Source organism: Streptococcus dentasini, from assembly GCF_053206945.1.
On record NZ_JBRUHS010000001.1, the window covers coordinates 57,672 to 114,627 of the forward strand.

59 protein-coding genes, 1 tRNA gene and 4 pseudogenes (2 of these 64 only partly in view) are annotated in these 56,956 nt (G+C 42.5%); 54 read left to right on the top strand and 10 right to left on the bottom strand.

Features of this window, described 5'->3' with window-relative positions; genetic code table 11:
• A protein-coding gene (locus ACVR1G_RS00260) for a GHKL domain-containing protein (RefSeq protein ID WP_447451226.1) crosses the window boundary here: on the top strand, nt 1–472 show its 3' portion. Its footprint begins 863 nt before the window's first position; only the last 472 of its 1,335 coding nucleotides appear in the window; its start codon lies beyond the left edge, outside the window; the stop codon is at nt 470–472.
• A 34-nt stretch (nt 473–506) separates the two neighbouring features.
• Here the strand turns inward: ACVR1G_RS00260 and ACVR1G_RS00265 are convergent, their stop codons facing one another.
• Nucleotides 507–1,154: a Pr6Pr family membrane protein gene (locus tag ACVR1G_RS00265; protein WP_447451227.1), complete on the bottom strand. Its 648-nt coding sequence runs from the start codon at nt 1,152–1,154 to the stop codon at nt 507–509.
• Nucleotides 1,155–1,293: 139 nt separating this feature from the next.
• Here ACVR1G_RS00265 and ACVR1G_RS00270 point away from each other — a divergent pair, with 139 nt between their 5' ends.
• From ACVR1G_RS00270 to ACVR1G_RS00330, 13 genes and pseudogenes are all read left to right on the top strand, one after another.
• A complete protein-coding gene (locus tag ACVR1G_RS00270; RefSeq protein ID WP_447451228.1) occupies nt 1,294–2,442 on the top strand; it encodes an Mbeg1-like protein in 1,149 nt (382 codons plus the stop codon).
• 228 nt (nt 2,443–2,670) lie between these two features.
• Nucleotides 2,671–3,804 (top strand): LPXTG cell wall anchor domain-containing protein, encoded by a 1,134-nt coding sequence (locus ACVR1G_RS00275; protein WP_447451229.1) that lies wholly within the window; start codon nt 2,671–2,673, stop codon nt 3,802–3,804.
• A 300-nt stretch (nt 3,805–4,104) separates the two neighbouring features.
• Entirely contained in the window at nt 4,105–4,491 is a 387-nt protein-coding gene (gene nmlR, locus ACVR1G_RS00280) for a stress response transcriptional regulator NmlR (RefSeq protein WP_447451230.1), read from the top strand.
• A 168-nt stretch (nt 4,492–4,659) separates the two neighbouring features.
• Nucleotides 4,660–4,815: pseudogene (locus ACVR1G_RS00285) on the top strand (group II intron reverse transcriptase/maturase); the annotation flags it as partial.
• A 237-nt stretch (nt 4,816–5,052) separates the two neighbouring features.
• Nucleotides 5,053–5,125, top strand: a tRNA-Thr gene (locus tag ACVR1G_RS00290).
• 593 nt (nt 5,126–5,718) lie between these two features.
• On the top strand, nt 5,719–6,114 hold the full coding sequence (locus tag ACVR1G_RS00295) for a hypothetical protein (protein ID WP_447451231.1): 396 nt from the start codon (nt 5,719–5,721) through the stop codon (nt 6,112–6,114).
• Nucleotides 6,115–6,188: 74 nt separating this feature from the next.
• Complete coding sequence (locus ACVR1G_RS00300) at nt 6,189–6,482, top strand: hypothetical protein (RefSeq protein ID WP_447451232.1); 294 nt, start codon at nt 6,189–6,191, stop codon at nt 6,480–6,482.
• Between the two features lie 476 nt (nt 6,483–6,958).
• Nucleotides 6,959–7,117 carry a hypothetical protein gene (locus tag ACVR1G_RS00305; RefSeq protein ID WP_447451233.1) on the top strand — a complete coding sequence of 53 codons (159 nt, stop codon included), beginning with the start codon at nt 6,959–6,961 and terminating at the stop codon, nt 7,115–7,117.
• Between the two features lie 313 nt (nt 7,118–7,430).
• A complete protein-coding gene (locus ACVR1G_RS00310; protein ID WP_447451234.1) occupies nt 7,431–7,892 on the top strand; it encodes a hypothetical protein in 462 nt (153 codons plus the stop codon).
• 719 nt (nt 7,893–8,611) lie between these two features.
• Complete coding sequence (locus tag ACVR1G_RS00315) at nt 8,612–8,968, top strand: hypothetical protein (protein ID WP_447451235.1); 357 nt, start codon at nt 8,612–8,614, stop codon at nt 8,966–8,968.
• Between the two features lie 488 nt (nt 8,969–9,456).
• Nucleotides 9,457–10,056: a histidine phosphatase family protein gene (locus ACVR1G_RS00320; RefSeq protein WP_447451236.1), complete on the top strand. Its 600-nt coding sequence runs from the start codon at nt 9,457–9,459 to the stop codon at nt 10,054–10,056.
• Nucleotides 10,053–10,658: a histidine phosphatase family protein gene (locus tag ACVR1G_RS00325; protein ID WP_447451237.1), complete on the top strand. Its 606-nt coding sequence runs from the start codon at nt 10,053–10,055 to the stop codon at nt 10,656–10,658. Before ACVR1G_RS00320 ends, ACVR1G_RS00325 begins: the two co-directional genes overlap by 4 nt.
• 801 nt (nt 10,659–11,459) lie before the next feature.
• A complete protein-coding gene (locus tag ACVR1G_RS00330; protein ID WP_447451238.1) occupies nt 11,460–12,074 on the top strand; it encodes a histidine phosphatase family protein in 615 nt (204 codons plus the stop codon).
• A gap of 185 nt (nt 12,075–12,259) precedes the next feature.
• Here the strand turns inward: ACVR1G_RS00330 and ACVR1G_RS00335 are convergent.
• The 3 genes and pseudogenes from ACVR1G_RS00335 to msrB all read right to left on the bottom strand — a co-directional run.
• Nucleotides 12,260–12,370, bottom strand: a pseudogene (locus tag ACVR1G_RS00335) (IS30 family transposase); the annotation flags it as partial.
• Nucleotides 12,371–12,549: 179 nt separating this feature from the next.
• Nucleotides 12,550–13,041: pseudogene (msrA, locus tag ACVR1G_RS00340) on the bottom strand (peptide-methionine (S)-S-oxide reductase MsrA); the annotation flags it as partial.
• Between the two features lie 48 nt (nt 13,042–13,089).
• Entirely contained in the window at nt 13,090–13,527 is a 438-nt protein-coding gene (gene msrB / locus ACVR1G_RS00345; RefSeq protein WP_447451239.1) for a peptide-methionine (R)-S-oxide reductase MsrB, read from the bottom strand.
• 149 nt (nt 13,528–13,676) lie between these two features.
• On the opposite strand from msrB, the gene ACVR1G_RS00350 reads away from it, so the two are divergent.
• The 13 genes from ACVR1G_RS00350 to ACVR1G_RS00410 all read left to right on the top strand — a co-directional run bounded on the left by ACVR1G_RS00350 (nt 13,677) and on the right by ACVR1G_RS00410 (nt 22,054).
• Nucleotides 13,677–14,117, top strand: coding sequence for a MarR family winged helix-turn-helix transcriptional regulator (locus ACVR1G_RS00350; RefSeq protein ID WP_447451240.1), 441 nt, complete (start codon nt 13,677–13,679; stop codon nt 14,115–14,117).
• Between the two features lie 302 nt (nt 14,118–14,419).
• Entirely contained in the window at nt 14,420–14,884 is a 465-nt protein-coding gene (locus tag ACVR1G_RS00355; RefSeq protein ID WP_447451447.1) for a flavodoxin, read from the top strand.
• A 17-nt stretch (nt 14,885–14,901) separates the two neighbouring features.
• Nucleotides 14,902–15,699 carry an aldo/keto reductase gene (locus ACVR1G_RS00360; RefSeq protein ID WP_447451241.1) on the top strand — a complete coding sequence of 266 codons (798 nt, stop codon included), beginning with the start codon at nt 14,902–14,904 and terminating at the stop codon, nt 15,697–15,699.
• A gap of 14 nt (nt 15,700–15,713) precedes the next feature.
• Nucleotides 15,714–16,337, top strand: a complete 624-nt coding sequence (locus ACVR1G_RS00365; RefSeq protein ID WP_447451242.1) for an SDR family oxidoreductase — start codon at nt 15,714–15,716, stop codon at nt 16,335–16,337.
• Nucleotides 16,338–16,713: 376 nt separating this feature from the next.
• Nucleotides 16,714–17,664: an aldo/keto reductase gene (locus ACVR1G_RS00370; protein ID WP_447451243.1), complete on the top strand. Its 951-nt coding sequence runs from the start codon at nt 16,714–16,716 to the stop codon at nt 17,662–17,664.
• A gap of 10 nt (nt 17,665–17,674) precedes the next feature.
• Entirely contained in the window at nt 17,675–17,965 is a 291-nt protein-coding gene (locus tag ACVR1G_RS00375) for a YciI family protein (protein ID WP_447451244.1), read from the top strand.
• Nucleotide 17,966: 1 nt separating this feature from the next.
• Nucleotides 17,967–18,485, top strand: coding sequence for an NAD(P)H-dependent oxidoreductase (locus ACVR1G_RS00380; RefSeq protein ID WP_447451245.1), 519 nt, complete (start codon nt 17,967–17,969; stop codon nt 18,483–18,485).
• Between the two features lie 72 nt (nt 18,486–18,557).
• On the top strand, nt 18,558–19,016 hold the full coding sequence (locus tag ACVR1G_RS00385) for a MerR family transcriptional regulator (protein WP_447451246.1): 459 nt from the start codon (nt 18,558–18,560) through the stop codon (nt 19,014–19,016).
• Nucleotides 19,000–19,920: an amidohydrolase family protein gene (locus tag ACVR1G_RS00390; protein ID WP_447451247.1), complete on the top strand. Its 921-nt coding sequence runs from the start codon at nt 19,000–19,002 to the stop codon at nt 19,918–19,920. The genes ACVR1G_RS00385 and ACVR1G_RS00390 overlap by 17 nt, the downstream gene beginning before the upstream one ends.
• 1 nt (nt 19,921) lies before the next feature.
• Nucleotides 19,922–20,554 (top strand): putative quinol monooxygenase, encoded by a 633-nt coding sequence (locus ACVR1G_RS00395; protein WP_447451248.1) that lies wholly within the window; start codon nt 19,922–19,924, stop codon nt 20,552–20,554.
• Nucleotides 20,555–20,706: 152 nt separating this feature from the next.
• The gene (locus ACVR1G_RS00400) at nt 20,707–21,126 is read left to right on the top strand and encodes a cupin domain-containing protein (protein WP_447451249.1); all 420 of its coding nucleotides are present in this window, start codon (nt 20,707–20,709) and stop codon (nt 21,124–21,126) included.
• Between the two features lies 1 nt (nt 21,127).
• Nucleotides 21,128–21,451 (top strand): carboxymuconolactone decarboxylase family protein, encoded by a 324-nt coding sequence (locus tag ACVR1G_RS00405; protein WP_447451250.1) that lies wholly within the window; start codon nt 21,128–21,130, stop codon nt 21,449–21,451.
• A gap of 114 nt (nt 21,452–21,565) precedes the next feature.
• The gene (locus ACVR1G_RS00410; protein WP_447451251.1) at nt 21,566–22,054 is read left to right on the top strand and encodes a GNAT family N-acetyltransferase; all 489 of its coding nucleotides are present in this window, start codon (nt 21,566–21,568) and stop codon (nt 22,052–22,054) included.
• A gap of 89 nt (nt 22,055–22,143) precedes the next feature.
• Here ACVR1G_RS00410 and ACVR1G_RS00415 read toward each other — a convergent pair whose 3' ends face one another.
• The 4 genes from ACVR1G_RS00415 to ACVR1G_RS00430 form a co-directional block, all read right to left on the bottom strand.
• The gene (locus ACVR1G_RS00415; protein WP_447451252.1) at nt 22,144–22,257 is read right to left on the bottom strand and encodes a hypothetical protein; all 114 of its coding nucleotides are present in this window, start codon (nt 22,255–22,257) and stop codon (nt 22,144–22,146) included.
• A 61-nt stretch (nt 22,258–22,318) separates the two neighbouring features.
• Entirely contained in the window at nt 22,319–23,029 is a 711-nt protein-coding gene (locus ACVR1G_RS00420) for an ABC transporter permease (protein WP_447451253.1), read from the bottom strand.
• Complete coding sequence (locus tag ACVR1G_RS00425; protein WP_447451254.1) at nt 23,022–23,735, bottom strand: ABC transporter ATP-binding protein; 714 nt, start codon at nt 23,733–23,735, stop codon at nt 23,022–23,024. The genes ACVR1G_RS00420 and ACVR1G_RS00425 overlap by 8 nt, the downstream gene beginning before the upstream one ends.
• Before the next feature lie 54 nt (nt 23,736–23,789).
• Nucleotides 23,790–24,338, bottom strand: a complete 549-nt coding sequence (locus ACVR1G_RS00430; RefSeq protein WP_447451255.1) for a PadR family transcriptional regulator — start codon at nt 24,336–24,338, stop codon at nt 23,790–23,792.
• Between the two features lie 365 nt (nt 24,339–24,703).
• On the opposite strand from ACVR1G_RS00430, the gene ACVR1G_RS00435 reads away from it, so the two are divergent.
• On the top strand, nt 24,704–25,315 hold the full coding sequence (locus ACVR1G_RS00435) for a DUF1349 domain-containing protein (RefSeq protein WP_447451256.1): 612 nt from the start codon (nt 24,704–24,706) through the stop codon (nt 25,313–25,315).
• Nucleotides 25,316–25,683: 368 nt separating this feature from the next.
• Nucleotides 25,684–26,667, top strand: coding sequence for a GMP reductase (gene guaC / locus ACVR1G_RS00440; RefSeq protein WP_447451257.1), 984 nt, complete (start codon nt 25,684–25,686; stop codon nt 26,665–26,667).
• Nucleotides 26,668–26,721: 54 nt separating this feature from the next.
• On the opposite strand, the gene ACVR1G_RS00445 is transcribed toward guaC, so the two are convergent.
• A complete protein-coding gene (locus ACVR1G_RS00445) occupies nt 26,722–27,591 on the bottom strand; it encodes a LysR family transcriptional regulator (protein ID WP_447451258.1) in 870 nt (289 codons plus the stop codon).
• A gap of 148 nt (nt 27,592–27,739) precedes the next feature.
• On the opposite strand from ACVR1G_RS00445, the gene ACVR1G_RS00450 reads away from it, so the two are divergent.
• From ACVR1G_RS00450 to ACVR1G_RS00495, 10 genes are all read left to right on the top strand, one after another.
• Complete coding sequence (locus ACVR1G_RS00450; protein WP_447451259.1) at nt 27,740–28,714, top strand: alpha/beta hydrolase; 975 nt, start codon at nt 27,740–27,742, stop codon at nt 28,712–28,714.
• Nucleotides 28,711–29,214, top strand: a complete 504-nt coding sequence (locus ACVR1G_RS00455) for a cyclophilin-like fold protein (protein WP_447451260.1) — start codon at nt 28,711–28,713, stop codon at nt 29,212–29,214. Before ACVR1G_RS00450 ends, ACVR1G_RS00455 begins: the two co-directional genes overlap by 4 nt.
• A gap of 478 nt (nt 29,215–29,692) precedes the next feature.
• On the top strand, nt 29,693–30,145 hold the full coding sequence (locus tag ACVR1G_RS00460; RefSeq protein WP_447451261.1) for a MarR family winged helix-turn-helix transcriptional regulator: 453 nt from the start codon (nt 29,693–29,695) through the stop codon (nt 30,143–30,145).
• Between the two features lie 10 nt (nt 30,146–30,155).
• Nucleotides 30,156–31,142, top strand: a complete 987-nt coding sequence (locus ACVR1G_RS00465) for an alcohol dehydrogenase catalytic domain-containing protein (RefSeq protein WP_447451262.1) — start codon at nt 30,156–30,158, stop codon at nt 31,140–31,142.
• Complete coding sequence (locus ACVR1G_RS00470; protein WP_447451263.1) at nt 31,120–32,457, top strand: replication-associated recombination protein A; 1,338 nt, start codon at nt 31,120–31,122, stop codon at nt 32,455–32,457. The genes ACVR1G_RS00465 and ACVR1G_RS00470 overlap by 23 nt, the downstream gene beginning before the upstream one ends.
• A gap of 972 nt (nt 32,458–33,429) precedes the next feature.
• Nucleotides 33,430–34,122 carry a GNAT family N-acetyltransferase gene (locus tag ACVR1G_RS00475; RefSeq protein ID WP_447451264.1) on the top strand — a complete coding sequence of 231 codons (693 nt, stop codon included), beginning with the start codon at nt 33,430–33,432 and terminating at the stop codon, nt 34,120–34,122.
• A 410-nt stretch (nt 34,123–34,532) separates the two neighbouring features.
• Nucleotides 34,533–34,961, top strand: coding sequence for an Rrf2 family transcriptional regulator (locus ACVR1G_RS00480; protein WP_447451265.1), 429 nt, complete (start codon nt 34,533–34,535; stop codon nt 34,959–34,961).
• 125 nt (nt 34,962–35,086) lie between these two features.
• Complete coding sequence (locus ACVR1G_RS00485; protein WP_447451266.1) at nt 35,087–36,091, top strand: NADP-dependent oxidoreductase; 1,005 nt, start codon at nt 35,087–35,089, stop codon at nt 36,089–36,091.
• Nucleotides 36,092–36,096: 5 nt separating this feature from the next.
• The gene (locus tag ACVR1G_RS00490; RefSeq protein ID WP_447451267.1) at nt 36,097–36,936 is read left to right on the top strand and encodes an alpha/beta fold hydrolase; all 840 of its coding nucleotides are present in this window, start codon (nt 36,097–36,099) and stop codon (nt 36,934–36,936) included.
• Between the two features lie 193 nt (nt 36,937–37,129).
• Entirely contained in the window at nt 37,130–37,618 is a 489-nt protein-coding gene (locus ACVR1G_RS00495; RefSeq protein WP_447451268.1) for a QueT transporter family protein, read from the top strand.
• 187 nt (nt 37,619–37,805) lie between these two features.
• Here ACVR1G_RS00495 and ACVR1G_RS00500 read toward each other — a convergent pair whose 3' ends face one another.
• On the bottom strand, nt 37,806–38,360 hold the full coding sequence (locus ACVR1G_RS00500) for a TetR/AcrR family transcriptional regulator (RefSeq protein ID WP_447451269.1): 555 nt from the start codon (nt 38,358–38,360) through the stop codon (nt 37,806–37,808).
• Nucleotides 38,361–38,720: 360 nt separating this feature from the next.
• On the opposite strand from ACVR1G_RS00500, the gene ACVR1G_RS00505 reads away from it, so the two are divergent.
• The 15 genes and pseudogenes from ACVR1G_RS00505 to ACVR1G_RS00575 form a co-directional block, all read left to right on the top strand.
• Complete coding sequence (locus ACVR1G_RS00505; protein WP_447451270.1) at nt 38,721–40,049, top strand: NtaA/DmoA family FMN-dependent monooxygenase; 1,329 nt, start codon at nt 38,721–38,723, stop codon at nt 40,047–40,049.
• Nucleotides 40,050–40,166: 117 nt separating this feature from the next.
• Nucleotides 40,167–41,147 carry an NAD(P)H-dependent flavin oxidoreductase gene (locus ACVR1G_RS00510; protein WP_447451271.1) on the top strand — a complete coding sequence of 327 codons (981 nt, stop codon included), beginning with the start codon at nt 40,167–40,169 and terminating at the stop codon, nt 41,145–41,147.
• Between the two features lie 170 nt (nt 41,148–41,317).
• A complete protein-coding gene (locus ACVR1G_RS00515; protein WP_447451272.1) occupies nt 41,318–42,142 on the top strand; it encodes a glycosyltransferase family 8 protein in 825 nt (274 codons plus the stop codon).
• Nucleotides 42,143–42,364: 222 nt separating this feature from the next.
• Nucleotides 42,365–43,051, top strand: coding sequence for a pyrimidine 5'-nucleotidase PynA (pynA, locus tag ACVR1G_RS00520; protein WP_447451273.1), 687 nt, complete (start codon nt 42,365–42,367; stop codon nt 43,049–43,051).
• Nucleotides 43,052–43,535: 484 nt separating this feature from the next.
• Nucleotides 43,536–44,053, top strand: a pseudogene (locus tag ACVR1G_RS00525) (TMEM175 family protein).
• Between the two features lie 69 nt (nt 44,054–44,122).
• Nucleotides 44,123–45,253, top strand: coding sequence for a low temperature requirement protein A (locus ACVR1G_RS00530; protein ID WP_447451274.1), 1,131 nt, complete (start codon nt 44,123–44,125; stop codon nt 45,251–45,253).
• Between the two features lie 391 nt (nt 45,254–45,644).
• Complete coding sequence (locus ACVR1G_RS00535; RefSeq protein WP_447451448.1) at nt 45,645–47,084, top strand: 6-phospho-beta-glucosidase; 1,440 nt, start codon at nt 45,645–45,647, stop codon at nt 47,082–47,084.
• Between the two features lie 1,038 nt (nt 47,085–48,122).
• Nucleotides 48,123–48,497, top strand: coding sequence for a DUF1149 family protein (locus ACVR1G_RS00540; RefSeq protein WP_447451275.1), 375 nt, complete (start codon nt 48,123–48,125; stop codon nt 48,495–48,497).
• Between the two features lies 1 nt (nt 48,498).
• Nucleotides 48,499–49,350, top strand: coding sequence for a DegV family protein (locus tag ACVR1G_RS00545; RefSeq protein ID WP_447451276.1), 852 nt, complete (start codon nt 48,499–48,501; stop codon nt 49,348–49,350).
• An 85-nt stretch (nt 49,351–49,435) separates the two neighbouring features.
• Nucleotides 49,436–50,203 (top strand): 4-hydroxy-tetrahydrodipicolinate reductase, encoded by a 768-nt coding sequence (gene dapB / locus ACVR1G_RS00550; protein ID WP_447451277.1) that lies wholly within the window; start codon nt 49,436–49,438, stop codon nt 50,201–50,203.
• The gene (locus ACVR1G_RS00555; RefSeq protein ID WP_447451278.1) at nt 50,200–51,402 is read left to right on the top strand and encodes a CCA tRNA nucleotidyltransferase; all 1,203 of its coding nucleotides are present in this window, start codon (nt 50,200–50,202) and stop codon (nt 51,400–51,402) included. The genes dapB and ACVR1G_RS00555 overlap by 4 nt, the downstream gene beginning before the upstream one ends.
• Before the next feature lie 115 nt (nt 51,403–51,517).
• The gene (locus tag ACVR1G_RS00560) at nt 51,518–53,386 is read left to right on the top strand and encodes an ABC-F family ATP-binding cassette domain-containing protein (RefSeq protein WP_447451279.1); all 1,869 of its coding nucleotides are present in this window, start codon (nt 51,518–51,520) and stop codon (nt 53,384–53,386) included.
• Nucleotides 53,383–53,868, top strand: coding sequence for a GNAT family N-acetyltransferase (locus ACVR1G_RS00565; protein ID WP_447451280.1), 486 nt, complete (start codon nt 53,383–53,385; stop codon nt 53,866–53,868). The genes ACVR1G_RS00560 and ACVR1G_RS00565 overlap by 4 nt, the downstream gene beginning before the upstream one ends.
• Nucleotides 53,869–53,974: 106 nt before the next feature.
• Entirely contained in the window at nt 53,975–55,714 is a 1,740-nt protein-coding gene (locus ACVR1G_RS00570; protein WP_447451281.1) for an ABC transporter ATP-binding protein, read from the top strand.
• Between the two features lie 9 nt (nt 55,715–55,723).
• Nucleotides 55,724–56,956: the 5' portion of an ABC transporter ATP-binding protein gene (locus ACVR1G_RS00575; protein WP_447451282.1), read on the top strand. Its footprint extends 513 nt past the window's final position; 1,233 of the gene's 1,746 nt are visible here — the first part of the coding sequence; it begins with the start codon at nt 55,724–55,726; its stop codon lies off the right edge, out of view.

Here is a 56,956-nt window from a genome sequence, read left to right on the forward strand (position 1 = left end):
AAAGGTCGATGTTGGTAAATTAGCTTCTATTCATATTTCTCCTATTAAAAGTATGCTATCGTCTAAAATGATTTTAGCACAAGAGGCTGGCTTGGATGTTACTATTGAAGCACCTGATGAGATTGAGACGATCCCAATGAAAGTCATTGACTTAGTAACTATTATTGGAATTTTATGCGATAATGCCATTGAAGCCGCTCAAGAGTCGACCGATAAAACCTTAAGCATCGCTTATTTCAAAGTGGACAACCAGCAGTTTTTTGTTGTAGAAAATGCGACTAAGGAGGAACAGGTACCAATCAGCCATATTTTTGATAATGGCTATTCTTCTAAAGGTCCTGATCGTGGTATTGGATTGGCTAATGTCGAACGTATTATTTCTGAGTACGAAAACGTCAGTCTCGCCACCATGTCTAATGACTATCTTTTTCGCCAGACCTTATCAATGAACGACCGGCGGCACTCGCTGTGAATTAAGCCATAAGTAAAGCTCCCTGAGGTTTTTCTCAAGGAGCTTTTGCAGTTACTGAATTTTGCTTAAAACCAACAAAATGCTTAAGAGCAAAAAGCAAGTAGCCGATAAGGATATAGAATAAGGAAATGCTGATAATATAAGCCGCAACGGTCATCCATCCATACTGATAAACATCCAAAAAGAAGTAAGGAAATGGGCTGCTGCTTGCCCCTGGAATGGACCACTTAATGAGGAAACCATTGGCGAGAGCCCATAGGCAATAGGTAAGGGGAAGTATTGTCCATAACAAAGGGTCATAGCGGCGATAACTTCCTCGGCGATCAAAGACAATTGTGTCGAGGATCATACCCAGTGGAGCGATATAGTGAACTAAAAAGTTGCGAATATTCCAGAAATCATCAGCATTAGTTTTAGGAGCTAATAAAAAATGGTAGACCAGAAATGTTAGCGTAATTGCTAAAGTCACGCCCCCTTTGAGCCGAAGAAGCTTACGATTATCGTTGAGGCTGCCATATTTATACTCATAGTAGATAGAGTAGAAAAAGCAGGTGAAAACCAGAATATTGGACAGGACAGTGTAATAAAGCAACATTCCTGCGCCATCTTTAGCAATCTGCAAACTAACACCAATGAGTCCGCAGAAACCCAAAAAGCTACGATAGATCTGTGTAACAGACAATAGTCAACTCTCCCATTAATTTAATCAGCTACTATCCTATCATAAAAGGTTGATTTTGAGTAGGACTTTATCCTTTATTTTAAGCCCTTGAATATAATTGTGCTATACTGAACTTATCATAATTCGAGAGGATGATTGTGTGCCAACGCTCTTAGACTATATAAATAACAATGCTCAGACTAGTTTTGCTAGCTTACCCCTTAACGGTCTAGATTTAGCCTTAATGAATGAATTAGGCTACCTTCCTCTGGGAGAGGGGCAAGCACAAGCTGCTTCAATTGCTTTGCAGGATTTACAAGAGAAATTTGCTAGTGACTCTGTCGCCTACTCTTTTATTGTTAATAAGCAGAGAGTCGCTATTTTTCAAGCGATGTCAAAAGCGCCCCGCTTCAAGGATCTACAGCTCTCCCATTATGTTAATAGTGTTGATGCAGAATATGAAAAACAATTTGCAGCCATGGTCATGGAGCTTCCCCATATCTCTCACTGCCAAGTTGTCTTTCGGGGTACCGATGAAACTTTGATTGGTTGGAAAGAAGACTTTAAAATGACTTATATGAGTGAGATACCAGCACAGAGACAGGCTGCTCTCTATCTGCGTCATATCTTATTAGATGGGTCAGGTCCTGTTATTTTGACTGGGCACTCCAAAGGAGGGAACTTGGCTCTTTATGCAGCTGCTCATCTACCTGCTGCTTTACAAGCCCGTATCAAGCAAATTTTTATTTTCGATGCGCCAGGGCTGCATGAACATGTGCTAAAGAGTGCAGGTTATCAGGCCATTCGTCATAAGATTTGTTCTATCAGACCTAAAGACTCTATCGTCGGTAGTATGCTGAATAATGATATCACTAGTACCTTTGTTGACAGTAAGGCAATTGGAGTTTTTCAGCATAATACTACGACCTGGGAAATAGATGGTCACCTTTGGAAAATAGCAGATGGGCAGACGGCTCTGAGTCAAGCTTTGGAGTTAACTTTTCGTAAATGGACACAGGAGCTACCCAACCAAGAACTGAAAATCTTTTTTGATACAATTTTTGACCTATTTATGGAAAATGATCTTGCTACTCTTGATGATTTGAAAGCTGATGTTCTGAAAAGTACCAGCTTATTTACATCTGCCTTGTCACAATTACCGGTAGAAAAGCGTCAAATTTTGACTAAATCTACTATAAGCCTCTTGGAACTTTTTATGAAATCTCGTGTCAGCCAGTTAAGGTTACCTAAGATTAAACTCCTATTGGATCCTTTGAAAACTTTTTTGGAGGATGATGTTGGTGATTGATACTATAGTTGTATAGTTTTATTAAAAATATTTCTAAAATATTACATTTTTATTGATTTTGTAATATTTTTGTGATAAAATGACAGTGGAAAATGGAAGTGAACAAAAATCTCATAGGGTATAGCTACTCCGGAGCATAACCTACTTTAAAATTCGAGTGCTGGTCAGGATTCTGTTTTCTAAGTAGATTTTTAACATCCCATATCTTAATAAAAGGAGATCATTATCATGAAAGTGAAGAAAATTATTTACGGCTCATTAGCTGTTTTAGCTCTGTTTTCAGCAGGCTATACTAGCTATGCTACTTGGTCCGGCTCTCCTGTATATGCAGAAGAAGCACAGAGCCAAAATCCCAACATTCAATCTTTCCCATCTGGTTTAGTGGGAACATGGCAAAATCAGATGACGGATGCCAATGGGCAGACCTTGACCACAACCATTACTGTTAATGAAGATGGTAGCTTTACTACGGATTTTGTATCTGCTGATGGTCAAAAAACCACCAAGAGCGGTAATATTAACAATGTTGAACAAAATGGTGTCGCAAGCTATAAATTTATTGACGGCAGCAATACGATGTATTTCGGTTTCAATGATAGTGATTATGCAGGTGTGTCTGATCAATCTACTGTTGGTTTTGTCTTGGAAAGTGGGGTTCTTTATCCTCAAATTTGGCAATCTGGAAACGAAACAGCACTCAGTTATGACCGCCCTTTTAGTAAAGTAAACGCCAAGCAAAATCAAGGCAAAGAAGCTGAAGAAGAAATGGCGTTTCCATCTGAACTGGTTGGTACATGGTCCGGTACTTATCAGGGAGACACAACTTTTACGATGACTACTGAGATTACTAAGGATGGCCATGTCACTAAGACTAAGGAATATGCTGATGGTACGGTGGATAAAACAGAGTTCACTATCAATAAAGTGAAAAAGGTTGGTGACGGGTTATATGTGCTCGTGGATGCAACTGGTTACTTCTCTGAAATTTCTGATTTATCAAGCCTAGGGGGCAAGGTGGAAACTGGTTTCCTTCTCAAAGATGGCGTCTTCCAACCTGCTTTCTGGCGCGTTCCAAGTGAAAATACTGGCATTGACTACAGCAGCCCTACTTTAGGCGGTCAATATACCAAGGTAGATGCTAATAAAAAGCAGAATAATTCTTCGTCGACCTCTTCAAATTCTAGCAGCTCTTCCACAGCCACTCAGTCTCAAACGTCTGCTGCTACTGATAAGAAGGAAGATAAGCAAGATAAGAAAAACGGCAATTTGCCATCAACAGGTGAAGCCGTATCGATTTTAGGAATCCTAGGAGTGGCTCTTCTGGCTTTAGCAGGCTACTTGATGCTTAAAAAGAAAAAATAATTGTTCTTAACATAAACAGCTGAAGTGCGCATCAATTAATGGCACCTTGGCTGTTTTTCTTTTAAAAATTTATTCTCAAAGAAAATCAAATCAGACTGAGCGAAGAGCTAGAACGGCCGACATAAGAATGAGATTCTCTGAATCGGGCAAGGAGAAGCAGTGGATGAAAAGAGTGAATAATAAATGAATTGACTTGGAGTTAACTCTAAGGTTTATAATGTGAGAGAGAGTTTTAGCTACAGATAAGCTCTTTTCAGGGACTATGGATCTTCAATTTTAAGATATGACTAGGAGTGAGATATGAATATCAAAAAAGTTAGTGAAATGACAGGAGCTAGTGCTGATACTATTCGCTATTACGAACGTATAGGACTTTTACCGCCGATTCGGCGAAATCAGTCAGGAATGAGAGATTTCTCAGATAAGGATATAGGTATTTTAAAGTTTGTTCTCTATTTTAAAAAGGCAGGTCTGAGTGTCGAGGCATTAATTGATTATATTGGCCTGTTACAGGCGGGCGATGATAACATCGAGGCACGCTTAGCCATCCTACTTGAACAGCGTGAGGAGCTACAAAAGCGACTGGACGGCTTGCATCAAGCTATGGACAGACTTAATTACAAAATCGAGAACTACGAGAGTAAGATTGTTCCCAGAGAGCAGGAGCTATTTGATAGAAAGGCATAAGGTCATATCAAAGCGGTATAAAGAGTCAAGTCGCAGGGCTTGGCTTTTATTAGGTACGGTGGACATGTCGTACATCTGAAGTTAAAGTCCTCTGAGGGCACCCGCTACCGGTGAATCCAATAGCGACTCCCAAGCCTGACTATCGTGAGGTAGCGGGGAGAGGAAAGGATAGCGGATAAAGCATCTGGATGGGGTGACTATTATCAATTTGTGGCACAAAAGTCAGTACTAAGTAGCGCTATATCAAAACCAGTCCTCGCTAAACGTGGACTAGTTTCGTGTTTAGATTATTATCTAGAACGCCATGCGTTAAAAGTTAGTTGAACCGCCGTGTGTCGAACGGCACGCACGGTGGTGTGAGGGGGATAGAAATTAGTCTTTACTCGTTGGAAACTTACATAAATGTTTTTCAATAACAGTAATGGCTGTTCCGATATGATTACTGGATTTTCTTTTTTCCCAAAAACTCTCAGAGAAAATTTTCATGTGTGTATCGTGGATACAGAGGGAGTTCCTCTTGACAATAGCCTATACAAGATGTTAAAATAGTTATTGTAGTCAGCCGATTTAGCTCAGTAGGTAGAGCAACGCACTCGTAACGCGTAGGTCGTAGGTTCAATTCCTGCAATCGGCATTATAAAGGATTATTGGAAACGTTGATATATCAGCGTTTCTTTTTATATTGTCCAACAGTTATGCAGCGGCTGTTTACTTTTAGATAATGGAAACGATTAGTTAGCTGAGGATAATTACTTATCCAAAACTAAAATGGACTTATCTAATTTGTTGGCTACTGAATTCTGATAAGCTTTCATGCAAAGACAATTGTCTTCCAGATCTTTCTCATATCGTAGTAATCTACCACTATGTATTAATTACTGGGTTATTGTTGATTCATGTCATGACTGGTTCATATTTTGTCGCGAATGGTAAAAAAATCCGTATTTTCGAAAAAAATTACCATTCAGGGTGAAAAAACGACCGTTCACGACATAGACGTGCACTGATGAAAAAATAAGTTATACTAATAGCGTTGGATGGCCTAAAAGAAACAGATAATAATTTTTCCTTCTGGTCTGGATGTTGCCATCTTACATAGGTTTATCTGGACTGTTCGCTACTTTAGGTCTGGATAGATCTCTACTCCCGTTGGCAAGAGGAAGGGTTCTGCACGATAGAGAACGGATCCTCCTTTTGCTTTTGAATCGTATGGAAAGGATGTAGACAGTGTTTGAGCACAAGTGGTTCTATTTATTATTAGTACTCACGGTAACAACAGTTGTCATAGTGGTAACAGCAACTTGGATGAATAGTCCGGTATATAAGTTGGTCATACTCAGCGTGATGAACCTGATTTATCAAGGAATCATTTTTGTTGTGACTCTTCCTAAAGATGGTAAGCCCCTAGCTAGTAATTTTAGAGAGGTGCTTGCTAATTTTAAAACCTATGTCCTATCAAAGCTGGGGCTTGTCCACTTGGTGCTGTTTATGGTGGTCATTCCTTTATCTATTTATCAGTCGAATCCAGCGGTTTCTTTTTGGGCTACCTTGATGGTGGCTAATTATGGTGTTTTCTTTATTTCTAGTTTTAACTGTGGCCCCCACAGCAAGAAAGTTAATTAGGATTATATTATTTCAAGTGGTTAAACATTTAGTTCACGAAGTAAAAATAATAATGGTATTAATGGTGATAAGTGATGAAAGCGAGTTATAAGGGAAGATTAGTGGAAGTTTGGCGTATTAGCCAGCTAAGGCCCTATCCAGCCTGGGTAGCAGAAGCCTTTAAAAAACACCGTTTAACTTGGTGTGGCAGTAAAAGTATCAAGGTACTGATTCCGGCTTTAGACCCTAACTGGGCTAGTGATAGTCATTACTATGGTTATGGGATGTATGAAACGGCCCAAATTGGTGATGTAATTGACTATACTAATGGGCGTATCATTTCAGGTCAATTCTTTGACGAAAACTATCGCACCATCGGTGATTGGTAACTTAGCGTGGTGTACAGTTTTGTCGGTAATTTCATTGGCAATATCAAATGTGAATTCAGAAAGGGGAAAAAGATTTGTCTGCTGTTTGTTTTTGGATTTTATATTTAGGTTCTGGTTGTACTTATGTGTATCTCTATTATGATATCTATATCACACGCCATTACCATGGTCTAAATCCCTATATTTTATTTTTAACGTGTTATTTTGCGATTGAAACCCTTCGAGGGAGCTGGGATATTTTATCCTTACTTACCATTGTTTTATTCTTAGCCTTATATAAAGAGACAAATAAGGATTGACAGTAAGTATAAGTAAAGATGCTATTTTCTGAAAATTACTTAATTATTCTTATTTTTTACCATTCACGACAAAATAAGAACCATTCACGATATGGACATGTACAATAGCTAAAATAAAGTATACTTAGGATGCTGGCTGTGCTGTTTAACTTACGAAATAGAACAGGAGACGATCAAATGAAACGGAAGAAGCTGCAAAATAAACTGGGGCGAAGTAAGCTGCAGTTTACAAAGCTAATGCCACTCTACATTGTTTTATTGGTGATAGTGACCATGCTTTGTTCTTACGAACTAGGCAGTGCTCTGGGGAGAGCCGTGTACTATTTGATTCACTGAGTCGTCTTCTTGGTAGTCAAGCTAGCAGTCAGCCGGTTTTTTATGGTATAAGTGGAATGCTGTTTGTCCTTAGGAGATAAAGAAGAATAGTTAACGAAATCTCGCTGACAATAATTTATGACAGGAATCAATTGTTGTATGAGTCCGGTCGAAAGCCAGTTAGGTAACTGACAATCTTCATTCCACATTGACCTACTTTTTCTATTTATAACTGTCTTGTTCGCTTGTGAACCTTAGTAAATGAATGACTCGCCTTGCAATTTGCTTCTATTCTGTTACAATAGTACAAAAATATATATTTGGAGGATATTTTATGATTTCTATTGAAAAACTTGAGAATACTGTTAAGTCTTTGAATATGACCGTACTCATTTTAGAGTGCCTGCATATTTTAGGTGGCGTACTTTCGGTTGTTGGTTATTATATAAATATGGCTAATTTAAAAAATGGGGTCTATGAAAAACAAGGGTTTACATCTGAGCAGATAGAAACTATACGTCAAGCAACAACTCCTTGGATGTTAGTCAGTGGCATTATCTTCTTTGTTATTGGTATTGCCATCTTGGTATTGGCGATTAGAAACCACAAGGCCATCAAGGCGCAGGAATACGTTAGCTATCTGCCCTACTATCTAGGTTTTGGTCTTCTGGTGCTCTATCTTGTCAATTTTGCTATAAGTGGATTTAAGATTTGGGGACTGATTTTCCCAATTATTTATGCCGCTCTCTATATCGCAACGTATCTGCAAGCTAGAAAGTTAAACGCCAATGGTTAAAGGGAAGATTGAAGCGAAAATCTAATTAACTTTATTGCCCCTGTGTACTATCTTTTATGCAAACGTCATTCATTTTATTGTCGATTTAAAAGAAGCCTTTGATTTTTGTATTGTGTCAGTGCGTGAGTGAGATTGAGACAAAATGTCTCAGCCTTATTTATTTGGCCAATTTTATTTGCTAGGCGCAGTGGTTGGGAGAAAAACTGGTTGGCTCTGCCAAGAAGTCTTTCCCCTGCACAGTTAGTTCATTAGGTGCTTTAGCACCAATGAACCACTGCTGGCTGGATATCCTTATCTTGGGGCGCTTCCCTATCTTTAGGCACCCCCTTAAACAGTCCACTGAACTGTTTAACTACTGCGCAAGTGATAGCTTCAACAGTTTGGGGAACTGTTGGAGGATATCCAACTCTATGAACGTTAGTTCCAATCCCTAACCAACTTTGTGGAAGTGGGATTGAAATGCTCCAGTGGAGTTTGGCAGTCTGAGGATAGACTGCCACCTAAAAACAGGAAAGTGGCAGAGTCCTGAGCCTTAAAATAAGAGAGCGAGGAAAATCAAAATCGTGATTTTATCACGAATTATTGATTTCTGTCCCCCGCTCACTCACGGCTTTTTTATTCAGCTTTTTGGGTTAGGGAAGTATATGGTATAATTGGTATATAGAGGGATTGCTTGCAAATGAACACAATATATTTGTGATTAGAGAAGGGAGTTGCTTATGGTTTTTAATAATGATCGGCTGTTGAATCAGATTAGAAATACAGCTAATATGATTGATAAGGCTTTTCACCTTGAACCTTCTTTTATTGATTTAGGAACGACTGAGGACGAAGAAGGGCACCAAATCAAGGGGAATGCATATTTGGATGATCTGGTCAATGCAGAAAAATTTGAAGACGCTGCTCAATTTATTCATCGCCAAGTGAAGACGCTGAATAATTACCATTACAATCTTTTGGTTGATCGTTTTATCCACTATCTGCAGGATTTGGATCAAGCAACTAAGGAAAAGAACATTCTGGATGACAGTCATATTGCAGCAATGAGAGCAGAGCTTAAGGATTTTAAGTGGTAGTCGACTGTTTAATAGGTTGCTTTTGAAGGTTGAGACTTCAATTATGTCTCAGCCTTTTAGTTTATCTGAACGGATATTAATTCACTTTTGGGAAGAGATGGAGTTGGATTTAGGTGGAAGATAGATTACTTGGACTTTTTTAAATCGTATTATAGTATCAGTTTTAAGTAGGATGTGATAGGAAAAGTTTAGTTGACAAGCCTATAATCTACCCCGTAGGATAGTATGCCATGATCTCGGTTTTAAAGTCTAAGTTTTGGAGCAGGTCTTAGTCACTTTATGAATTAGGTGGTTTGGGTGGGGGATGGCAGGACGTTATAGCTGTTTATCTAAACGGATGACCAATCTTGTAAACTGCATCCTCGAATGGTTTACTGAGTTCTTTGAATGGTTTTGGGACCTTGTCCATTGTCCCTGATTTGCCCCACGATTATAAGCTTGTGATATAACTGCAAGTTTCTGACCTATCTTAATATAAGGAGATGAATATGGTTAAACATTTATATATTATGCGACATGGTGAAACACTCTTTAATGTGCAAAAGCGTGTGCAAGGCTGGTGTGATTCCCCCTTGACGCAAAAAGGTGTTGAGCAAGCCAAGCAGGCGCGTGCCTGGTTTAAAAAAGAAGGGATCCAACGTCAGGCCGTCTATGCTTCAACTCAGGAAAGGGCCTTTGATACGGCTCATATTATTGCAGAACATGATAATATTAAGACTATTAAAGGGCTTAAGGAGATGAATTTTGGACAATTTGAAGCCCAGCCCGAGCAGCTTCTGCCTAAATTTAGGCAGGGTGCACACTCTTTTGAAGATCTATTAGTACCTTATGGAGGCGAAGATATAGCCCAAGTTGGGCAACGCGTTCAGAGGGCAGTTTTGGATACAGCTGCATCAGAAACGGCTGATAGCATTATTATGGTTAGTCACGGGGCTGCCTTGTGGGGCATGATTTTGCAGTTAAACATTTCCTTTCCCCAAGGTACTCGCTTTGGTAACTGTGCTATCTGTGACTTCACCTATGACAAGGGTCGATTAGCATTGAACCGCGTTGTTGATCCTATTACGGAAACAGAGGTGGTTGTATGAAGATATTATATCTGATGAGACACGGACAGACTCGCTTTAATGTGCAAAAACGGATTCAAGGGGCATCAGATTCGCCTCTGACTGACTTGGGCATTGAGCAGGCTCGAGCAGCCAAGCAGTATTTTGAAGATAATGGGATTCGTTTTGATGCTGTCTATGCCTCAACCCAGGAGCGTGCCTGTGATACAGCAGAGATTGTATCTGGAAGGACCGATATCATCAGGCTCAAGGGATTGAAGGAAATGGATTTTGGCGTTATGGAAGCCCAGCCCGAGTACCTAAATCCTCCCCTTCACCGCGATGGAACAGGTTATCGTGATGCTTTTGTTCATTACGGCGGTGAAGATAGCATGGCGGTTCGAGCGCGCTTGGTTAAGACGCTTACGGAATTGATGATGTCATTACCAGATGATACAACTGTTTTGGCAGTCAGCCACGGTGCAGCTATCGCCCAGTTTTTCCGAGGAGCCTTAGAAAATGCGCCTGAGATTCGTGGTATGGGAAATTGTGCTATCCTAAAGTTCACTTATGATGATAAGAATAGTTTTGATATGGCGTATATCTACAACCCAGTACAGGAGACCTTCCTTTATCGAAAATAGCTTTAAGGAAGGCTATTTTCGATAATCTAACTCTTGTGAGGATGCTTAAGCACCCTTGAAATTAGACAGAGATACTTAAAGACAGGAAGGTGTTTTTCATTATTTTTAATAAGGTCTGTGCTTTATTATTAAATCTATGGAGCTGTTTCATTCATGTGAGACAGTTTCTTTAGTGTTTAAATTGGAACAATTCAATTAGGTTTGTCTTGCCGGCTTCCCAGTAGGCCCATCTAGTCTCTGATTGTCTCTTATCAAGACAGAAAAAAGATAACCAAAACAAAGGGGCCTGTATCTTAATTAAGATTTGTGCATCTTATTTAAAAAATCTTGTCATTAAGAGGGAGAAATGAATAACCCTATTGTGCGCGATACGTTTTTTATCATAAAAATCCGAGATGCGGCAAGGAAAGACGATTTAGAATTAGGACGAGATTTACAAGGCCCCTAGCGGTCAATAAAAAGCATTGTCTGGGTCTGGCTGCTAAGATCGGCTTTAAAAAGCATGCTATTATCATCAGTTTAGGAGTAACTTCCTTAATGATGTGTAACCTGATTATATCGGGAAAAAGTCAGGCTTATATGGCTGAAGCAGGCTATCTTTTACTGAGTGGTTTGCGCAAGACCAATTAGGTTGCCCTTCCTTTCAAATCAACTTTGATACCTAGAATAGGTTGGTAGCAAAAAGTAGAGGAAAGGCTGTCTTGGATATAGTTATTCCATTCTTCACGAAAGGAAAGAAGATTTTTATACTAAAAAGCGCTATAATAATGGCAGATCTAACTAGAAGAAGGAAGCGAAAGTATGGCAACACGATTGTACTTAATGCGGCATGGGCAGACCCTGTTTAATGTACAGGAGAGAATTCAGGGATGGTCGGATTCCCCTCTGACGGATCTAGGTATTGAGCAGGCTAGACAGGCTGGACAGTATTTCAAAGAGCATGGCATGACGTTTGATCGCTTATACTGCTCAACCTCTGAACGTGCTTCAGATACCTTAGAATTAGTAACTGGTGCGACTGAGTACACTCGATTAAAGGGAATTAAGGAAATGAACTTTGGCCGCTTTGAAGGTCAGCAAGAATACCTCCATCCCCCACATGAGGTTCGTCGTGCGGTTGGCAATTACTATGTTGTTCATGGTGGAGAAAGCGACAGTGGTGTCCAGCAGCGTGTGAAAGCAGCTGTAACTCAGATTGCTCAGGATAATGATGGACGAAGCGTTTTAGCTGTTAGCCATGCAGGTGCTCTCATGCATTTTATGCGGGCTATTGGTATTGATTTTGAAAAATATGGCATTTTCCCTCATAATTGTGCTGTTTTTGACTATACTTTTGAGGCTGGACAATTTACACTTAAAGCGATGATCGATCCGCTCAAAAGTCAAGTTTATCGCTTAGAAGAGAGCAGTGAGTAGGGTAAAGGCGCTTTTTTACAGAGTGGCACTTAAAATATAGAACGGATACTTGCTTTTATTATGGCTTCAAGCCAGTCTTCTCTTTGAGAAAAACAAGGAAACCACTAGCCAAGCTGGTGGCTAACAAGTTTTTGAACATCCATTTATCATCTAGGAGATGTCTGACTTTCCCTAACCAAAGGAAAGGTAGACCTATTGACGCCTAATTTTGAAGCAATATGGCTGGGCTTCAGTCCTAATTCTAAGTAAGCCTCTATCTTAATACGTTCAGTTATGGTAATATGGTGGTAGCTCATAGATTCCTCTCGTGTACTATTCAGTGTGGTTACTTATAGTTTACACGATTGAGGCTCTATGAGTTTTTTGTTGCACTTTATTTTACAATTTATCCCATAAAAAAAGTAGTGAAGACCTCTCCGGTTGGAGATTTCCTCACTACTCAAGTAGGACTTACATATATCTAAGCTTGCTTATAATCATGCAATGGTTGCTTAGCTAATCTTAAGTCAATATGGCAGTAACCATTCGGGTTTTTCTTAAGGTAGTCTTGATGGTACTCTTCGGCATCTAGGAAATGGCAAAGTGGCTCTAGCTCGACTGCTAGAGGACGTCCACCGTTTTCCTGACTGACTTGCTGCATAATTGCCTCAGCAACTGATTTATCTGCTTCATCAACATAGTAGATACCAGTACGGTACTGACGGCCGAAATCATTTCCCTGACGATTAATCGAAAATGGATTGATCACACGGAAGTAATGAAGAAGAATTTCATACAAGCTGATGCGCGCTGGATCATAGGTGACAGCTACGGTCTCAGCGTGGTCTGTGGCATCAATTAATTCGTAAGAAGTTACCTCAGACTGACCGTTAGCATAACCGACACGGGTTTTGACGACACCATCGATCAAATCAAAGTATCCTTCAACACCCCAAAAGCAACCACCTGCTAGATAAATCGTTTTCATAGATTGTTATCTCCTTTTCTAATCTTAAAATAACGGCTAAGCAATAGCCTATTCTACGATATCCATATAATCTGCATAGCCTTCTTTTTCCATTTCTGCATAAGGAATGAATTTGAGGGCTGCAGAATTGATACAATAGCGTAGACCACCGCGATCGATTGGGCCGTCATTAAAGACATGCCCTAGGTGAGAGTTGGCCTTTTTGCTGCGAACCTCGGTGCGGCGCATGCCATAAGATCGATCTTCGTGGTTGGTTACCATCCTATTTTCGATCGGCTTGGTAAAGGCCGGCCAGCCACAACCAGAATCGTATTTATCGGTTGATGAAAAGAGGGGCTCACCGCTGACAATGTCAACGTAGATTCCTTTTTCAAAGAACTCATCGTACTCTCCTGTGAAGGCACGCTCGGTTGCAGCGTTTTGAGTGACTTCATAGGCTAAATCACCGATACGCTCGCGCAAAAATTCCTTATCATCCTGTGTCATATTTCTACCTCCTCTAGTGCACACTCATTTAGCTTTTCAACCGTTATATCGTACACGATTTATTAGTAGTTTACTGCTTTTTAGTTTCCTTGTCAAAGATTTGAATTTGTGTTATGATGATGGCAATTATCAGCCTAGGAAGAGATAAGATGGTAGAAGAAACTTCAGTCCTTACTAATCGACTTTGCTTTTCTATATATGAAAGCAGCAAACTTTTCAATCAGTACTATAAAAAAGCTTTAAAACCTTTTAGCCTGACTTACACACAGTATATTGTTTTACTGGCACTCTGGGAGGAAGACAAGCGCTCACTCTCAGACCTCGGTGAGGAAATTGGTTTAAGCAGCAATACCTTAACGCCTCTATTGAAACGCTTAGAAGAAAAAGACTATATTAAGCGCAATCGACGCCAAGAAAACCAGCGTTTTCTTACAATCGCATTGACCGATAAGGGGAAAAAGCTTCAGCCAGAGGTCGAAGTGGTCCTCCATGATTGTTTAGATGGAATACTTCCACTTAGCCAAGAGGAGATTCACCAATTAATTCTTGCGAATCAAAAAATCAATCAGGCTTTTCAAAAATTACTTTAATAGAGGAAATCTCCCCCTGCAGTTGTACTTAGCTTGTTCAAGCTTGTTATTAGCGGGTGCCGCAATGCATTTTTATCAATACACAAAATAAATTGGAAGAATTTGGGCCTGTCTCAAATTCTTTTTATGAGGAACTTAAAAAGATTAGTATGCCTTGTATATAGAAAAAAATACCACAAACCTATTGACTTATAGTTGACTATAAGTGATATAGTAAGATCGTAATAAGTTGAGAGACAAATGATAGGGTGATTTGATCACCGCTAGTCTTCTGTGTCTATTTATTTTCTAACAGGAGGTTCATCATGAAAACACTTATTATTTATTTTTCTGAAACAGGAACAACCAAAGAGCGTGCACAAGTGATTGCGCGTGAACTAGGGGCAGATTTGTATGAGATCAAGGCGAAAATCCCTTACACCAGCCAAGATAGGAATTGGTATGATGATTCCAGTCGCTGCAATCTTGAGCAATACGATGAGCGCAGCCGTCCTGACTTTGCAGGAAATCTGCCAGATATTTCACGCTATGAGCGTATTTTAATCGGCCATCCAATCTGGTGGGGAATTCCCCCAAGGGTTGTCCAAACGGTTATGGATCAAATGGATTTTTCCGACAAGATCTTAGGCAGCTTCTCGACATCAGGTGGTTCAGCCTATGCAAAGGCACAGCCCATCTTTAACCAATATGCTGCCAAACATCATATTGCAGGTGATGTCTTGAATAGTGCAGCGGCTATGAAGGGTTGGCTAAAGCGATTAAACTAAAGGAGTGGTAGGATAATATGCAATATGTCACACTAAACACAGGAGAGAGGATGCCTCAGCTCGGTTTTGGGGTTTACCAAGTGCCGGCGGCCGATACTGAAAGAGTTGTTTCTCAGGCTATCAAAACAGGTTATCGCCATATTGATACGGCCCAGTATTACCGCAATGAAGCTGGGGTGGGTAAGGCCATCAAGGCTTCCGGTCTTCCTAGAGAAGAATTTTTCATCACAACAAAATTAGGCACGTCTGGTTATAGAGCAACCAAAAAACAGATTGAAAAAGCCTTAAAAAATTTGCAGACGGATTATATTGATCTGATGCTGGTTCACTGGGTGGTATCGGACTATCTAGGCACTTGGGACGCCTTAACCGAAGCCTATCATATTGGTAAAATTCGCTCTATTGGTTTATCAAATTTTCAGCCAGACCTGATCGAAGAAATCCGCCAGCATTCTGGCGTGACCCCAGCCGTTTTGCAAAATGAAATGCACATCCTCCAGCAGCAAGTTGATACACGTCACTATTGTCAGGAAGTAGGGATTCAATTTGAATCTTGGGCACCATTTGGCGAAGGAAAACAGGGCATTTTTACAGATCCCACACTGACAAGGATCGGGCAAGCCTATGGAAAAACCGCAGCTCAGGTCATTTTGCGCTTCTTGATGCAAGAGGGTATCGTGGCTATTCCCAAATCGGCCAATGCAGATCGTATGGCTCAAAACTTTGCTATTTTTGATTTTGAATTGTCTCATGATGATATGGTAACCATTCGTCAGATGGATACTGGACAAGGATTGTTCGGCTGGAATGACTAAAAAGGAGGAAAAAAATGAAAGTATTTCTAGCAGGAGCGACTGGACGTGTCGCTACAGAAACTCTGAAAGCTTTAGTAGCAGAGGGGCATAAGGTTATCGCAGGAGCCAGACAGTCTGGTAGGATTGCCCTTATGGATGGCGTAACGCCCGTAACTATGGATTTGCATGACCCTGTTGAATCTCTGGTAGAGCCAGTCAAGGGCTGTGATGCTGTGATTTTCGCAGCAGGTTCACGGGGCAAGGATCTTTTGCAGACCGACGCTTACGGTGCGGTTAAACTTATGCAGGCAGCTGAAACTGTAGGCCTGAAGCGCTTCATCATGCTCAGTGCGCTCTATAGTCTGACCCCAGAGAAATGGGGAGACCGTTTAAAAGATTACTATATTGCCAAGTATTTTGCTGATAATTACTTGGTTCACCAGACTGACTTAAACTATACCATTGTCCAACCTGGGCAGCTTTTAGAGGAAAAGGGAACCGGTCGAATATCGCTAGGAGATGAGGGATATACCAGCATTCCGATTGCTGATGTCGGTGCCGTTTTAGCCACTCTTGTTGATTCTCCGGCAATGGGCTTAAAAGTGCTTGAAATTCATCCGGGAACGCTTCCTATTTCTGAAGCTTTCACTAAGTCGTAAAGAAATATGTGAATCGATGGATAAGGAAGAAGCGCATCCTAAATGAACAACTAAGGCATAATAAACGCCACTTGTTTACAGAAATAGGTGGTGTTTATCTTTGATCTTGGTTAATGAAGTCCATGTGCCTTTTATCTGTTTCAAAAAAATAAGAAAAAAGGCTTGACTTACAGTGAACTATAAGTGATAAAGTATCCTTATAAATGATAGAAGTTGGAACAATCATCATTGAGGACTTGTATCATTTTATTTGAATAGGCCTGCAACGCTTTGCACAAAGATGAAGCCTTTCTAGATATGTTAGTGTCTTCATCAGTTTATCTGTTTTGCTTTGCCTTGCTTAAAGGCTTTATATCACAAAAAGGAGGTCATTAAGATGACAGAAAATACAGCACCAATCGTACTTGGAACATGGTCTTGGGGAACGGGCGGATTTGCCGGTGGAAACGTGGTCTTTGGAAATAATCTTGACACCGCAGACCTCAAGGATGTTTTCAAAACAGCTATGGATGGAGGGCTCAACACCTTTGATACGGCTTTCGCCTATGCTAATGGTGAATCTGAACGTATCTTGGGTGAACTTGCTGGTCAATACGATCGCTCAAGAGTGATCCTATCAGACAAGTTTACCCCTGGTATGCAGGATGATACCAAAGAAAATCCTGTAGAGGACATGCTGGAAGGCAGCCTCAAACGTCTCGGCACTGATTACATTGATATTTATTGGATTCACAATTCAGCAGATGTTGAACGCTGGACACCATTCTTGGCTGACTTGGTCAAATCAGGGCGGGTCAAACGTCTCGGCGTGTCTAACCACAGTCTTGATCAAGTCAAACGTGTCCAAGACATTTTGAAACCTGCCGGTGTTCAAATCTCAGCTGTGCAAAATCACTTTAGCCTGCTTTACCGCAACTCTATTGATGATGGTCTTCTTGACTACTGTAAAGAAAATGATATCCAATTCTTCTCCTATATGGTCTTGGAACAAGGGGCTTTGTCTGGTAAGTATAATAGTCAACATCCAATGCCTGCTGACTCTAATCGTGGTAAAACCTATAATCCACTGTTCCCAGCTTTGGGTGATTTACTGGCTGAGCTGAAACGCTTAGCAGACCATTACAAGGTCAGTCCAGCTCAAATTGCGACCGCCTGGGCTATTGGACGCGGCACAACACCAATCCTTGGTGTGACAAAGGTAGAGCAAGTCGACGATGCTGCTAAGGCTAGTCATGTGCACCTTACAAATGGAGAAATGGCTAATCTTGAAAATCTAGCGACTCAATCAGGTGTCGATACACGTGGTGGCTGGGAAGGTCAAGCTTAAGGAGGTTCTTATGTTTTTAATCACTATTACCATCAAATCAGATCAAGTCCCTAAAGATCAAGCAGAAGAGCTTTTGGCTAAGCACAGAGCTTGGTTCAAGTCTCAGTTTGAAGCAGGTCACTTTAAAATCGTAGGTCCCCTGAAAGATCACGGTATGGCAGGGATTGTCATTGCTAAAGCGGATTCCCGTCAGGAACTTGATGCTATGATTGCAAAAGACGCCTACTATCCAAACCTTGCGACTTATGATGTAGCAGAATTTAAAGCTAATCTGGTTGCAGAAGATATTACAGGAGATTAAGATGACAACAAACATTTTTCTATTCCATCCCAATTTAGCATCTTCTAGGGCTAATAAAGCCTTGGCTAAGGCTGCCCAAGGTGCGGGGATTGGCGTCCGTAATCTCTATGCTCTTTATCCTGACGGTAAGGTTGATGTCAAAAAAGAACAGGCTGCGCTTACAGCTACAGACCGCATTGTCTTGCAGTTTCCAATGTACTGGTATTCCATGCCATCCTTGATGAAGGAGTGGCTGGACCAGGTACTAGAATATGGCTGGGCTTACGGTTCATCTGGTAACGCCCTTCAAGGCAAGAAAGTCCTTCTCGCTGTCACTCAAGGTGCGGGTGCGGATGATTACACAGCTGATGGCCGATTCCATGTGACCACACAGGAATTGCTCAAACCCATAGAGACCATACAGTACCATACAGGTCTCGTTTTTGAAGAACCCTTTGTTGTATCTGGCGTACTCAATCTGTCAGATGAGGAGCTGGCTCAAGAGGCAGCTGATTATGCTAGCCGTTTACAAGAATCATAGTCAAGGTCTTTAAAATTGTTTATACTGAAGAGAGAATCAAACTTACATATCTGTATTGAAAGGTGATCGAATATGCCAAAAGAAGGAACTTACACCATTACTCAGGTGTCTCAAATGTATGATATTAAATCCAATACCCTGCGTTATTACGAGCGCATTGGGCTCCTGCCTGAGATCCCCCGTCAGGCGAATGGCAATCGCTATTTTACAGATGATCTCAACAAGTGGTTAGAGATGGTCATTTGTCTGCGTCATTCAGGTGTTTCTATCGAGGTGTTAATTGATTACTGCCAATTGCTCATGCAGGGGGATAAGACTGTCGAGGCGCGTGAGGAACTCCTTCGTGAGCAGTTAGCTCTCCTTGAGACCAAGCAAAAGAATCTCCAACGCTCGATTGATCGTCTGACCCATAAGATAGGACTGTACGAGTCTGGGGAAATTCTCAATAAAGACACCTATTATGAGGAATACGGAATCATCTTCGACGAAGATGGCAGCTGGAAGGAGCGCTTGGATGACTTTGAAAATTGATGCCTTTGCTCATGTACTTTTACCTGGCTTTTATGAAAAAATGCTCATATTTGATAAGGAGTTGGCACAGAAGATGCCCTTTATCCAAAATCCAGTCTTGAGCGATATGGACAAGCGCCGTGCGACCATGCCAGCGAACACCAAGCAGATTATCAGCTATGTCAATGCCAATCCAGAAGACTACTTAGAAGCTAATGAGGCCGCTAAACTTGTGGAACAGGCTAATACAGAGCTCTTGAAAACGGCACAAGATAATCAGGACATTTTTGCTGGCGGTGTTGCTATGGTCGCTATGAATAATATCCCAGAGGCCGTGCGCGTGGTGGAAGAATTTATCCCAGTCCATCCTGAGATACTAGGCATTCAGCTCTTTACCCGTCATCTAGGGAAGTCTGTGGCTGATGAGGAATTTAAACCGGTCTTTGAAGCTGCGGCTAAGCACGATGTGCCCATCTGGCTTCATCCTGTTTTTGATGTCCGTAAACCAGATAACAATATTATTTTCAGCTGGGAGTACGAATTGACTCAGGCTATGCTTGAGATTGTGCAGACTGGTTATTTTCAGGCCCTCCCAAATTTGACAATTTTGGTCCACCACGGGGGCGCTATGGTGCCTTACTTTGCCGGTCGTATTGAGCGGATTCTGCCAGCAGAGCAGGCCGCTGACTTTAAGAAGTTTTACGTGGATACCGCTCTTCTTGGCAATCCAAAGGCCCTTGAGCTCTGTGTGGACTATTATGGTGTTGACCATGTCCTCTTTGGTACAGATGCGCCACTAGGGATTTTGCCTGCTGGTGCGACGGACGTCATTACTCAAGCGATTGAAACTCTTGCGCTCAGTGATGAGGAGAAGGGGCAGATTTTTACAGGCAATGCGCAAAGATTATACAGATTAGGTGATTGAGATGACAGAGATTTTTAGATTGTTTAGATTGGGGCTTGATTTGTCCTATGAGACTGACTTTAATCAAATCGGCTATAATAACTTTACCCAGTCAATGGAGCTGGAGCCAGAGACCTTGGCTATGTATGGCAGTCATGTCCCCGGTGACAAGAGTCAGCAGGTTGTCCTTGAGCGCTATGCCAGTGATGAGGCTTATCAGAGACATGTAGACTCACCGCATTTTAAAGCCTTTGCCAGTTTAGCGCAAAAGGCCATCACCAGTCGTGAGGTAGTCACACTGACGCCTGAGATTTTTCTCCAAAAAGATGAGCCCTTGCGTATTTTTGGTGACAATAACTTATCCGTTCGCTTAGCTACAGTGACTGTCAGTGACAGTAAGGCTTTTGCAGATATCGTCCTGCCAGAGATGAAGGTTAGTATGGACAAGGAAGCAGGTGTCCTTGTCATGTATGCGGGGACTGATGTCGACAATCCAGATACTTGGTATTTCTTTGAGGTCTATAAGGATGAGGCTGCCTATGAGATTCATCGTGAGACTCCTCATTTTAAAGACTATATCGATCGCAGTGCCGCTTTCGTTTTAGATAAGAGCCTGCAAACCCTGACGGCCGATATGCTGGTCAATAGAGGCTAGTGTCCAAGTCTCTGATCGAGTAGGAATATCAAGTTTTAACAGATATGCCTTTTAAGCATAGCAGTTAGTCGTTATTGGTATTTGTAGATTTTTCCATGCAGAGCTATACTAATAGCGAAAGAATATACATTTAGAGAAAGAAGTGGTGAGTCATGGTTAAACATGAAGAGGTAAAAACAAATCCCTTATTTGCCTTTGGTGAAGAAAACCCCTATGGTGCTAGTTTTACAGGACAGTCTTACCTAGCTATGTTAGCTCAAGCACCAGATGGTTATACTAATGTTGGAAATGTAACCTTTGAGCCGGGTTGCCGCAACAACTGGCATGTCCACTTGGAGGGCTACCAAATCCTGCTAGTGACAGGCGGAGAAGGACTGTATCAGGAAGACGGCAAACCTGCGCGTCACTTAACAGTCGGTGATGTCGTAGTGACTGACAAGGGCGTGCGGCACTGGCATGGTGCTACCAAGGATTCTTGGTTCAGTCATATCGCTATTACGGCTGGCCCTGGTGAATTTTATGAACCAGTCACAGACGAAGAATACGATGCAGCAAACAAGGAGGAAAATTAAAATGGCAAAAAAACAAACAGCAGGCCGTGACCGTTTGGGTGAATTCGCCCCCAAATTTGCGGAAATTAATGATGATGTTCTCTTCGGTCAGGTTTGGTCGCGTGAAGAGGTGTTATCTCCTAAAATCCGCTCTATCGTGACCGTCTCAGCTCTTATCACAGGCGGTAATTGGGAACAGCTTAAGTATCACCTGAATACCGCTAAAAGTAATGGTGTCACTAAAGAAGAGATTTCAGAAATAATCACCCACATCGCTTTTTATGTCGGTTGGCCCAAAGCTTGGTCGGCCTTCGGATTAGCCAAGGAAATTTTTGGGGAAGAATAGAAAAGGCCAGTAAGCCTTTTGAGTTTGAAGACAAAGTCTCATTTTTTCATAACTCATCGGCTTAAGTTTTATAGAATACCAGCACATATTTGCATCAAAAAAGAGGAGGATGATATGATGACCATTACCATCAAACCTTACCAACATCGCTACAAAGACGCAATCTTATCTTTATCAATTGAAAGCTGGGCAACGGTCTTTTACCAAATGCGCTCTGCTGTACCGGCTTTTGTCTATGATAATTTTTATCCTCAAGGGTGGGAATCCCGTCAAACAGCAGATTTGTCGCAGGTCTTGGATGAAGCAAGCAGTCAGATCCTGCTGGCCTTTTCAGATGACGAACTAGCAGGCTGGCTTGCTTATCGCATACACCCAGAAGATAGGATGGGGGAAATCTATGTTGTGGCCGTTTCACCAAAACACCAAGGTAGGGGCATTGCTACAAGGCTGCTGGAAACTGCTTGTCAGAAAATCACTCAAGCTGGCATGAAGATGGTTATGGTGGAAACTGGCGGAGATCCGGGACACTTACCCGCCCGCCAAACTTACGAAGCTTTTGGCTTTGAACCTTGGCCGGTTGCAAGGTATTTTAAAAAACTATAAAACGAAAAAAGCGCCATTGAAAAGAGTGAATGGCGCTTTTTTGGGTTTAAAAAATGACAGTCAGCAAATAGCCACTGAGACTCGTACGCTCAGCTCTCAGCAACGGTTGAGGGCTGAGCGTAGGGATCAATTTGCCCCAGCTCAATGCAGAAGGTAAATTCGTGATAGGCGTAAATCCCACTGATTTGCTTATATGCGCCCATCCCTTGCCGTCTATCGCCTCTAATTTTTTTTGCTAATCAGTCATGGTCATGACCCTTACCCTTACCTTTCTTTTAATTGGAAAGTCTTCTGTGCAAGCCATGACGCTAAGAGAACAGATGTGACCAGTAGACCAAAGGCGAGCATATAAGCTGAAATTTCATGACTGAAAATAGCTCGGTAGCCTTTTTGGAGCCATTCAAAGGGGTTGATCCATGAGATTGCCTGAACGAATCGGGGAGCATGATCCAAGGACCAGAAGATACTGCTGGGTAAAAGCAAAGCAAACATGATTAAATTGGAAAAGGTACTTAAATGCGCTTCGTCTTTTGGAAACTGTGACAAGGCAAAGCCAAATAAACTAAACAGAATAGCTTCTGTCAAAAATAGGGGAACGAAAGCTAATATTTCTCCAAAAGTTATGGCTAGTGAAAACAATTTCACCTCAATGGTTAAGAGCAGCAAGGCAATAAGGCTGGCTAGCAATGCCTGACTGAGAACAATGCCGCTTAGATACTTCCAGATAGAAAAGGGGGTGACAGACAGCAATTCAAATACGCCCCGCTTTCTTTGCGAAAAGATGGAGAAGGACTGTGTGATACAGGCCTGACAAAAAATACTAAAGGTTATGATGCCAAAGAGAGTGTCTGCGCCTAGTGCGACCTTGAAATAATGAAGTCCGACAATAAAGGCCAAGGGCAGGCAAATTGACCAGAACAAGAGGACGATATCCTTTAAACTGTTTTTTAGTGAAATGGTGAATACGTTAGACATGGGTGTTCTCCTTGTTAGCTGTTAGTTCGTAGAATAGTTCTTCTAGGTTCGTGACTTGATATTTTTTAATTAGCTCATCGGGCGCCCCGCTTTCTAAAATGGTTCCTTCATGAAGACACATTACGCGATCGGCTGTATTCTTGATTTCAGTCATATCATGAGAAGCAAAAAGGACAGTCTTCCCATCTTGTTTTAAGCGCTGAATCATTTGCTGAACCTCTCTTTGTCCGCTTGGGTCAAGACCGGCTGAGGGTTCATCCAGAATCACCAAGTCTGGCTGGTGAATCGTTGTAATGATAATCGCCAGTCTTTTTTGCTGTCCCAGTGACAATTTAGCAGCCTTGGTTTTCCTTGCTTCATAGAGATTGTGTTCTTTTAATAACTGCTCAATCTCATCTTCAGACAAAGAAACAGCATAAAAGGTTGCAAATAATTTGAGGTTATCGATAATATTCAACGCTTCAAAGAAGGGTGTCGTCTGCAGTTGGGCGCCGACCTTTTTATTAAAATCTGGCATTCCAGAGCTGATCTGCCCCTTGTCCGGCTTAATGATCCCAAGCAAGAGCCGAATGGTGGTTGTTTTCCCAGCTCCGTTTTTTCCTAGTAGGGCAAGGATCTCATTTTCTTTGATGGTAAAATTCATATCTTGGATAATTTTGCGATCTTTAAACTGCTTGTAAACATGGTGAAATTCAACTAGATTCATATTACTCTCCTTTGTATAATCAACTTTGACTATATTAGTAAAAAGAAAGCCGGCCTACGACTCATCCTTTTGCCGGCTCAAGATAGTCAGAGTTTTATCAATTAGCTCGATCTGAGACCTGACTGTCTCAAACATATGTTCAAAAATAATTTGCGTCAGTTCTGGAATATGATTGCCCATTGATTTTTTCTTACTGTCCATTCCCTTACTTAACATGTCATACTCCTTTTCAAGCTGCTCTTTATTTTGTTGCAGATCGTCCATTGCTTCTTGCAGAGGAAGCTGGTCGACAAAAGAGATGCCAGTGTAAAGTTGAGTAGGGTAGTGAATTTTGTTAGCTGTCAAACATTCTTTGGCGAGTTCTATTTGGTGTTTTCTCCCCGATTCCGTTATTTTGTAAATGGCCTTTTGTCTGTTTCCGTTAGCTTCGATACTTTCGATTTCAATGTAGCCATCTCTTTCCAGTTTCCGCAGGGCATTGTAAATGGATCCAGGTAACACCCCCGCCCACCTCTGTGTATCGCTGATCTCTAATAGTGATTTAATATCGTAACCAGACATGGGTTTTACATTTAAGATAGCCAGAACTAAAAGCTTAATCACTCAATAACCTCCTTTGTTTATTCAACGTTGAACATTTATAGCTTAGCAATTTCTTTCTTAGATGTCAAGATATAAAAGTTAAATCTTCAGACCAAAATCAAATAAACTCTTAAAGCAGTAGTGGATAATTTAACTCCACCGGTCTTAGTAACAAGCTTAATCATCTCCCAGAGAATTGAGGCCTATGTGCAAAAGACCAAGAGGGACTCTTCTATATTTTAAGAAGTTAGCCGTGCGTCTTTTCTTGGAAGTCAGATTATTTTTGTGGTAGACTAAGCAAGGAAGAGGCTAGGACAAAAGTCTGGACTTGTTAGCACTGTTCTAGAGTTAACAAATTGTTGCAGTGGTTGATTGGAGATGAACTTATGAAAACACTTGATTTAAAAGACTTTACTTGGACAGGTCAGCCGGCAGATGTTAGCTATACCGCTGATGCCGTGGAGGTGACCACCGTACCGCATACAGATCTCTGGCAAAAGACCTATTATCACTTTATTAATGATAATGCCCCTGTTTTTTTGGTGCCAGTTGACGACCAGTATTTTTCTTTTACGTTTAAGACGACCTTTGCGGACAGCCACCATCGTTTTGACCAATGTGGGGTTGTACTTTACCAAAACAGTGAAAATTGGATCAAGGGCTCTATTGAATATGAGAATGATGATTTTCAGCATTTAGGCAGTGTGGTGACCAACTGCGGCTATTCAGACTGGGCGACGACTGAGATTCCGGCCAGTATCAAAAGCATGTGGTATCGGCTCAGTCGCAGGGAAAGCGATTTTCTGATCGAATGCTCTGAGGATGGCAAGACTTTTCGTCAGATGCGGATCTGTCATTTCTACGAGGGAACGGGCACTGTCCATATCGGGATTTACGCCTGCTCGCCAGAGGACTCTTCTTTCACGGCTGTTTTCTCAGATTTCAGCCTGACGGAATGCCAGTGGGCTGCCCACGATGGTCAGGCACCGAATATGTAGCTATTTCAGGTCGGCAGAAAAGGTGATGGTTCAGGATTTAAAAAGCTATCGTGTACTGCTTTTTCGCTAATCACTTCTATAGCGATTCCCTACAGGAATTCGTCAAATCATTGAGGTTCTGTCGGTTTAATCTAGTAATGAAGCAAAATACGAACATTATTTGATTACAATATTAGTTTTTAGACAAAATAGGTATATTTTTATAATATAATGGTGGAAGGGTAAGCAATTGCCTAGCGATGCTCTGAAAGTTACAACACGGCTGTCAGGGTTATAGGAAGGTCATCATATTAATGCTGCAGGCTGAAGATGACCTTTTGATATACTCAAAAATCCTCTGTCAGTTTAGCGGCTGAAAGAGGATTTTTATGTACAATGATTTGCCTGTTTTTGACTATGAAGACATTCAGCTGATTCCCAATAAGTGTATCATCAAAAGTCGATCTGAAGCTGATACGACAGTGACTCTGGGTAAGCACCGCTTCAAACTCCCTGTAGTACCTGCCAATATGCAAACGATTATTGATGAAGATGTGGCTGAAATGTTGGCAAAAGATGGTTATTTCTATATCATGCATCGTTTTGATGAAGAGGGACGCAAGCCCTTCATCGCACGTATGCACGCTCAAGGACTGATAGCGTCTATCTCAGTTGGCGTCAAGGACTATGAGTATGATTTTGTCAGCAGTTTAAAAGAGGATGCCCCAGATTATATCACGATTGACATTGCCCACGGGCATGCGGATAGTGTCATTAAGATGATTAAGCATATCAAGTCTGAGCTGCCAGAAACCTTTGTCATTGCTGGTAATGTAGGAACACCTGAAGCAGTTCGTGAACTGGAAAATGCAGGTGCAGATGCGACCAAGGTCGGTATCGGCCCTGGCAAGGTCTGCATTACCAAGGTCAAAACGGGCTTTGGTACCGGTGGCTGGCAGCTGGCTGCTCTTCGCTGGTGTGCCAAAGCCGCCCGTAAACCCATTATTGCGGACGGCGGTATCCGCACCCATGGCGATATTGCTAAATCAATCCGCTTTGGTGCCACCATGGTTATGATTGGCTCACTATTTGCCGGCCATATCGAAAGCCCAGGTAAGCTGGTAGAAGTAGATGGAGAAACCTTCAAAGAGTATTATGGCTCTGCTTCGGAGTACCAAAAGGGTGAACACAAGAATGTCGAAGGCAAAAAGATTCTTCTGCCAACGAAAGGTTCTCTTAAAGATACTCTGCTTGAAATGGAGCAGGATCTTCAAAGTGCTATCTCTTATGCCGGTGGACGTGATCTGGAGAGTTTGCTGCATGTTGATTATGTCATTGTTAAGAATTCAATCTGGAATGGCGACGCTATCTAGGATATATAGGAAAAGCTCACTTATTTCTCGAATAAGCGAGCTTTTTCCAATTATCTAAAGATTTCCTTTGAGGAAGCTCAGAAAGCTTTGAACAACTCGTGACTGCTGGCCATTTCGCTTCCAGATAAGATGAAGGTTAATATCTGGCAAATCATCAGTCAATGGGATAAAGGTGAGGGGACTAGTTGGACTATCAGTATTGATGAGATTTGGCCAAGCAATCGCAATCCCCATACCAGACTCGACCATAAGGCTGGCGTTATAAACGAGATTAAATGTAGCAGCTAACTTTGCTTTTTTCCCAACCTTTTCAAGAAATAAATGTCTGGCTTCCTTCTGGTTGGTGATAATAAGAGGATAGGGCTCAAGGTCCTTCAGCTGAAGACTCTTTTGACTTGCCAATAGATGACCTTTTGGCAGGAGAACACCCCAAGCTTCCTGAGATGGCAAGGGCATGCTCTTGAATTGTTCATGGTTGACATCGCGCGTAACGATCCCTAAATCTAGGATACCGGCATTAATTTTTTCGATGATGTCATCGGCGTTGCCGCTGGTCATATCTAACCTAGTATTGGGGAATTCCTCTTGGAAAGCCTTAGCTTGGTCGATGACCGTTTTAATAGATCGCCCTTCAGCAGCACCAATAACGATCGGCCCTGAGATGGGACCCTTATCGACTAGATTGTTGGTAGTTTTATCAACTAGTGATAGGATTTCCAAGGCCCGATTGTAAAGGTAGTGACCATCCTCAGTCAGACTTACTTCACGACTCCCGCGATGGAGGAGCAGGGTACCAAGTTCTTCCTCTAAATCCTTCATTTGACGTGATAAGGTTGGTTGGGTAATATGACGCTTCTGGGCGGCTTTGGAAATCGATTTTTCTTCAGCAATGGTGACGAAGTACTGTAAAACACGTATATCCATAGTTAGTCATAATCCTTTCTAAATTAGTATACCATGAAAATTCAACATATGCTTAATAGGCATTCTATAAATGCAATATAAGTATTTGTAATGGTATGCTTATTGACTTATACTATAGTTACCAACAAAGAACTTAAGGAGAATGATTATGACTGAACAACGTTTTAACCTAACACAGGAATGGGATAAGGTCTTTCCAAAGAGCAATCACGTGAATTACCAAAAGGTGACCTTTCAAAACCATTTTGGCATCACCTTGGCTGCTGATTTATATGTTCCCAAAAATGCTGATGGTAAATTGCCGGGACTGGCAGTAGCTGGACCTTTCGGGGCTGTCAAAGAGCAGTCTTCAGGACTTTATGCTCAAGAAATGGCAGAGCGCGGTTTTGTAACGATGGCTGTTGATCCGTCCTATACTGGCGAATCCAGTGGTTTTCCGCGCTTTATGCAGTCACCGGATATCAATACGGAGGATTTCCAAGCAGCAGTCGACTATTTGAGTACCAATGACCTTGTTGACCCTGAAAAGATTGGAATTATTGGAATCTGTGGTTTTGGCGGTATTGCTCTTAATGCGGCGGCCATCGATCCTCGTATCAAAGTGACTGTGGTCTCTACCATGTATGACATGTCGCGAGTGGCTGGGAATGGTTATTTTGATGAAGGTGACAATGAAGAAGCTCGCTACCAACAACGATTGAGCCTAGTTAAGCAGCGGACAGCTGATTATAAGAGTGGCAGCTATGCCCTTGCCGGTGGGGTTGTGGATCCCTTGCCAGAGGATGCACCGCAGTTTGTCAAAGATTATTATGCCTACTACAAGCAACCCCGTGGTTATCATGCCCGCAGTGTCAACTCAAACGATGGCTGGGCTGTTCAAGCTAATACCAGCTTTGCTAACACACGTTTTCTCTACTATAGCGATGAAATCCGAAATAGCGTCCTCCTTATTCATGGAGATGCTGCCCATTCTTACTATATGGGTAAAGATGCCTTTGCTAAACTTAAAGGTGATAACAAGAAGATGATCACCGTCAAAGGGGCAAGCCATGTTGACCTCTATGACCAAAAGGATAAGATTCCTTTTGATGATATCGAAAATTTTGTCAAAGAAAACCTATGATAAAGCGTCTTTTCAGTTTAGGCCTCATCTGCTGGGCGGCTCTTAGCTTGTGTGCCTGTCAGCAGCCCCAAAAAGCAGCAGTGCTCGATTCAGCGGAGCATCAATCTCGTACGGCAAAAGAAGAAAAAGGGAATAAAATGACAGATCACATTACTCTGAAACTCAATAATCAGACAATTTCTCTGGAATTGGAGGATAACCAAGCTACCCGCACCTTAGTAGATAAATTATCACAGTCTGATATCGAAATTTCTCTATCCGATTACGGCGGTTTTGAAAAAGTGGGAGACTTGCCTTTTTCTCTGCCGACGGAGGATACCCATCAAACAGCTGAAAGCGGTGATGTCATGCTCTATCAGGGGGATAAGCTGGTGATTTTTTACGGTTCTAACAGCTGGTCTTATACGAAACTTGGCCGCATTTCCGGCTACTCAGGCAAAGAGCTGCAGCAGATATTGGGGCAAGGGAAAGTGACCCTCAGTTTGTCTTTAAAAGACTAGGTGGTGTAAGATTTACCAGACTAATAAATAGTAAAATAGGATTGGAAGCAAATTGGCTCCAGTTCTTATTTTTATGGCATTTGCTATATATTCCGTTTAATTTTAGACTGCTGACAAATTGCTCCACTTACCTTAAGTCACTAAAAATTGCATTTCAACTGTGATGTGATATTTCCCATTAAGTTTTAAAGTTTGTTTGGTCTAGCATAGGGTGAGAGTAGTTGCCTTTTTTAGTTGAAATTAGCATCAATAAGATAATTAAAAGCAGTTCTGATGAATTCTGAAAAATTAGTACAGCTGAAAAAGTTTCCTTTTCAATGTTCTGCTGATTGGGTAAATCTTTGACAAAGATCTTCTTGTGTACTATGATTTAAATAGCAATAAGTTTTAGATAAAAGTAATTGTGATAGAAATGTAGTCCTCATAGTTTGCTTTTAAGTGACTAACTTATTTTAGATAGAAGTAAAGGAGATTGGAAATGCCAGGTAAGGATGGGGGATATCTGACACTCAAGATACGATTATTGAATGGGCGGCTGTTTAATCGCTATCTCGCAATGGATCAGCGAGCGCTGTATAAGGCAGAGCAAGGGAAGATTTTATCTGCTCTCTGGGAGCGGCAGCCCCAAACAGCAACGGATTTGGCGAAGGTGACAGGACTGGCTGCCAGCAGCTTATCCTTGATGCTAAAGCGCTTAGAAGAGCAGGGCCTGATTGCAAGCCTTGCCTCTGCAAGTGACAAGCGCAAGCGTTATTATGAAACAACTTCACTGGGACTAAGTCAGCAAGAAGTAGGTCAATCTGTCAGTCAAAAATTGAGTGATGTCTTTTATCGAGGTTTCACAGAAAAGGAAATTGTAGCTGTTGAAGGTTATCTCCAACGTATCCTCAGTAATCTGGAATCTGAGGAAGAAAGGTATAGCAGGCACTAAGGAGGAAGTTATGAAAGCATTTGTTGTGAGTAGGCCTGGAGGACCTGAAGTTTTAGAATTAAAAGAAATCCCAAGGCCAGAACTAAAACAGGGCTGGTCTCTGATTAAAGTCAAAGGATTTGGTGTCAATCGCTCAGAAATCTTTACACGGCAGGGTTATTCCCCCGGTGTCACCTTTCCGAGAATTTTAGGGATCGAGGCAGTCGGACTGATAGAGCAAACGACCGATGATAGGCGCTTACCAGTTGGGCAGACAGTTGTCTCTCTAATGGGAGAAATGGGACGCGACTTTGATGGCAGCTATGCAGAATATGTTCTGGTTCCCAATCATCAGATCTATCCGATTGAGACGCATCTTGATTGGGCAACCTTGGCAACGATCCCAGAGACGTATTATACGGCGTTTTTGGCCTATAAGAATCTTCAGCTAAAAGACGGTGATAAGGTCCTAGTCAGAGGAGCGACGAGTGGGCTAGGTATTGCTTTCATGCAACTCGCCAGGGCCAAATTTCCTCAGCTTAATATTGCGGGAACGACAAGGAATCTAAAAAAATCGTCTAGTCTAATGGACCTTGGCTTCACAAGTGCTATCCAAGAAGCAGATGGACAGCTGCAAACGACTGACCAGTACGATAAGATTTTGGAATTAATTGGGCCAGCTACCATTAAGGATAGTCTAACTCACTTAAAGGCCTACGGAATTGTCTGCAGTGCAGGTCAGCTAGGAGGCAAGTGGTTCTTGGAAGACTTTGATCCAATCATGGAACTCCAGCATCACAAGTATCTCTCGACAGCCTATTCTGGTGTCGTCGAAGAATCGGAAGTCAAGGAGCTATTTGACTTTATTGAGACTTACCAAGTTCCTGCTAAACCAGCCAAGGTTCATATATTTGAGGAATTACCAGATGTTCACCGTCAAATGGATGAACGCGACAATCTTGGAAAACATGTTGTTTTATTAGAGGAGGCCCAAAATGACACAAACCTCTCTATTTGATCAAGATATGGAGGCGACTGCCCCCTTAGCCAGTCGCGTGCGCCCAAAGACCTTGGATGATTTTATCAGCCAGACACACTTGGTAGGAGAAGGTAAATTTTTACGCCAGATGATCGATAGCGATCAAATTGCGTCAATGATCTTCTGGGGGCCGCCTGGTGTTGGTAAGACAACCTTGGCAGAAATCATTGCTAAGAGTACCAAATCACGCTTTATCACCTTTAGTGCAGTCATGAATGGCATTAAAGAAATTCGACAGATTATGGCTGAAGCGCAGGAACTGCGTCAGCTCGGTGAGCGCACCATCGTTTTTATTGATGAGATTCATCGTTTTAATAAGGCTCAACAGGATGCTTTTCTGCCCTATGTTGAAAGAGGAAGTATTATCCTGATTGGAGCAACAACGGAAAATCCTTCTTTTGAGGTTAATGCAGCGCTTTTGTCTCGCTGTCGGGTTTTTGTTCTCAATCAGCTAGGGCAAGAAGATCTCTTAGGGCTTCTTGAGAAAGTGTTGGCCTCTCCCTTGGCTTTTCCTAATATCAGTGTGTCTGTTTCTCAGGAAGCGCTCAGGCGGATGGCTATTTATGCCAATGGAGATGCCAGATCAGCGCTCAATACCTTGGAGATGGTTGTTCTCAATAGTGACTTAGAAGGGAACAAAGTGACAGTCTCTGACGAGATTTTAGATACCCTGCTGGGCAATAAGACCGCTTATTATGACAAGGATGGCGAAGAGCACTACAATATTATTTCTGCCCTCCATAAATCCATGCGTAACAGTGATGCCGACTCGGCCATTTACTGGCTGGGCCGGATGATCGAAGGAGGGGAAGATCCAATTTATATTGCCAGACGCTTAATACGATTTGCCAGTGAAGATATTGGTTTAGCGGATAATGGAGCTCTTAATCTTGCTATCAATACCTTTCAGGCTTGTCGTTATATTGGCCTTCCAGAATGTGACGTGCATCTCACCCAATGTGTCATTTATCTGTCTCTCGCGCCAAAGTCCAATGCAGTCTATAAGGCAAGACAAGCGGTTCAAAAGGATATTAAACAGACAATTGACCAACCAGTTCCGCTTCATCTGCGAAACGGAACAACCAAGCTCATGAAGGAGCTCGGCTATGGGAAGGGCTACCAGTTAGCGCATTTTTACGATGAAAAATTAACAACCATGCCGACTCGGCCTGAAAGCATCAATGATCACATTTATTATAAGCCGACAGATGAGGGGCACGAGAGTAGGATTAAGCGGCGTCTGAACTCTATTAAAGACTGGAAAGCCAGCCATTCGACAAATTTTGGGGAATAGAAAGAAGCGGTTCTCGTTCAGGTTGCTTTTCCTTTGTAGAACTTATTATAGTGGTGATAGTAGGAAACGGCTAAAATACCACTTGATAACGGCTAAAAGGTACCTCACCGACTAAGAACTTAAAAGTCATTTCCTCCCCAATCTCATCTGTGTTGCCTACCTTAAAAGTTTGGTTTGCTTAATAAAAGACAAGTGCAGCGCTTCTAGTGAGGTCACTTGTTTTTTTAATGGTCGGGTGCTATAATGATGAGCAAATCGGACTCTTCTGACGATTTTCTATTTTCTTTGAGTCGCTTAAAGGCTTAGCGACACGACGTTTGGTTAGTCGATTTTACTAACCAAACGAAGTTAGTGGGAGAGGTAGAGAGTGGGACAAAAATCAGTAAATCATGGCAAAATCACGATTTTGATTTTGTTGTCCCACCTCCGCACAGTTGATTAGGATGGCCGCTATCACTTGCCTAGCAAGGGATAAGGACCTCCAATCAACCACTGCGTCAAACTGCTATATCTTAAATAATGAAAGGAGGAAGGACTTTTGTTCCAGACTCGTTTGTTATCAAGTGCGAAGCGCTTAGATAACAAGCCTCTGCCGTATCTTGATAATTGAACACAAAGCTAATCTCTTCGGAAAAAAGATCGACTTCCTTGTGTTCAAGGACACGGCGTCTGTCGCCTATTTTTCGGTCAGAGATTTTCGCTAAGCGAATCGCTTCTTTGTATCTTGTTAATTGAACACGGGCTGTGGACTTGGCTAAAAAGATAGCTTCTCCTAGAGTCTTTTGGACTCTGCGTCGAATCTTCTATTTTAGCTGTGTCCACGGACGCCCTTAGTATCTTGTTAATTGAACACGCCTACACTCCTGCGAAAAAAGACTCACCTTCCTTGAATCTTTAGTGATTCATCGTCAGGTTTCCTATTTTTCTTTGGAGTGCTTAACGGCTTTGTATCTTAGTATAAGGAGGACTGCTATGCCCTATAATGAATTTCAGCAAAAAATTGGAGAACCTCTCCCTGACTTCACCTCTGGTGCCTGTCCAGATGTTGCGGTGCTTACTGGAAGGACGGTGACCCTAGAGCATCTAGATGTTGAGAAACATTTGGAGGATATCTATGACTTTGCTGTTACCAATAGACAAGTGCAAGATTGGACCTATCTACCTGTCGGTCCCTTTGAAACGCGTCAGGAAGTGTCTGATTGGTTAGTGAGTTTATCGCACAAGACAGATGCCTATTTCTTTGCCATTCGGGATAAAGCAAGGGATAGAATCGTCGGCCTCTTTTCTCTGATGCGTATCAATCCTGCCAGCCGAACCATTGAAATGGGATGGGTCATTTATTCTCCGACTTTACAGCATTCTATTGCAGCGACAGAAGCCCAGTATCTGGCTATGTCCTATGTCTTTGAAGAGCTGCAGTATCGCCGCTATGAATGGAAGTGCGATGCCCTTAATCAGCGTTCGCATCAAGCTGCCCTTCGTTTGGGTTTCACCTTTGAGGGGACATTTCGTCAGCACACTGTTTATAAGGGACGCAGCCGTGATACTAACTGGTTCTCGATTCTTGATAAGGAATGGCCTGCTCAGAAAATGAGCTTTGAGCGGTGGCTTTCGCCTGATAACTTCGATGCCAACGGCCATCAGAAGAAATCCTTGCAGGATTGAACATAGCAAAGACGGAAACTAAAAAACACTTCTGATTCTAGTTTACTAGATTGTAGCAGAAGTGTTTTTTTATGCTTGATGATAGTCAATCAGCTTTTGCTATTCAGGAAAGGCGAGGATTGTTTCTTGAAAGACAAGGACAGTAGCTAACTGTACTTGAATTTAGAATCATAAAAATTATGCCAAATCGATCCAATATGCTTGACTTTTATTTTACATAAGTTATACTTGTATCACAAACAAGAACAACTTTTTTGCTAAAGCAGCTCCTGTTCTTCTGGGATTGAACCCGCCTAGACTCCTGTGAAAAACTCATCTTGCTTTAAGTGGTGTGACTTTTCGTGTCTGGTTTCCTATTTCTCTTTGGAGTGCTTAAAGGCTTAGTATCTTATTTATTTGAAAGGAGTATTATGGACACAAAATTTTCAGTTGCGTTGCATATCTTAACAATGATTAGTGAGAGTAAAGAAAATCTCTCTTCACAGGCTTTAGCAACCAGTGTCGGAACCAATGCCAGCTATATCCGAAAGGTCATTGCTCTGTTGAAAAATGCAGAGCTCATCACATCGCATCAGGGTAAGGTCGGTTATGAGTTGACCAAGGAACCGGCGGACATCAGTCTGCTTGATATCTACTATGCGACACAAGAAGTGGCTCAGGTCAAGCTTTTTCAGGTCCACCAACATGCTAATCTGAAGTGCCCTGTTGGTAAGCATATCGAAGGGGCGATCAGCCCAGTCTTCCAACAGGCGGAGAATCAACTAGCTCAGGAGCTAGCTGATCAAAGTCTGGCAGATGTCATTGCAAACCTCTATAAACAAGCCAGTTTAGCCAAGTGACGCGCTTGGCTAATTACTAAAACCACCTTGTATCTGTATTGAAAACAAGAACAGGAAAAAATAATACTACGTCAATCATTAGCAGATTAATTCTGCCATTTTCAAAAATTAGAAAGAAGAAAATCATGAAAGCAGCACAATTAAATGCCTACAACAAAAACAACCTCAACCTCGACCTCATCGATGTCCCAACACCAGAGCCACAAGACGACCAAGTCCTGATTAAGGTTCTGACAGCTGGTATCAATCCTCTGGACAATATGATCACCCGTGGGGAGGTCAAGATGATTGTTCCCTACAAGACTCCTTTGATCGCTGGTAATGAAGTGGTTGGTATCATTGAGCAGGTTGGCAGTAAGGTGAGCAATTTTAACCTTGGTGAGCGTGTCTTTGGGCGTTTGCCGCTGGACAGTATCGGTGCTTTTGCCGAATACGTGGCAGTAGATGTAGCAGCCCTTGCCAAAGTGCCTGACTATTTGACTGACGAAGAAGCCGCTGGTGTCCCACTGACTGCTCTGACCATTATGCAGGCTCTTGATTTGATGGGGGCCAAAGCAGGGCAGACTCTCTTTATCTCTGGCGGAACTGGCGGTGTCGGTGCCATGGCGATTCCCCTAGCCAAGGCCAAGGGCTTAACCGTTATCACTAATGGCGGAGCTGATAGTCGTGATCGTGTTCTTGAACTTGGTGCGGATCAATTTTTGGATTACAAGACACAGAATTATACAGAGCTCTTGTCAAATACTGACTTGGTCTTAGATACGCTAGGTGGTTCTGAAACGGAGAAACAGATGACCATCATGAAGCAGGGCGGACATTTGGTGTCTCTGCGGGCCATGCCAAACGGCAGCTTTGCTAAACGCATGAACCTCCCCAAATACAAACAAGTTCTCTTTGCCCAAGCTGGTCGTAAATTCGATAAAATGGCTGATAAATATGGGGTTCACTATGATTTTATCTTCGTTGAAAGCAATGGCAAACAGTTGCAGGAAGTGGCAGATATCTTCACCGAGCATCAAATCAAGCCATCGGTAGATACGGTCTTTGCCTTTTCAGATATCAATAAAGCCTTGGACAAGGTTGCTAATGGTCGCTCACGCGGAAAAACAGTTCTCAGCATGAAAGGGTAAAACTCATGGCCTATTTAGAAACGAAAAATCAATATATAACCGTTAAAGGAATGAAAATCGCCTACCGTGAAATCGGTAGAAGCAAATCTGAACGTCCCTTGGTGATGCTGGTTCACTTAGCCGCAACCATGGATAATTGGGACCCCAAGCTGATCGATCTTTTAACGAAGCGGCAGCATGTTGTTCTACTTGATTTACCCGGTGTTGGGTCAAGCGGAGGGAAGGTCGCCACGACCATTTCAGGCATGGCTGAGCAGGTGATTGCTATCGTCAAGACCATGGGCTACTCTAGTATCAATCTTTTGGGACTGTCTATGGGAGGCATGATAGCCCAAGAAGTTGTGCGTCTTGCGCCAACTTTAGTCAACCGCCTCGTTCTAGTTGGGACAGGACACCGAGGCGGAGTCGGTATTGATAAGGTAACGTCAACGACCTTTCACTACATGGCGCGTGCTAGTTTCCACCGAGTAGATCCCAAGCGTTATATTTTTTACGGTCATGATGATAAGGGCAAAATAGAAGCCGCTAAGGTTCTTGCTCGCTTAGCAAGTCGCAAAAAAGCTTATGCCGATAAGGCCATGGCTGTGCCATCTTTCTTACGTCAACTAAAAGCCATCAAGGCTTGGGGCAAGTCAGCAGAGGACGACCTGAGCTTTATCAGTCAGCCGACCTTGATTGTCAATGGTGACAAGGACATGATGGTACCTACGGAAAATTCTTACATCATGCACGATAAGATTAGTAACAGCCAGCTCATCATCTACCCAGATGCAGGTCACGGCTCACTCTTTCAGATGGCAGAGAACTTCGCCCCTAAACTAAATGCCTTTCTGAAGGGGGAATAAATCGTGAAAACTGGATTGATTCACGGTAGGTGACGCAAATCTCATGTGTATGAGTCAAGACTATAGTTGGCTTGACCGCCGCGATTCTCACAAACAGTCTTTACCCCAGCTAGGTTTCTTGTTACAATAGTAGTCCTGCCAATTGGTCTCTTGAGATCATGGCAACGCTATAAACACAATTAGAAAGTAAGTCATGTCAAAACAATCTACTAAGCTTATCGCACAAAATACCATGATTGCAGCTATTTACTTGGTGTTGACCCTGATCAACCCAATCTCAAGCGGCATCTTCCAGTTTCGTCTATCAACACTTTTGATGGCAGTTCCCTTTTTCTTTCCGAGACTATCTTATGGTCTAGTGATCGGTGTCATGGTCAGTAACTTCTTTACCGGTTTTGGCTTGATTGATGTCTTTGGCGGCTTTGTCATCCAAACCCTGTCGCTCTTTGTCTACAATAAACTCTTTAAATCAGCCTATCTCAAAAGTATCCTATACGGACTGACAGCAGGACTTGTCGTATCTAGCGTCATCTTTTATGTGACCAATATCCCCTTTGACACCAAGGCCTTCGCCCTCAGTGTCTTCTCTGTCGCCGTGTCAAACATCCTGATCGCCATGATCGGTGTCTTCATCGTCGACAAATACCTCAAAAAACTCTTAGCAAGATTTCTTGTCAAATAGTGAGATCCCTTGGTTGAAAGTCGTCAATCAAGGTTTTTTGATTTAGTCTTCTCCAATACAGAACTAAATCCTTTCAATAATTTCTTGTCCAACTTTTTTGATCAATACAGTCAGCTATGTTTTTTCTTTAGGATGTTTAAGAGACTAAAGCTGAGTTGGTCTGTAGGGGGCTTAGCTTTTTTGTAGATCAGGTTAGTCTTAAGTTTCCAATAGTGGCAAAAAGCTTTTCCTGTGCTTTTTCTAGACTTAAGTTGGTGTCTAAAAGCCAATAGTTGACAAAGGAGACAATAGCGCCTGAAAAGATGTGGATAGAGGCAGGGTCTATAGTCAAGCCATGTTCATGACTGCCTTCTAAGTTGGTGGTGACGATCATCTGGTGAAAGGCAGCCGAAAAGCTAGCGGGTTGGCTGGTTAAAAGCTGGTGGATAATGAAGCGGTTCTGATCCACGGCATGCAGAATATTATTGAGAAAGAGTCTGTTTTCTGCTGGTGTGATATGGCTGAGCTCTTTAGCGACTGGTCGACAAGCTTCTTCCATAGATAGGAGAATTTTCTGCAGGAGGCTCTCGTAGAGATGCTCTTTTGTCTCGTAGTGTTGATAAAAAGCATTGCGTGATATTTGAGCCAGCTGGCAGATTTCTTTGACAGAAATTTTTGTAAGATCCTTGGCTTGTAGGAGGTGTAAGAAAGCCTCTTGCAGGTTTTTTTCAGTTTTTTCAAAGCGTAAATCTCGTTTTACCATGACAGTCCTTTCTAATGTGTCCTTTAAGTGACAGATGCGGGGATAATGTCTATTGCATTAATTAAATGACAGGTGTACTATAAATACTATAACATATTGGCAAAGAGAAAGGGAACTGATAAATAGTAAATTATATTACAGCTATTTTAGGCATACCAAGTCAATTGTTCAAGGGATTTTGAGTGGGTAAACAAATAAGATAATGTTATGGTAGAGGCTTATAACTGTTCCAGCTGATTAGACGAATTACTAGCAGTGCTTGCCAAATTAACTTTTGGCATGAAAAAATATAGAGCAGTGGTGGATGTTTCCTAGGATGAGACATGATGAGCATCGTATAAATAAAAAGGAGTAATTATTATGACAGAAAAGAAACAAATGAAGCTTGGTCTTGCCATGTTTGGCGCAGCAGGCTTAAATTTTAAATCCTGGCTGGATCCAGAAGTTCACATGGAAGACTACCCTGATATTTCCGTGGATGTCAAGGCAGCCCAGTTAGCTGAAAAAGGAAAATTCCAGTTCATGTTCTTTGGAGATTTCCCGGGGACAAAGGCAGCTACTCCTGCCGACATGCAGACCATGGGGATGGATCCTCTCTTGATTGCGACAGTCATTGCCAGTCAGACAAAACATATTGGTCTAGGGATTACCAGAGCGACTTCTTGGAACAATCCTTATGAAGTTGCAAGACAATTCAAGACCCTAGATGCTATTAGTAAGGGCCGTGTGGCTTGGAATGCCGTAACTGGTGCTAATGGGGTCAGTGCCAATGCTTATGGTGTTTCTTTGCCGTCCAGTTTTGATCGTTATGTCAAGGCAGCTGAATTTGTAGAAGTAGTCCAAGCCTTATGGGCTAGCTGGGGAGAAGATGCCCTTAAACTCGATCATGACAACCAAATTTTTGCGGATTATGACAAGGTGAAGTCCGTGTCCATCAAAGGAAAATATGTTGAAACGTCTGGTACACTGCCAATTCCGCCATCAAAACAGGGGCAGCCGCCGATTTTCCACTCAGGTGGCTCTAGCAACAGTATTGCCTTTGCCGGTAAAGAAGCTGATGTTTATGTGGGCGAAGTGTGGACCATCGAGCAAGGAAAGGCTATGCGCCAGTCCCTCAGTCAAGCCGCTGTCGCAAACGGCAGAAAATCAGATAGCATCGCCTTTATCGCAGGGGTTATGCCTTTGATTGGTGACAGTAAAAAAGATGCCCTTGAATGTCATGCCAAATTTATTGATGAAGAAACCTTTTATCAAAGAGTGGCTCATGTCGGCTATGCCTTGGGCGTTCAATTTACCATGGCTGATATTGAAAGGCCAATCGATCCTGAGATTCTAGACGGCGTTGAAATTACGCCTTACAGTGACCCACGGACTGAAAACATCATCCGAGTGGCGCGTGAAGGCTGGACTCTACGAGAAGTGGTTTACCACTCAGTCATTGACTATCACCCTGCAGCAGTCGGAACAGCTGAAGATATCGCTGATCACTTAACCGAATGGTTTGAAAGTGGCGCTGCCGACGGGTTCTGGGTCATGCCTGACGTCTATGAAACAGATCTTAAGCGCTTTGTCGATGAGGTTGTTCCCATCCTGCAAGAACGCGGTCTCTTCCACACAGACTATGAAGGTAAAACGCTCCGAGAAAATCTGGGCCTTCCTTATCAATATGGTGTGCGAACAGAGGGTTAGATGACAGTTTTATCCATTTTGTCACCTAAGTGACAAAAAGACTTCTTCTGCCATTTGACCGAATTAAATGACAGATGTACTATTAGGCTGTAGAAAATAAAGAATCGAGGTCAGCTTATGACAAATCGTGTGGCAGAAATTTTAGGAATTGAGAAGCCGATCATTCAAGGCCCCCTAGCTTGGTTGACTGATGGGCACTATGCAGGTGCAGTCAGCGCGGCGGGTGGTCTCGGAGTGCTTGGCATCAGTGCTGGTCAAAAGGTCGCAGCAACAACCGTAGAGGAAACGATTGAAAATATGCGCCGTGAAATTCATATTGTACGCGGGATTACTGATAAACCATTGGGGATTAATGTAGCACCGGGCAGTGAACTGACTGATATTTTTACCGGTCCAATGCTTGATCTCATGGTTGAAGAAAAAGTACCTGTTGCTATCATGGTCGGTCAATTTTCTGCCTACTGGACGGCTAAATTCAAGGAAAAAGGCATCAAGGTTGTCTTTCGGGCAGAAACGCCAGATGTTAAAAATACGGAGGAAGCTATTCAAGGTGGTGCCGATATCATTGTGGCGACTGGTTTTGATGAAGGCGGGACAGTTCCAAGCAAGGTTATCGGAACCTTCTCAATTGTCCCTATGATTGTCGATGCGGCTAAAGGGCGTGTACCAGTCATGGCAGCAGGCGGTATCGCTGACAGTCGTACAGCACGGGCAGCTTTTGCTCTAGGTGCAGAAGGACTCTACGTTGGTACTGCCTTCGTGATGTCAGAGGAGTCTATCTTAGCGCAAAACATCAAGGAGATGGCTTTGAAAGCTGACGCTTCTGATCTTTTGCTCTACCGTACAGTGCCTGCCTATTACCGCTCATTACCGGGAGAGATTCCTAATAAACTCTTGGAGATGAGCAAGGACGGTGCGACGGAAGAAGCGATTTTTGAAGTGCAGCGGGGCTACAATGGCATGCGTGATGGGATGCTCTTTGGAGATCTGACCAAGGGCTTCGCCTCCTTTGGACTTGGTATCTCAATGATTGATAAAATAGAACCTGTTTCTGTTATCATGGATAAACTCATGAGCGGGATTGCGGATTTGGTGTAACTCATAGGGAAATATTAGGACTTAACGGCCTTCCAAATAGCACAGACTTTGTGTAAAAATTCTATCCGAGTTTGGATAGAATTTTTTTGTAGCTATCATTTACTCGTATTTTCTTTTGAGATTGAGCGTGTTACAATGGCACTAATATTTAAAAAAGAAGGAATTGAGTTATGGAGCCAGTCAATTTGTTGTTCACTGTTGATGATGCCTATGTCGATCAGCTTAAAGTAACCCTCTATTCTATTAAGCAAAATCTATCTGCTGCTGAGGTGCATGTTTATCTTCTGCAAAAAGCACTTCTAAGAAAGAACGACCAGCTAGCTGATTTTTGCCAAGTCTTAGATTATCATTACCATCCTATTATTGTAGGGGATCAACCTTTCAAGGATGCCCCGACGACCGATCGCTATCCTGATACTATTTATTATCGTCTTCTGGCGCACGAGTTTTTACCGAAAGATATAAACAAGATTCTCTATCTGGATGCGGATATTCTCTGTCTCAATGATTTTAGAGAGTTTTACCAGCAAGAACTAGGGCAAAATCTTTATGCCGCGGCCAGTCATAATGCTGACAGTAAAATTATGGATATGATCAATCAGCTGCGCCTTCAGAATTATGAGATGGAGTCCTCTTATTTCAATACAGGTGTTCTCCTTATGAATCTTGCCCTGATTCGTCAAACTGTAGAGCGTCAGGATATTTTAGACTATATCGAAAAGAACCAGACCAAGCTGATTTTGCCTGATCAGGATGTCTTAAATGGTCTCTATGCAGACAGAGTACAAGCTGTTCCTGATGAGATTTACAATTACGATGCCAGATACAGTCGTTTGTACAAAGCACGCAGCAGCGGCTATTGGGATATTGACTGGGTCATTGGAAATACGGTCTTTTTGCACTTTGCTGGTCGGGACAAACCTTGGAAACCCAATTATACCACCCGTTACGCAGCTCTTTATAAATATATGGCTAAAGAAGCGCATGGGATCTGAAGTAGAAATAGTTAGAATAAACTCGAATGCTGAAATGGAGGCAGGCCGATGAAAGAGTGGGAGAAGGTAGTGAAAATATGTTTAGAGAAGGCAGAGACGGTCTGCCTAGATAATGTATCGCAAGAAAAAATTACTAGTTGATTTGTTAGGAACAATTGTTAGTTGGGCTTTGCGGCACAATTTATGCTATAATACCATTATTTCTCTATAGAGAGGATCATCATGCTCTACAAATACCTTCTTTTTGATCTCGATCATACCCTGCTGGATTTTGATGCTGCGGAAAACCTTGCGCTGCACCAACTTTTGCTTGAGGCGCAAGTGTCAGATATTGCAGCTTATATGGACTATTATGTCCCCATGAATCGTGGGCTTTGGGATGATTTGAGCTTGGGCAAGCTCAGCAAGCAAGAGTTGATCGATACGCGTTTTGCCCGACTATTTGCCCACTTTGATCAAGATGTGGATGGCCGCTATTATGCCCAGCGTTATCAGCACTTCCTCAGCCAGCAGGGACAGGTTTTAGAGGGGGCTAAGGAACTTTTGGAAAGCCTTGAGGCGCGTGGCTATCGTCTCTTTGCTGCGACTAATGGGGTGACTTTTATCCAAAACGGTCGTTTGGATCGCTCTGGTATCAGAGGCTATTTTGAGCAGGTGTTTATCTCGGATAATCTGGGTTATCAAAAACCCCAGAAGGAATATTATGACAGCATTGCTCAGGCGATTGACAGTTTTGATAAGAAACAGGCCCTTATGATCGGTGATGGTCTTCTCAGTGATATTCAAGGCGGCAACAATGCTGGGATTGATACGGTTTGGTACAATCCAGACGGTAAGGAAAATACTAGTCAGGCTCAGCCGACCTATACGGTAGCTACTTACCAGAAGCTACTGGAAATTCTCGATTAAGATGATAATGGGTAGACTCAGTTCCTCCTTGGGATTGAGTTTCACTTTTGCATGATTTTATGAGGTTGGCAAAAATTCGTCCAGTATTTCTGTTTTGGATAAACCCTTGGCCTTGGCGCAATGGTTGGGAATAAGACTTGTTGGTGACGCCAAGAAGTCTTACCCCTGCACAATTCATTAGGTATTCTAGCACCAATGGGCCACTACTGACCGGTCTTCCTTTTACACAAGGCCAAGTCAGAAAAAAACTAAACGACGTTGTTCATCAGCTACATGAAATTAGCTGTTTAAATTTTTTACCCAGCAGGTTCAAGCGCAAGCGAACCCTATCTAACAGATACGGTTGTAACTGTCTTGCAAGCAGTAGGATTATTGCATTTAACAATCTTGTGATAAAATATAATGTGGATAAATAAGGGAAGGACGTGTGTTTATGTCTAAGGAACGCTTAGTCGCCTTTACAGACGCTATTCTTGCTATTATTATGACAATCTTGGTTTTAGAGTTGGAGAAGCCAAGCATTCTCAGCTGGTCTGCCTTCTGGGATTTACGGATGAATTTTTTTGCTTATACGGTCTCTTTTTCTGGTTGGGAGCTATGTGGGTCAACCTGCATCAGTCTTGGCATGATGTGGGGAAGATTGGCAATAAGCAGGTCTGGCAGTCCCTTTTTCTCCTCTTTTTTGCCTCCTTCTTTCCGTATGCGACAAGCATTGTTGCAACTCATTTTGAGAGCAGTGTTGCCCAAGGTTTTTACGGTCTGATTGTTCTGCTGGTCAGCTTTTCTAATGTTTGGATGTATAATAGCTTGGCCCATATCAGCAGCAGTCCGCAAGCCAAACAGTTTGCCATCGGACACAATCGAGCCACGATTTATGATATTACCGTCAAGTTTATTGGTCTGGCTGTTAGCCTGACGGTTTATCCACCAGCTATGATGTATTCTGTTGTACTGGCGGCTTTCTTTGTTGTTGGTCCCATGTCAGCACGTTTCAGGAGATAAAGTTTGATAGTTAAAAATTAAAAAGGGAATGCCCCTTCTTGTAAGTAAATAGAGGGATTTGGAGGATTTATGGCATCGCTAATGAAGCATAAAAAAGTTGAGCTGACCGAGCTCTTTTACGACTTGGTTTTTGTCTATGGTATGAGTCAGGGCACGTCCTTGATTCATCATGTTCATCACGGTGTGATTCCTTGGATGAACTTTATCTCATTTTCCATTGGAATGATCATCATGATCAATTCCTGGATGGTTCAGACCGTTTTTACTAATCGATTTGGGAAGAATTCTTTGACCAACATTCTCTTTATGTTTGCGCAGATGTGTCTCTTGCTGATTTCCTTGGCCGCATCGACAGGAGAGTTTACCCATCAGAGCTTCCAGTATTTTTATGGCCCCTACGCTGGGATTTCTTTCTTGCTATTATTGCAGTACCTTATCGAGCATGTGAGGGCTAAGGAGAAAGAGAACAGGCTTTTTATTAAACAGTTCTTTTACATTTTAGGACTAAGAACCACAGGTCTCTTGATATCTGTCTTCCTACCTATGTCTATTGGTCTGTGGGTGGCGGCTGCCAGTATCTTGATTAGCTGGATTTTGCCGGGTCTTTTAACCAGCAGAAGTGCAGTTAGGTCAGAGGTACGTCTGGTCAACTTCCCCCACTTGGTAGAACGCTTATCTTTGCTGGTCATTATCACATTTGGGGAGATGATTATTGGCATCGCTAAGTATTTTACACCAGAGGCTTTGTCAGTCTACTCTATCTTGATTTTTTCAGTGGTAGCTAATCTCTTTATGATCTATATCGTCGAGATTGACCACATGATTGATGTTAACAAGCCGGTGGAAAATAGTAATAGTTTGATTTACTGGCATTATCCAATTTTCTTCGGACTCAGTTTTGTGACAGTTTCCCTAGGTTTTTTAGGCGAAGCAAAGGCTGACAATGGTTTTTCCATCTTCCTGCTTTATCTTGGTATTATCTTACTATTAATCAGTCTATTTGGTATTCAGCGATTCAATAAGGAGAGCCACAAGATTACCTTGAGTTTGATTGGTCAATCGCTTGGAATCTGGCTGGCTGGTTGTTTGCTGAGCTGCTTGACTGTGGAGCACAGTTTTGCCTTAGTCATTCTAGCTGCCTTGACCTGTGCCCTTTTGGCTATCGTTTTTGTTCGCTTTAACCTCAGTCATTTGGAGTAGTATTGGGCTACTAGGTATCTAAATAAACAGAAACACCTCAACTTTTAAGAAAGCTCGAGGTGTTATTTTGATATTTAAGTTTACATAATTATTTATACGTTAATTTAAGGCGTGTTTAAACTAGAACTGTTTTATCCAGAAGAGAGCGGAGGAAGAAGGGCGTTTTCACCAGTTTCTTATCCTTATCTTTTAGTCGTTTGCCTGTTAATATTTTGAAAATCGAAATAATAAATTCTTAGCTGCATCTCGTCTGATTCTGATTTTCTTTGCACATAGGCCAGTATCTTTGGATAGTATCATTTTTTCCTATTATAAGATAAGTTTTTAGATTTTAGTCGTGTTATAATATTAGTAGTTAGAATCTAATAAAATAAAGGAGTTTGCGATGACAATGACAGAACTAAAGCCTTTTCCAGATGGTTTTTTGTGGGGCGGTGCAACGGCTGCCAACCAATGTGAAGGTGCCTATGATGAAGACGGGCGCGGCCTAGCAAACGTTGATGTAGTACCGATTGGCGAGGATCGTTTCCCCATCATTGCTGGTAAGAAGAAGATGTTCGACTTTGAGGATGGTTATTTCTATCCTGCTAAGGAGTCTATTGATTTTTATCACCATTATAAGGAAGATATCGCTCTCTTTGCTGAGATGGGCTTCAAGAGTTTTCGCATGTCTATCGGCTGGAGCCGCATTTTCCCTAAGGGAGATGAGCTTGTGCCCAATGAAGCAGGGCTTCAATTTTATGAAAATGTCTTTAAAGAATGCCGCAAGTACGGTATCGAACCCTTGGTGACGATCACCCACTTTGACTGCCCTATGTATTTGATCGAGCACTATGGCGGCTGGCGCAATCGCAAGATGATCGAATTTTACGAACGTCTCTGCCGTGTCCTTTTTAATCGCTACAAGGGCTTGGTCAAATACTGGCTGACCTTCAATGAGATCAACATGATTTTGCACGCACCTTTTATGGGGGCAGGCCTCTACTTTGAAGAAGGCGAAAATGAGGATCAGGTTAAATATCAATCAGCTCATCACGAACTAGTAGCTTCGGCATTGGCGACGAAAATTGCCCATGAAGTGGATCCCGATATCAAGATTGGCTGTATGCTGGCGGCAGGTCAATACTACCCTAACACGCCAAATCCAGCAGACTACTGGCAGGCAATGCAGGATGACCGTGAAAATTATTTCTTTATTGATGTGCAGGCGCGCGGAGAATACCCAAATTATGCTAAGAAGAAGTTCGAACGTCTGGGATTGAATATTGAGATGACTCAGGAAGATCTCGACCTTCTCAAGGCTCATACAGTTGACTTTATTTCATTTTCATATTATTCAAGCCGTGTATCATCTGCTGATCCAAGCTTGACCGATAAGACAGCTGGCAACATTTTTGCTTCGCTGAAAAATCCTTACCTTGAAGCATCTGAATGGGGCTGGCAAATCGATCCGCTCGGCCTTCGCATTACCCTCAATACCATCTGGGATCGGTATCAAAAACCGCTCTTTATCGTGGAAAATGGTCTCGGTGCTGTTGATACCCCTGATGAGAATGGCTATGTCACAGACGACTACCGTATCGACTATCTGCGTGAACACATCAAAACGATGAATCAGGCGATCAACGAAGATGGCGTTGAACTTCTTGGTTACACCACCTGGGGCTGTATCGACCTTGTATCAGCTGGAACCGGTGAGATGAAGAAGCGCTACGGTTTCATCTATGTCGACCGCGACAACCAAGGTAACGGCAGCCTCAAACGCTCTAAGAAGAAATCCTTTGATTGGTATAAGCAGGTTATTGCATCAAATGGAACAAAGCTGGATTAGCAAGCATATTTGAAGAGAAACCGCTTTATCTAAATGATCAGTAGCTTGTAATATAGAAGTCCGGAGATTCTCGGACTTCTTTTGCATGTCTAAGATATAATAGGGCTTCTCCTTGCTGGTGATAAAATGATGTCGCAGACATTCAAAAGCTTGAGATTTTAAGTTCTGGTTCTGGTCTTAGGCAAGGAGTCCGAAAGCTATACTTTGTCATAACCTAAAAAAACACCGTCAAACTTAACTGATACCCACGAAAATATTAGGAGATATTTATAAGCAGCACGCTCGAGATGCCCTATATAGCACCGCAGTATGAGGCGAATTTGTGCTCGTAAACCAATTCTTAGGCGCGCGCAATATGGATCGGATGGCGGAAGGGCTTTTACAGGGGCATATCACTGTTATTCTAGTGGAATAACCCAGAAACCTATACCCATAAAGCATCTCGCTTAGATTTTTGATGGTTGGGAATGTGAAAAAGTTCCTCAAGCATAAGAGAGTTACTGTTTTTCCTAAGTTCAAATGCTCAGAGTTGGATGAAAAAATAGCAGAGCTATTCAGCAAGAGAGTTGGCTCCGTTTTTTTAGCTTTGACGGCGATACCTTATCAGCAAAAGGAAAGGCTGCCTTATCAGTCCATCCTGAAATCGTTAAATGCCCCCCGAAAAAAATTTGGAGCGGTCTTATAATTTGTAGGCATCATAAAGCTAGCTCTAGTAAGTCCTGCTGGACTTTAATGCAAAAAGTCTGCCTCCTCCTTTAGCAGAAAAAAGCGACACTCTCTTACTTTTGTATTTCTAGTGAAGGTCTTTGAAGAGTGGCAGAAGTATGCTATAATAAGCTGTATTGAGTAATTCCTACTCGTTGAAAATAAAAATATCTTACGGACTTGGGCTTGCTCTAGCTCGGTTTTAGCTGAGAAAGCTAATCTTTTCTTATTTCCAATTTCTAAGGGGTATAAAATGCCCTCCAGAGCAGCTCGGGCTTTGCCTTGTCCGATTTAATTTTCTTTGAGTAGTTGTTTAGTAGTTAGGAGAGAAAAATGGAATTAACGCGTGATCAAGTTTTTGTTAATCAGTACCACTATGACGCTCGTAATTTGGAGTGGGAGAAGCAGCACGGGGAGCCTAAGACTAATGTAGAAGTAACCTTCCAGTTGGTCAGCAAGGATGAGGATAAGAATGAGACACACTTGGTGTCGGTTCTCCAGTTCCAAATTGTACGCAGTGAGTTTGTTATTGCTGGTGTTATTTCGCAGATGGTTCATCTTAAAAACCGCCTCGTCAATGAGCCTAAGGAATTTTCACAAGAAGAAGTGCAAAATTTAGCAGCCCCTCTTTTGGAAGTCTTGCAGCGCATGACTTATGAAGTATCAGAGATTGCTTTGGACCGTCCGGGTATCAGTCTAGAGTTCTAAGATGAAACTAGCAATTATCACAGACTCATCAGTCTATTTGCCGTCGGAATTTTTGGATCACCCAGATTTGTATATCTTAGATATTCCGATTATGATAAATGGTGAGACCTATGTTGAAGGGAAAAATTTGACTATTGAGGAGTTTTACCCTAAGATGCGTCAGGCTGCCAGTCTACCTACAACCAGTCAACCCAGTATCGCTGAGCTGGATGATATTCTGACCAATCTAGCTATCGGTGGCTATACACATGTATTGGGACTCTTTTTGTCCAGCGGTATCTCAGGATTCTGGCAGAATATCCAATTTTTGATTGATGAGCATAAGGAACTGACGATTGCCTTCCCAGACAGCAAGATCACCAGCAGTCCTATGGGGTACATGGTAATCTCGGCTCTGCGTATGGCTGAATCAGGGCGGAGTTTTGAAGATATTTTAGCTTCTGTTCAGTTCATGATTGATGGGACGCAGGCTTATATCGTAGTTGATGACCTCAATCATCTAGTCAAGGGCGGCCGCCTCTCGAACGGTGCAGCCCTTTTGGGTAATCTCCTGAGCATTAAGCCCATCATGTACTTCAACGATGGAGGTATTGAGGTTTTTGAGAAGGTCAGAACAGAGAAAAAAGCCTTCAAACGTTTACTAGCTATCCTCGATCATCAATCCCAGCAGGCAAACTACCAGACTTGGATTATTGAGGCTAATGCCAAGAGTAAGGCTGAGCATTTTCGCCAGCTTTTGGTAGACAGTGGTTATCAGGGTCCTGTTGATATTGTGCCTTTTTGTGGCGTGATTTCGACCCATCTGGGTGAAGGAGCGGTTGCTGTTGGATTTACACCGATAAGAAGCAGCTGACTGATAGACTGTTTGCATATAGTGTTATAAGACTGAAGGCAGGATTGGCATGGTGCCAGAGGTACTATAAGAGGAGGAAAGAAAGATGCGTATTAAAGTTATTGTTGCAGGTTTTAAAGGACGGATGGGTTCAACTGCAGTCGACATGGTTAAAGGCGATGCCGATCTGGAATTGGCAGCCCTCCTAGATCCTTTTGCGACTGAGAAAGAAGTCGATGGTGTCCCTGTTTTTACTGACAAGAAGGATTTAGTTGGTTTCGATGCCCAAGTTTGGGTGGATTTCACCATGCCTAAGGTTGCCTATGAAAATACTCGCTTTGCCTTGGACAATGGCTTTGCGCCTGTCGTTGGAACAACAGGCTTTACCGAAGAACAAATTGCTGAATTGGTAGCTCTTTCTGCTGAGAAGAGTCTAGGTGGTTTAATTGCCCCTAACTTTGCGATTGGAGCGATTTTGCTGATGGAATTTGCAGCCAAGGCTTCTAAGTATTTCCCAGATTTGGAAATTATTGAACTCCATCACGATAAGAAAAAGGATGCCCCAAGCGGTACGGCAATTAAGACGGCGGAGCTGATTCGTGAGGCGCGTGATTTTAAACAACAAGGTGCTCCTGATGAAGAAGAGAGTATTGAAGGCGCACGCGGGGCAGCTTTTGACGGTTTCCGCATTCATTCGGTGCGCTTACCTGGTTTGGTAGCCCATCAAGAGGTAATTTTTGGGGCTGAAGGCCAAGGACTAACCTTGCGCCATGATTCCTATGACCGCGTTTCCTTTATGAGCGGTGTTAACCTCGGTATCAAGGAAGTTGTTAAGCGAGATAAACTTGTTTACGGTTTGGAACAGTTGCTATGAGATTAAAACAGTTGCCTTCTGAATTTCAGGAGGCTTTGCCAGTGCTAGAGAAAATAAAACAAGCAGGATTTGAAGCTTATTTTGTAGGTGGTTCAGTCCGTGACGCTTTGCTTGGCCGTCCCATTCATGATGTCGATATCGCAACTAGCTCTTATCCACAAGAGACCAAGGAAATTTTTGATCGAACGGTTGATATTGGTATCGAGCATGGAACAGTTTTGGTCTTGGAAAACGGTGGTGAGTATGAGGTGACCACTTTTCGAACGGAAGATGCCTATGTGGACTATCGCCGACCTTCCAGTGTTTCTTTTGTGCGCTCTTTAGAAGAAGATCTTAAAAGACGTGATTTCACTGTCAACGCCTTTGCTTTGGCTGAAGATGCCCGCGTTATTGACTTATTTAATGGTTTGAGTGATCTGGACAATCATCTCTTGCGCGCTGTCGGTAAGGCTCAGGAGCGTTTCAGCGAAGATGCTTTGCGAGTTATGCGCGGCTTGCGCTTTGCAGCCAGTCTTAACTTTTCTATTGAGGAGCAGACTTTTGCTGCTATGGAACGCTATGCTCCGCTCTTAGAAAAAATTTCGATTGAACGTATTTTCATTGAATTTGATAAATTGTTAACAGCTCCCCATTGGAAAAAGGGACTGCAAGCTCTGATCGACAGCCAAGCTTACGAGTATCTGCCAGATCTAGCGGGAAAAGGACCGGCCTTGGAGCAGTTTTTGGCGGTGTACGAAGATAATTTTGTTTTTGCGACAAGCGAACAAGCTTGGGCAGCTCTTTGCTTAGTTCTGGAAATTAGTGATGCCGTTACCTTTTTGAAAAAATGGAAGACGGCGACTCATTTTCAAAAGACAGTAGCTGACCTCGTGGCTATCTACCGTTACCGTCAAAAGTCTACCCACAGCAAGCGGACGCTTTATGACTATGGCAAGGAGTTGGTCTTACTGGCTGAAAGTCTGCGTCAAGCACAAGGACTAATAGTTGATTTCCCCTTGGTTGAGCAGCTGGACGAAGCGCTAACCATTCATGATAAACATGAAATTCTTATCAAAGGCGGTGACCTGATAAAGGAACTGGGACTAAAGCCGGGACCAGACTTAGGGCAGATTTTGAGGAATATTGAAGAGGCCATCGTTCAAGGCAGACTTCCTAATGAACGGAGGGCTATCTTGGATTTTGTTAAGAGCGGACTCTGAGGGGATTTTCAAATATGATAAATCTCACTGCCTGTGCTTAGGGGTTAGAGATCCTTATTTTATCTGCCTTTTGAAAAGTCATTGAAAAATTTAGTAGTGTAATAGGGAGAGAGCAATGAGTGATTTTAGCGCTGAAAATCTAACCAAGACGGTTGGGGATAAGACTGTTTTTCGGAAAATTTCTTTTATGATTCATGAGGGTGACCGAGTTGGTCTCATCGGAGTCAATGGAACAGGAAAAACTACACTTTTGGATGTTATAGCAGATAGACTGGGATTCGATGGGGATGTCTCTCCTTTTCGTAAGCCTAAGGATTATCAGATTGCTTATCTGACGCAGGAACCTGATTTTGATGATAAGCGAACGGTTTTAGATACCGTTTTGTCTTCTAATTTGCGTGAGATGGTTCTAATTCGGCGCTATGAAGCACTGATGCTGGATTACCAAGCAGGCCATCAAGCTGAACTAGAGCGTGTCATGGCTGAAATGGATAGTCTCAATGCCTGGAGCGTTGAAAGTGAGGTCAAAACGGTGCTGACTCAGCTGGGGATTTCTGACTGGACCAAGCAGGTTGGTCAGCTCTCTGGTGGTATGCGTCGGCGGGTGCAGTTGGCTCAGGTCCTCTTGGGTGAAGCTGACTTACTTTTACTGGATGAACCTACCAACCACCTAGATATTGATACAATTGCTTGGCTGACCCTTTACCTCAAGAATTCTAAAAAGACAGTCTTTTTCATTACCCATGACCGCTATTTCTTGGACAATGTCGCAACACGAATTTTTGAGTTGGACAAGGCGAGTTTGATAGAATATCAAGGAAATTATCAGGACTATGTCCGCCTCAAAGCAGAACAGGATGAGCGCGATGCAGCGGCCCTGCATAAGAAAAAGCAGCTTTATAAGCAAGAACTGGCTTGGATGCGCACTCAGCCACAGGCTCGAGCGACCAAACAGCAGGCACGTATTAATCGCTTTAAGGAATTAAAAGGTGATCTTAGCCATACTAATGCAAAAGCAGATCTGGCTATCGATTTTGAAACGAGCCGAATTGGTAAAAAAGTGCTGAACTTTGATCAGGTTAGCTTTTCCTATCCTGATAAGCCCATTTTGCAAGATTTCAACCTGCTGGTGCAGAACAAGGATCGTATTGGGATTATCGGGGATAACGGTGTTGGAAAGTCAACCCTGCTCAACCTAATCAGTGGGGACTTGGAACCAACTGGTGGCCGTTTGGATATTGGTGAGACAGTGCGTATTGGTTATTTTTCTCAGCTCATTAAGGATATGGATGAGTCCAAGCGAGTGATTACCTATTTGCAGGAAGTCGCAGATGAGGTGAAAACATCTGTTGGTACGAGCAGTGTGACTGATTTGTTAGAGCAATTTTTATTCCCGCGCTCTACTCATGGTACCCAGATTGCCAAGCTATCTGGTGGTGAGAAGAAGCGTCTTTATCTGCTTAGAATTTTGCTTGAAAAGCCTAATGTCCTCTTACTGGATGAACCTACCAATGATCTTGATATAGCCACTCTGACAGTTTTGGAAGAATTTTTACAGAACTTTGGCGGCGCTGTTATCACCGTTAGCCATGATCGCTATTTCCTAGATAAGGTGGCTAATAAAATTCTGGCTTTTGAAGACGGTAGCGTCCGTGAATTCTTCGGTAATTATACGGACTATCTGGATGAGCAGGAATTTTTAAAATCCAATGCAGTAGCGATTCAAAAATCTGAAAGCTCCAAAGTCCACAAGCCCAAAACAGATAAAAGACGGATGTCTTATCAAGAGAAGCAGGAATGGGCGAGTATTGAAGAAGATATTGCTGCTATAGAAGCTGATATTTCAACTATCGAAGCTGAAATGCAAGACTGCGGCAGCGACTTTACTAGGCTGAGCAAGCTGCAAAGTGATTTAGACAGCAAAAACGAACAGCTCTTGGAAAAATATGAGCGTTATGAGTATCTAAGTGAGATGGAAACATGAGGATTCGACCGATTGAACCCGATGATAATGCTGCTGTTGCGGCTCTTATCCGCGATAGTCTTCAGACCTGTGGTCTGGATAAGCCAGGAACAGCCTATGATGATCCCCAGTTAGATGATTTGGCTGGCTATTACGACAGGGTGAAGTCATCAGCTTATTTTGTCTTAGAAAACGATGGTGAAATCGTTGGCTGCGGTGGTTTCGGTCCTTTGTTTAAGCAAACGGCTGAGCTGCAAAAGCTCTATCTAGCGGCTGATTATCGCGGACGAGGACTTGCCAGCCAACTTGTTGAGAGGATTGAAACAGCAGCGCGCACTCTAAGGTACGAACGGATTTATTTGGAAACTTCCAGTCTTTTGGATCAGGCAGTAGCAGTATACGAACATCTTGGTTATAGCCAGTTGGCCTCTCCCTTGCAGGCAGACAGCCCTCATACTGCTATGGATATCTGGATGGTAAAATCTCTGGCAAAAGAGGTATAAGAGATGATTCATTTTATGCTATTATAAGCAAAATTAGCAAGGTTGCTGTTTATTATTTATTGAATAGTATTTAAATACTAAATTATAAAATTTAGAGAGGAAATCTATGAACCTAATTTGGTCTTATTTGAAAAAGTATCCTAAGTGGCTGGTTTATGATTTGTTTGGTGCTGTTTTATTTGTCGTGGTCAATTTAGGCTTACCGACGGTTTTAGCGCGGATGATTGATTTAGCGATCAATCCTAAAGATAAGCAGGCACTTTATTTTTGGGCTGCCATCATGCTTCTGGTCGTACTTGCCGGAATTGTTGGGCGAATGACGTTGGCCTATGCAACCGGGAAGTTGTCCACTAATATGGTTAAGGATTTGCGTAAGGACATGTATGCCAAGCTTCAGGATTATTCCCATGAAGAGTATGAAAAAATTGGCGTATCTTCTTTGGTGACACGGATGACAACGGATGCCTTTGTCCTCATGCAGTTTTCTGAGCAAAGCTTACGGATTGGCGTTGTTACGCCCCTGATGATGAGCTTTTCGGTTGTTATGATTTTGCTGACCAGTCCTTCATTAGCTTGGGTTGTTGCAATTTTTATCCCTTTTTTGATTGCTACTATTGCTTATGTAGCTGCCAAGACTGGTCCGCTCTCGGAGAAACAGCAAAAGACTTTAGATAAGATAAATCAGTACGTCCGGGAAAATCTGACCGGTCTCAGGGTTATCCGTGCTTTCGCCCGCGAATCCTTCCAGGAGGAGCGCTTTGATAGCAAAAATAAAGATTATGCGGGCATTTCGACTCGGCTCTTTACCTTAACAGGACTGACAGAGCCTCTGTTTATCCAGATTATTGTAGCTATGATTGTCGCCATTGTCTGGTTTGCCTTGGAGCCCCTGAATAAGGGAAACTTACAGATCGGAGATCTGGTCGCTTTTATTGAGTACAGTTTCCATGCCCTCTTTTCTTTCTTGATTTTCGCGAATCTTTTTACTATGTATCCGCGTATGGTGGTTTCCAGCCACCGTATTCAAGAAGTGATGGCTATGGATTTGTCCATTTCTAAAAATCCAGATGGGGTGACTGAGACCCAAAGCCGAGGTTACTTAGAATTTGACAGTGTCACCTTTGCCTATCCTGGCGAGACAGAAAGTCCAGTTCTTCATAATATTTCCTTTAAAGCAGGTCCGGGTCAGACAACAGCTTTTATCGGATCGACTGGTTCTGGTAAGTCTTCATTGGTCAGTCTTATTCCGCGTTTTTACGATGTAACTTTGGGCAGGATCCTAGTGGATGGTGTCGATGTTAGAGACTATAATCTCAAGGCCCTGCGCCAGAAAGTCGGTTTTGTCCCGCAGAAAGCCCTGCTATTTACAGGCTCCATTGAGGAAAATCTCAAATACGGTAAGCAGGATGCCACAGTTGAGGACTTAGAAGAAGCTGCTAAAGTTGCCCAAGCCAAAGAATTTATTGACAGTCGTGAGGATGGTTACGATACTCATCTAGCTGAAGGGGGCAGCAATCTGTCCGGTGGGCAGAAACAACGCTTAGCCATTGCTCGAGCGGTCGTGAAAAAGCCGGATATTTATATTTTTGATGATTCCTTCTCAGCTCTTGATTACCGAACGGATGCTGAATTGCGTCGCCGTCTCAAAGAGGTTACGCAAGATGCCACTGTTCTCATTGTTGCCCAGCGGGTTGGAACTATTATGGATGCTGATCAAATTATTGTGTTGGATGAAGGCGAAATCGTTGGCCGCGGAACTCACGATGAGTTAATGGTTTCTAATGAAATTTACCGTGAAATTGCTGATTCTCAACTTAACAGCAGCAATCAGCTAGAAGAAGCATAGGAGGAAAAGATGCGTAAAAATGTATTTGTACGGCTCTGGTCCTATCTGAAGCATTATAGGGGAACACTCTATTTGGCGGTCTTTCTAAAGATTGTTGCTGCTCTTGCCAGTGTCTTAGAGCCTTTTGTTTTGGGCTTGATGGTGACAGAATTGACTGGGAGTCTGGTGTCAGGGAGCCCTATTAATGTTGGCCGCCTTGTAGTTTTACTTATCATCTATGCTGTCCGCGGTTTATTATCGGAGATTGGTAGTTACGGGTCCAACTATTTTATGACGCGGACAGTACAGCGTTCTATCCACGACTTGCGCTATGACCTTAGTCATAAAATCAATAAGATCCCAGTGTCTTATTTCGACCAGCATAAATTTGGGGACATGCTAGGCCGTTTCACTAATGATGTCGAAACTGTTTCTAATGCTCTGCAGCAATCTTTCTTGCAAGTTGTCAATGCCGTATTGACCTTAATTATGGTCATTGTTATGGTGCTTTATCTCAATCTTCAGTTGGCTGTGGTGGTAATCATCAGTATCCCTGTTACTTATCTATCTGCCAAATACCTGCTGAATAAATCCCAACCCTATTTTAAACGTCAAGCTGATGTACTGGGAGATATGAATGGTTTTGTTCAGGAAAATTTAACAGGGTTTAATGTCATTAAACTTTACGGCCGAGAAGAGGCTTCTGCTAAAGAATTTGACAGTATCCTCAACGAGTTGCAGGAGGTTGGTTTCAAGGCTAGCTTTATTTCAGGTATCATGATGCCCATTCTCAATGCCATCTCAGATTTTTCCTATTTGATTATTGCTATCTGGGGTGGATTTAAGGTGATTGCTGGAACTCTGACAATTGGTAACTTGCAGGCCTTTGTCCAATACCTTTGGCAGATTGGCCAACCCATTCAAACTTTGACTCAGCTGGCGGGTATGCTGCAGGCTGCCCGTTCATCATTGGAGCGAATTTTTGCTGTTTTAGATGAAGAAAATGAGGTAGCAGAGGTCAGCGAGCAGCTAGCTGGTGATTTGACCGGTCAAGTTTCTTTTAATCATGTTGAATTCCAGTATGAAGCTGGCACACCCCTGATAAAAGACTTTAATCTGGATGTCAAACCTGGTCAGATGATTGCTATCGTCGGACCGACTGGGGCAGGCAAAACAACCTTAATCAACCTGCTTATGCGCTTTTATGATGTGACCAAGGGCGCTATTACAGTAGATGGCCACGATATTCGCCATCTATCTCGG

Excerpts from the sequence above, each read along its gene's own strand:
- ACVR1G_RS00275 (WP_447451229.1), top strand. The coding sequence starts at position 2,671 with ATGAAAGTGAAGAAAATTATTTACGGCTCATTAGCTGTTTTAGCTCTG.
- nmlR (WP_447451230.1), top strand. The coding sequence starts at position 4,105 with ATGAATATCAAAAAAGTTAGTGAAATGACAGGAGCTAGTGCTGATACT.
- ACVR1G_RS00300 (WP_447451232.1), top strand. The coding sequence starts at position 6,189 with ATGAAAGCGAGTTATAAGGGAAGATTAGTGGAAGTTTGGCGTATTAGC.
- ACVR1G_RS00305 (WP_447451233.1), top strand. The coding sequence starts at position 6,959 with ATGAAACGGAAGAAGCTGCAAAATAAACTGGGGCGAAGTAAGCTGCAG.
- ACVR1G_RS00310 (WP_447451234.1), top strand. The coding sequence starts at position 7,431 with ATGATTTCTATTGAAAAACTTGAGAATACTGTTAAGTCTTTGAATATG.
- ACVR1G_RS00315 (WP_447451235.1), top strand. The coding sequence starts at position 8,612 with ATGGTTTTTAATAATGATCGGCTGTTGAATCAGATTAGAAATACAGCT.
- ACVR1G_RS00320 (WP_447451236.1), top strand. The coding sequence starts at position 9,457 with ATGGTTAAACATTTATATATTATGCGACATGGTGAAACACTCTTTAAT.
- ACVR1G_RS00325 (WP_447451237.1), top strand. The coding sequence starts at position 10,053 with ATGAAGATATTATATCTGATGAGACACGGACAGACTCGCTTTAATGTG.
- ACVR1G_RS00330 (WP_447451238.1), top strand. The coding sequence starts at position 11,460 with ATGGCAACACGATTGTACTTAATGCGGCATGGGCAGACCCTGTTTAAT.
- msrB (WP_447451239.1), bottom strand. The coding sequence starts at position 13,527 with ATGACACAGGATGATAAGGAATTTTTGCGCGAGCGTATCGGTGATTTA.
- ACVR1G_RS00350 (WP_447451240.1), top strand. The coding sequence starts at position 13,677 with ATGGTAGAAGAAACTTCAGTCCTTACTAATCGACTTTGCTTTTCTATA.
- ACVR1G_RS00360 (WP_447451241.1), top strand. The coding sequence starts at position 14,902 with ATGCAATATGTCACACTAAACACAGGAGAGAGGATGCCTCAGCTCGGT.
- ACVR1G_RS00365 (WP_447451242.1), top strand. The coding sequence starts at position 15,714 with ATGAAAGTATTTCTAGCAGGAGCGACTGGACGTGTCGCTACAGAAACT.
- ACVR1G_RS00370 (WP_447451243.1), top strand. The coding sequence starts at position 16,714 with ATGACAGAAAATACAGCACCAATCGTACTTGGAACATGGTCTTGGGGA.
- ACVR1G_RS00375 (WP_447451244.1), top strand. The coding sequence starts at position 17,675 with ATGTTTTTAATCACTATTACCATCAAATCAGATCAAGTCCCTAAAGAT.
- ACVR1G_RS00380 (WP_447451245.1), top strand. The coding sequence starts at position 17,967 with ATGACAACAAACATTTTTCTATTCCATCCCAATTTAGCATCTTCTAGG.
- ACVR1G_RS00385 (WP_447451246.1), top strand. The coding sequence starts at position 18,558 with ATGCCAAAAGAAGGAACTTACACCATTACTCAGGTGTCTCAAATGTAT.
- ACVR1G_RS00390 (WP_447451247.1), top strand. The coding sequence starts at position 19,000 with ATGACTTTGAAAATTGATGCCTTTGCTCATGTACTTTTACCTGGCTTT.
- ACVR1G_RS00395 (WP_447451248.1), top strand. The coding sequence starts at position 19,922 with ATGACAGAGATTTTTAGATTGTTTAGATTGGGGCTTGATTTGTCCTAT.
- ACVR1G_RS00400 (WP_447451249.1), top strand. The coding sequence starts at position 20,707 with ATGGTTAAACATGAAGAGGTAAAAACAAATCCCTTATTTGCCTTTGGT.
- ACVR1G_RS00405 (WP_447451250.1), top strand. The coding sequence starts at position 21,128 with ATGGCAAAAAAACAAACAGCAGGCCGTGACCGTTTGGGTGAATTCGCC.
- ACVR1G_RS00410 (WP_447451251.1), top strand. The coding sequence starts at position 21,566 with ATGATGACCATTACCATCAAACCTTACCAACATCGCTACAAAGACGCA.
- ACVR1G_RS00415 (WP_447451252.1), bottom strand. The coding sequence starts at position 22,257 with ATGGGCGCATATAAGCAAATCAGTGGGATTTACGCCTATCACGAATTT.
- ACVR1G_RS00420 (WP_447451253.1), bottom strand. The coding sequence starts at position 23,029 with ATGTCTAACGTATTCACCATTTCACTAAAAAACAGTTTAAAGGATATC.
- ACVR1G_RS00425 (WP_447451254.1), bottom strand. The coding sequence starts at position 23,735 with ATGAATCTAGTTGAATTTCACCATGTTTACAAGCAGTTTAAAGATCGC.
- ACVR1G_RS00435 (WP_447451256.1), top strand. The coding sequence starts at position 24,704 with ATGAAAACACTTGATTTAAAAGACTTTACTTGGACAGGTCAGCCGGCA.
- guaC (WP_447451257.1), top strand. The coding sequence starts at position 25,684 with ATGTACAATGATTTGCCTGTTTTTGACTATGAAGACATTCAGCTGATT.
- ACVR1G_RS00445 (WP_447451258.1), bottom strand. The coding sequence starts at position 27,591 with ATGGATATACGTGTTTTACAGTACTTCGTCACCATTGCTGAAGAAAAA.
- ACVR1G_RS00450 (WP_447451259.1), top strand. The coding sequence starts at position 27,740 with ATGACTGAACAACGTTTTAACCTAACACAGGAATGGGATAAGGTCTTT.
- ACVR1G_RS00455 (WP_447451260.1), top strand. The coding sequence starts at position 28,711 with ATGATAAAGCGTCTTTTCAGTTTAGGCCTCATCTGCTGGGCGGCTCTT.
- ACVR1G_RS00460 (WP_447451261.1), top strand. The coding sequence starts at position 29,693 with ATGCCAGGTAAGGATGGGGGATATCTGACACTCAAGATACGATTATTG.
- ACVR1G_RS00465 (WP_447451262.1), top strand. The coding sequence starts at position 30,156 with ATGAAAGCATTTGTTGTGAGTAGGCCTGGAGGACCTGAAGTTTTAGAA.
- ACVR1G_RS00470 (WP_447451263.1), top strand. The coding sequence starts at position 31,120 with ATGACACAAACCTCTCTATTTGATCAAGATATGGAGGCGACTGCCCCC.
- ACVR1G_RS00475 (WP_447451264.1), top strand. The coding sequence starts at position 33,430 with ATGCCCTATAATGAATTTCAGCAAAAAATTGGAGAACCTCTCCCTGAC.
- ACVR1G_RS00480 (WP_447451265.1), top strand. The coding sequence starts at position 34,533 with ATGGACACAAAATTTTCAGTTGCGTTGCATATCTTAACAATGATTAGT.
- ACVR1G_RS00485 (WP_447451266.1), top strand. The coding sequence starts at position 35,087 with ATGAAAGCAGCACAATTAAATGCCTACAACAAAAACAACCTCAACCTC.
- ACVR1G_RS00490 (WP_447451267.1), top strand. The coding sequence starts at position 36,097 with ATGGCCTATTTAGAAACGAAAAATCAATATATAACCGTTAAAGGAATG.
- ACVR1G_RS00495 (WP_447451268.1), top strand. The coding sequence starts at position 37,130 with ATGTCAAAACAATCTACTAAGCTTATCGCACAAAATACCATGATTGCA.
- ACVR1G_RS00500 (WP_447451269.1), bottom strand. The coding sequence starts at position 38,360 with ATGGTAAAACGAGATTTACGCTTTGAAAAAACTGAAAAAAACCTGCAA.
- ACVR1G_RS00505 (WP_447451270.1), top strand. The coding sequence starts at position 38,721 with ATGACAGAAAAGAAACAAATGAAGCTTGGTCTTGCCATGTTTGGCGCA.
- ACVR1G_RS00510 (WP_447451271.1), top strand. The coding sequence starts at position 40,167 with ATGACAAATCGTGTGGCAGAAATTTTAGGAATTGAGAAGCCGATCATT.
- ACVR1G_RS00515 (WP_447451272.1), top strand. The coding sequence starts at position 41,318 with ATGGAGCCAGTCAATTTGTTGTTCACTGTTGATGATGCCTATGTCGAT.
- pynA (WP_447451273.1), top strand. The coding sequence starts at position 42,365 with ATGCTCTACAAATACCTTCTTTTTGATCTCGATCATACCCTGCTGGAT.
- ACVR1G_RS00530 (WP_447451274.1), top strand. The coding sequence starts at position 44,123 with ATGGCATCGCTAATGAAGCATAAAAAAGTTGAGCTGACCGAGCTCTTT.
- ACVR1G_RS00535 (WP_447451448.1), top strand. The coding sequence starts at position 45,645 with ATGACAGAACTAAAGCCTTTTCCAGATGGTTTTTTGTGGGGCGGTGCA.
- ACVR1G_RS00540 (WP_447451275.1), top strand. The coding sequence starts at position 48,123 with ATGGAATTAACGCGTGATCAAGTTTTTGTTAATCAGTACCACTATGAC.
- ACVR1G_RS00545 (WP_447451276.1), top strand. The coding sequence starts at position 48,499 with ATGAAACTAGCAATTATCACAGACTCATCAGTCTATTTGCCGTCGGAA.
- dapB (WP_447451277.1), top strand. The coding sequence starts at position 49,436 with ATGCGTATTAAAGTTATTGTTGCAGGTTTTAAAGGACGGATGGGTTCA.
- ACVR1G_RS00555 (WP_447451278.1), top strand. The coding sequence starts at position 50,200 with ATGAGATTAAAACAGTTGCCTTCTGAATTTCAGGAGGCTTTGCCAGTG.
- ACVR1G_RS00560 (WP_447451279.1), top strand. The coding sequence starts at position 51,518 with ATGAGTGATTTTAGCGCTGAAAATCTAACCAAGACGGTTGGGGATAAG.
- ACVR1G_RS00565 (WP_447451280.1), top strand. The coding sequence starts at position 53,383 with ATGAGGATTCGACCGATTGAACCCGATGATAATGCTGCTGTTGCGGCT.
- ACVR1G_RS00570 (WP_447451281.1), top strand. The coding sequence starts at position 53,975 with ATGAACCTAATTTGGTCTTATTTGAAAAAGTATCCTAAGTGGCTGGTT.